This is a genomic window from Pseudoduganella namucuonensis (assembly GCF_900116645.1).
Classification (GTDB): domain Bacteria; phylum Pseudomonadota; class Gammaproteobacteria; order Burkholderiales; family Burkholderiaceae_D; genus Rugamonas; species Rugamonas namucuonensis.
The window spans coordinates 1-50909 of the sequence record NZ_FPBO01000050.1 but is presented as its reverse complement, the minus strand read 5'-3'; the positions used below and the strand labels follow the sequence as shown (position 1 = coordinate 50909).

General features: G+C 64.4%; 50 protein-coding genes. 12 read left to right on the top strand and 38 right to left on the bottom strand.

The window, feature by feature from the left end; all coding sequences use genetic code 11:
- The 3 genes from BM436_RS32655 to BM436_RS32645 form a co-directional block, all read left to right on the top strand.
- On the top strand, nt 1–165 hold a 165-nt coding region (locus BM436_RS32655; protein WP_177307706.1), incomplete at its 5' end, for a transposase.
- 283 nt (nt 166–448) lie between these two features.
- The gene (locus tag BM436_RS32650; RefSeq protein WP_218164977.1) at nt 449–1606 is read left to right on the top strand and encodes a TolB family protein; all 1158 of its coding nucleotides are present in this window, start codon (nt 449–451) and stop codon (nt 1604–1606) included.
- Nucleotides 1607–1620: 14 nt separating this feature from the next.
- Nucleotides 1621–4617 carry a TonB-dependent receptor gene (locus tag BM436_RS32645; protein ID WP_093560725.1) on the top strand — a complete coding sequence of 999 codons (2997 nt, stop codon included), beginning with the start codon at nt 1621–1623 and terminating at the stop codon, nt 4615–4617.
- Nucleotides 4618–4686: 69 nt separating this feature from the next.
- Here the strand turns inward: BM436_RS32645 and BM436_RS32640 are convergent, their stop codons facing one another.
- From BM436_RS32640 to BM436_RS32625, 4 genes are all read right to left on the bottom strand, one after another.
- Nucleotides 4687–5208 carry a TetR/AcrR family transcriptional regulator gene (locus BM436_RS32640; RefSeq protein ID WP_229490948.1) on the bottom strand — a complete coding sequence of 174 codons (522 nt, stop codon included), beginning with the start codon at nt 5206–5208 and terminating at the stop codon, nt 4687–4689.
- 35 nt (nt 5209–5243) lie between these two features.
- Nucleotides 5244–5780 carry a dihydrofolate reductase family protein gene (locus BM436_RS32635; protein ID WP_093560721.1) on the bottom strand — a complete coding sequence of 179 codons (537 nt, stop codon included), beginning with the start codon at nt 5778–5780 and terminating at the stop codon, nt 5244–5246.
- Between the two features lie 86 nt (nt 5781–5866).
- Nucleotides 5867–7330, bottom strand: coding sequence for a glucose-6-phosphate dehydrogenase (gene zwf / locus BM436_RS32630; protein WP_093560719.1), 1464 nt, complete (start codon nt 7328–7330; stop codon nt 5867–5869).
- Nucleotides 7331–7462: 132 nt separating this feature from the next.
- Nucleotides 7463–9142: a GH35 family beta-galactosidase gene (locus tag BM436_RS32625; protein WP_093560717.1), complete on the bottom strand. Its 1680-nt coding sequence runs from the start codon at nt 9140–9142 to the stop codon at nt 7463–7465.
- Nucleotides 9143–9329: 187 nt separating this feature from the next.
- On the opposite strand from BM436_RS32625, the gene BM436_RS32620 reads away from it, so the two are divergent.
- Entirely contained in the window at nt 9330–11309 is a 1980-nt protein-coding gene (locus BM436_RS32620) for a sialate O-acetylesterase (protein ID WP_093560715.1), read from the top strand.
- A 159-nt stretch (nt 11310–11468) separates the two neighbouring features.
- Here the strand turns inward: BM436_RS32620 and BM436_RS37345 are convergent, their stop codons facing one another.
- From BM436_RS37345 to guaB, 4 genes are all read right to left on the bottom strand, one after another.
- On the bottom strand, nt 11469–11642 hold the full coding sequence (locus tag BM436_RS37345) for a hypothetical protein (protein WP_177307710.1): 174 nt from the start codon (nt 11640–11642) through the stop codon (nt 11469–11471).
- The gene (locus BM436_RS32615; RefSeq protein ID WP_093560713.1) at nt 11639–12211 is read right to left on the bottom strand and encodes an ATPase; all 573 of its coding nucleotides are present in this window, start codon (nt 12209–12211) and stop codon (nt 11639–11641) included. The genes BM436_RS37345 and BM436_RS32615 overlap by 4 nt, the downstream gene beginning before the upstream one ends.
- A 139-nt stretch (nt 12212–12350) precedes the next feature.
- The gene (gene guaA / locus BM436_RS32610; RefSeq protein WP_093560711.1) at nt 12351–13961 is read right to left on the bottom strand and encodes a glutamine-hydrolyzing GMP synthase; all 1611 of its coding nucleotides are present in this window, start codon (nt 13959–13961) and stop codon (nt 12351–12353) included.
- A gap of 73 nt (nt 13962–14034) precedes the next feature.
- Complete coding sequence (guaB, locus tag BM436_RS32605) at nt 14035–15498, bottom strand: IMP dehydrogenase (RefSeq protein WP_093560709.1); 1464 nt, start codon at nt 15496–15498, stop codon at nt 14035–14037.
- 139 nt (nt 15499–15637) lie between these two features.
- Here guaB and BM436_RS32600 point away from each other — a divergent pair, with 139 nt between their 5' ends.
- The 4 genes from BM436_RS32600 to BM436_RS32585 all read left to right on the top strand — a co-directional run bounded on the left by BM436_RS32600 (nt 15638) and on the right by BM436_RS32585 (nt 21151).
- A complete protein-coding gene (locus BM436_RS32600) occupies nt 15638–16174 on the top strand; it encodes a DUF4124 domain-containing protein (RefSeq protein WP_093560707.1) in 537 nt (178 codons plus the stop codon).
- A gap of 61 nt (nt 16175–16235) precedes the next feature.
- Nucleotides 16236–17264, top strand: a complete 1029-nt coding sequence (gene gntR, locus BM436_RS32595) for an HTH-type transcriptional regulator GntR (protein ID WP_093560705.1) — start codon at nt 16236–16238, stop codon at nt 17262–17264.
- 168 nt (nt 17265–17432) lie between these two features.
- Nucleotides 17433–18791: an MFS transporter gene (locus BM436_RS32590; protein WP_093560703.1), complete on the top strand. Its 1359-nt coding sequence runs from the start codon at nt 17433–17435 to the stop codon at nt 18789–18791.
- Nucleotides 18788–21151 (top strand): GH36-type glycosyl hydrolase domain-containing protein, encoded by a 2364-nt coding sequence (locus tag BM436_RS32585; RefSeq protein WP_093560701.1) that lies wholly within the window; start codon nt 18788–18790, stop codon nt 21149–21151. The genes BM436_RS32590 and BM436_RS32585 overlap by 4 nt, the downstream gene beginning before the upstream one ends.
- Nucleotides 21152–21243: 92 nt before the next feature.
- Here the strand turns inward: BM436_RS32585 and BM436_RS32580 are convergent, their stop codons facing one another.
- On the bottom strand, nt 21244–21534 hold the full coding sequence (locus BM436_RS32580) for an RnfH family protein (RefSeq protein ID WP_093560699.1): 291 nt from the start codon (nt 21532–21534) through the stop codon (nt 21244–21246).
- Nucleotides 21524–21958 carry a type II toxin-antitoxin system RatA family toxin gene (locus BM436_RS32575; protein ID WP_093560697.1) on the bottom strand — a complete coding sequence of 145 codons (435 nt, stop codon included), beginning with the start codon at nt 21956–21958 and terminating at the stop codon, nt 21524–21526. Before BM436_RS32575 ends, BM436_RS32580 begins: the two co-directional genes overlap by 11 nt.
- Before the next feature lie 87 nt (nt 21959–22045).
- Here BM436_RS32575 and smpB point away from each other — a divergent pair, with 87 nt between their 5' ends.
- From smpB to BM436_RS32560, 3 genes are all read left to right on the top strand, one after another.
- Nucleotides 22046–22495, top strand: a complete 450-nt coding sequence (gene smpB / locus BM436_RS32570; RefSeq protein ID WP_093560696.1) for an SsrA-binding protein SmpB — start codon at nt 22046–22048, stop codon at nt 22493–22495.
- Between the two features lie 119 nt (nt 22496–22614).
- On the top strand, nt 22615–23301 hold the full coding sequence (locus BM436_RS32565) for a hypothetical protein (protein WP_093560729.1): 687 nt from the start codon (nt 22615–22617) through the stop codon (nt 23299–23301).
- The gene (locus tag BM436_RS32560; protein WP_218164976.1) at nt 23298–23855 is read left to right on the top strand and encodes a FlgO family outer membrane protein; all 558 of its coding nucleotides are present in this window, start codon (nt 23298–23300) and stop codon (nt 23853–23855) included. Before BM436_RS32565 ends, BM436_RS32560 begins: the two co-directional genes overlap by 4 nt.
- Nucleotides 23856–23875: 20 nt before the next feature.
- Here BM436_RS32560 and BM436_RS32555 read toward each other — a convergent pair whose 3' ends face one another.
- From BM436_RS32555 to ppsA, 7 genes are all read right to left on the bottom strand, one after another.
- On the bottom strand, nt 23876–24751 hold the full coding sequence (locus BM436_RS32555) for an NAD-dependent protein deacetylase (RefSeq protein WP_093560694.1): 876 nt from the start codon (nt 24749–24751) through the stop codon (nt 23876–23878).
- Between the two features lie 19 nt (nt 24752–24770).
- On the bottom strand, nt 24771–25253 hold the full coding sequence (locus tag BM436_RS32550) for a YbaK/EbsC family protein (protein WP_093560692.1): 483 nt from the start codon (nt 25251–25253) through the stop codon (nt 24771–24773).
- Between the two features lie 8 nt (nt 25254–25261).
- Nucleotides 25262–25795, bottom strand: a complete 534-nt coding sequence (locus BM436_RS32545; RefSeq protein ID WP_177307708.1) for a DUF1993 family protein — start codon at nt 25793–25795, stop codon at nt 25262–25264.
- Nucleotides 25796–25883: 88 nt separating this feature from the next.
- The gene (locus BM436_RS32540; protein WP_093560688.1) at nt 25884–26294 is read right to left on the bottom strand and encodes a DUF4259 domain-containing protein; all 411 of its coding nucleotides are present in this window, start codon (nt 26292–26294) and stop codon (nt 25884–25886) included.
- 19 nt (nt 26295–26313) lie between these two features.
- Entirely contained in the window at nt 26314–27276 is a 963-nt protein-coding gene (locus tag BM436_RS32535) for an SPFH domain-containing protein (RefSeq protein WP_093560686.1), read from the bottom strand.
- A 38-nt stretch (nt 27277–27314) separates the two neighbouring features.
- Nucleotides 27315–27734, bottom strand: a complete 420-nt coding sequence (locus BM436_RS32530; RefSeq protein WP_093560684.1) for an NfeD family protein — start codon at nt 27732–27734, stop codon at nt 27315–27317.
- Between the two features lie 191 nt (nt 27735–27925).
- Nucleotides 27926–30367: a phosphoenolpyruvate synthase gene (ppsA, locus tag BM436_RS32525; RefSeq protein ID WP_093560682.1), complete on the bottom strand. Its 2442-nt coding sequence runs from the start codon at nt 30365–30367 to the stop codon at nt 27926–27928.
- Nucleotides 30368–30526: 159 nt separating this feature from the next.
- Between ppsA and ppsR the strand changes: the two genes are divergently transcribed.
- A complete protein-coding gene (gene ppsR, locus BM436_RS32520; RefSeq protein ID WP_093560680.1) occupies nt 30527–31378 on the top strand; it encodes a posphoenolpyruvate synthetase regulatory kinase/phosphorylase PpsR in 852 nt (283 codons plus the stop codon).
- 273 nt (nt 31379–31651) lie between these two features.
- Here the strand turns inward: ppsR and BM436_RS32515 are convergent, their stop codons facing one another.
- The 21 genes from BM436_RS32515 to BM436_RS32420 all read right to left on the bottom strand — a co-directional run.
- The gene (locus BM436_RS32515; RefSeq protein ID WP_229490945.1) at nt 31652–32905 is read right to left on the bottom strand and encodes an EAL domain-containing response regulator; all 1254 of its coding nucleotides are present in this window, start codon (nt 32903–32905) and stop codon (nt 31652–31654) included.
- Entirely contained in the window at nt 32869–33654 is a 786-nt protein-coding gene (locus BM436_RS32510; RefSeq protein ID WP_093560676.1) for a TrmH family RNA methyltransferase, read from the bottom strand. Before BM436_RS32510 ends, BM436_RS32515 begins: the two co-directional genes overlap by 37 nt.
- The gene (gene rnhB, locus BM436_RS32505; protein WP_093560674.1) at nt 33629–34279 is read right to left on the bottom strand and encodes a ribonuclease HII; all 651 of its coding nucleotides are present in this window, start codon (nt 34277–34279) and stop codon (nt 33629–33631) included. The genes BM436_RS32510 and rnhB overlap by 26 nt, the downstream gene beginning before the upstream one ends.
- A gap of 23 nt (nt 34280–34302) precedes the next feature.
- A complete protein-coding gene (gene lpxB, locus BM436_RS32500; protein ID WP_371859698.1) occupies nt 34303–35457 on the bottom strand; it encodes a lipid-A-disaccharide synthase in 1155 nt (384 codons plus the stop codon).
- The gene (gene lpxA / locus BM436_RS32495) at nt 35441–36244 is read right to left on the bottom strand and encodes an acyl-ACP--UDP-N-acetylglucosamine O-acyltransferase (protein ID WP_093560671.1); all 804 of its coding nucleotides are present in this window, start codon (nt 36242–36244) and stop codon (nt 35441–35443) included. Before lpxA ends, lpxB begins: the two co-directional genes overlap by 17 nt.
- Nucleotides 36244–36741 carry a 3-hydroxyacyl-ACP dehydratase FabZ gene (gene fabZ / locus BM436_RS32490; RefSeq protein ID WP_093560669.1) on the bottom strand — a complete coding sequence of 166 codons (498 nt, stop codon included), beginning with the start codon at nt 36739–36741 and terminating at the stop codon, nt 36244–36246. Before fabZ ends, lpxA begins: the two co-directional genes overlap by 1 nt.
- A gap of 2 nt (nt 36742–36743) precedes the next feature.
- Entirely contained in the window at nt 36744–37799 is a 1056-nt protein-coding gene (gene lpxD / locus BM436_RS32485) for a UDP-3-O-(3-hydroxymyristoyl)glucosamine N-acyltransferase (protein ID WP_093560667.1), read from the bottom strand.
- Between the two features lie 18 nt (nt 37800–37817).
- Entirely contained in the window at nt 37818–38309 is a 492-nt protein-coding gene (locus BM436_RS32480; RefSeq protein ID WP_093560665.1) for an OmpH/Skp family outer membrane protein, read from the bottom strand.
- Between the two features lie 53 nt (nt 38310–38362).
- Nucleotides 38363–40699, bottom strand: a complete 2337-nt coding sequence (gene bamA, locus BM436_RS32475; protein ID WP_093560664.1) for an outer membrane protein assembly factor BamA — start codon at nt 40697–40699, stop codon at nt 38363–38365.
- Nucleotides 40700–40762: 63 nt separating this feature from the next.
- Nucleotides 40763–42106 (bottom strand): RIP metalloprotease RseP, encoded by a 1344-nt coding sequence (gene rseP, locus BM436_RS32470; protein ID WP_093560662.1) that lies wholly within the window; start codon nt 42104–42106, stop codon nt 40763–40765.
- Nucleotides 42103–43323: a 1-deoxy-D-xylulose-5-phosphate reductoisomerase gene (ispC, locus tag BM436_RS32465; protein WP_093560660.1), complete on the bottom strand. Its 1221-nt coding sequence runs from the start codon at nt 43321–43323 to the stop codon at nt 42103–42105. Before ispC ends, rseP begins: the two co-directional genes overlap by 4 nt.
- A 10-nt stretch (nt 43324–43333) precedes the next feature.
- Nucleotides 43334–44167 (bottom strand): phosphatidate cytidylyltransferase, encoded by an 834-nt coding sequence (locus BM436_RS32460; RefSeq protein ID WP_093560658.1) that lies wholly within the window; start codon nt 44165–44167, stop codon nt 43334–43336.
- Nucleotides 44167–44919 (bottom strand): polyprenyl diphosphate synthase, encoded by a 753-nt coding sequence (uppS, locus tag BM436_RS32455; RefSeq protein ID WP_093560656.1) that lies wholly within the window; start codon nt 44917–44919, stop codon nt 44167–44169. The genes BM436_RS32460 and uppS overlap by 1 nt, the downstream gene beginning before the upstream one ends.
- A gap of 108 nt (nt 44920–45027) precedes the next feature.
- Nucleotides 45028–45588 (bottom strand): ribosome recycling factor, encoded by a 561-nt coding sequence (gene frr, locus BM436_RS32450; protein ID WP_093560654.1) that lies wholly within the window; start codon nt 45586–45588, stop codon nt 45028–45030.
- A 39-nt stretch (nt 45589–45627) separates the two neighbouring features.
- Nucleotides 45628–46344: a UMP kinase gene (gene pyrH / locus BM436_RS32445; RefSeq protein ID WP_093560652.1), complete on the bottom strand. Its 717-nt coding sequence runs from the start codon at nt 46342–46344 to the stop codon at nt 45628–45630.
- Between the two features lie 173 nt (nt 46345–46517).
- Nucleotides 46518–47432 carry a translation elongation factor Ts gene (tsf, locus tag BM436_RS32440; RefSeq protein WP_093560651.1) on the bottom strand — a complete coding sequence of 305 codons (915 nt, stop codon included), beginning with the start codon at nt 47430–47432 and terminating at the stop codon, nt 46518–46520.
- 151 nt (nt 47433–47583) lie between these two features.
- Complete coding sequence (gene rpsB, locus BM436_RS32435) at nt 47584–48336, bottom strand: 30S ribosomal protein S2 (protein WP_093560649.1); 753 nt, start codon at nt 48334–48336, stop codon at nt 47584–47586.
- Between the two features lie 264 nt (nt 48337–48600).
- Nucleotides 48601–48852 (bottom strand): hypothetical protein, encoded by a 252-nt coding sequence (locus BM436_RS32430; RefSeq protein WP_143133412.1) that lies wholly within the window; start codon nt 48850–48852, stop codon nt 48601–48603.
- Nucleotides 48852–49145, bottom strand: coding sequence for a hypothetical protein (locus BM436_RS36615; RefSeq protein ID WP_143133411.1), 294 nt, complete (start codon nt 49143–49145; stop codon nt 48852–48854). The genes BM436_RS32430 and BM436_RS36615 overlap by 1 nt, the downstream gene beginning before the upstream one ends.
- A 63-nt stretch (nt 49146–49208) precedes the next feature.
- On the bottom strand, nt 49209–49991 hold the full coding sequence (locus tag BM436_RS36610; protein ID WP_143133410.1) for a hypothetical protein: 783 nt from the start codon (nt 49989–49991) through the stop codon (nt 49209–49211).
- Between the two features lie 604 nt (nt 49992–50595).
- Nucleotides 50596–50909 (bottom strand): integrase core domain-containing protein (locus BM436_RS32420; RefSeq protein ID WP_143133331.1); only part of this gene is annotated, 314 nt, incomplete at its 5' end.

Here is a 50909-nt window from a genome sequence, read left to right as displayed (position 1 = left end):
GCCGGCACCGAACTGGCCCGAGCCTGCACCGCGACGATCCGCGTCAAGCTGCTCAAAATCGGCGCGGCCATCGTGCGCAACACCCGCCGCGTGCGCGTGCTGCTTGCCTCGCAGCATCCCCTCAAGCACGTCTTCATCAGCGCCGCTCGCGCAATGGCCCCATAGCGCATGACAAGTGCTGTCCCCGGCACGCTATAAACAATGGGGGTAGGGGAAATTGCGTCTTGCGCTGCCATTTCCCCCTCAATCTCGTCGAAAACAGCCGACCTGGGCACCCTCGCCACCTCTGCACCGAATCTCGCCAGGGCAGAGACTCACTGATGAAATATCCGGGCTAGCGCAAACACCAGCGGCCCCCTTGCCGCCGCGGGGGCCGGCTCCCAGGAGCTGGACCGATCCGAAGACCGGCCGGCGCATCGTACGCGTCTCCGACGAGGACGGTTCCGGAGTGCTCTACTTCTACCGCCACGCCTACACGCCCGAGGGCGATGTCATGGTCATCAAATCGCCGTCGGGCATCGCCGCCGTGCGACTGACGGACTGGAAGACGACGCCGCTCATACAGGGCAAGGAAAACGAACTCCTGTTCATGCTGCGCACCACGCGCGAGGCGGTTTACAGCGTCTCCGATCCCGGGGAGGCGCTGGACCGCCCGAAGACCATCTACGCCATCCACGTCGACACGAAGAAGGTACGCCGGCTGGCGCGCATACAGGCCGGCGGCATCACCGGCGCCAACGCCGACGACACCATGCTGCTTGGCCAGGTGGCCTACGGCGCCAAGCCGCTGCAGCCCAAGGACCCCGCCAGCGTGGAGAAGTTCGGCCAGGCCGAATACGCGGCCCTGGGCCCGGACGGCAAGCCGCTCAACTTCGCCAAGGCCAAGGGCGTGCGCATGCTGGAGCGATGGGCCGCGCGCGTGCCGGCGGAGCTGTTCACCATCGATATCGCGACCGGCGCGCGCAAGGTCCTGCACCAGACGGAGGAATGGATAGGCCACGCGCAGTTCTCGCCCACCGATCCCAAGCTCATACGCTTCTGCATGGAAGGCCCGTGGCACCGCGTCGACCGCATCAAGTTGATCAAGGCCGACGGCACCGGCCTACGCAGCGTCCACACCCGCACCATGAACATGGAGATCTGGGGCCACGAGTTCTTCAGCCATGACGGCAAGTGGCTGTGGTACGACCTGCAGACCCCGCGCGGCCAGGTGTTCTGGGTGGCTGGCCTGGAACTGGCCACGGGCAAGCGCGTGTGGAAACGCCTGGAGCGGGACGACTGGGGAGTCCATTTCAACATCGCCCCGGACAACAAGACCTTCGCCAGCGACGGCGGAGACCTCGACATGGTGGCGCACGCCCCGGACGGCAAATGGATCTCGCTGCTACGGGCCTCCCCCATCGTCGACGCCGACCCGGCGTCCGACGACGGGAACCTCGTCACCATCGAGAAGTTCGCGTCGACACGGCTGGTGGACATGTCGGCCCACGATTACAGGCTGGAGCCCAACCTGCGCTTCACGCCGGACGGCAAGTGGCTGGTGTTCGCCTCCAACATGCATGGCGCCAACCATGTCTATGCCGTCGAGGCAGGCACCAATTCATAACAAGAGGAGACAAAATGGTACAAGCAACACACCGCGGGGCGCACATTCCAAACACCCGGCTGCGGCACATGGCGCTGGGCGCGATCGCGCTGGTGGCGGCGACGCAGGCGCAGGCCCAAGCTCAAACCCAGCGCGCGAGCACGGAAGTGGCGGCGGAAAACACGGTGGTGGTCAGCGGCTTCCGCGAAAGCCTGAACAACGCGCTGAACATCAAGAAGAACTCGGACGGCATCATCGACATCATCAAGGCCGAGGACGTTTCCAAGTTCCCGGACGCCAACCTGGCCGAGTCGATGCAGCGCGTGCCCGGCGTGTCCGTGGCGCAGGGCGACGGCGGCGAAGGCAAGCAGATCACCGTGCGCGGCCTGAACGCCGGCTTCACGCGCGTGCGCATCAACGGCATCGAGGGCACCTCGGCGACCGGCGCGTCCGACATCAACGGCAGCACCAACCGCGGCCGCGCCTTCGACTTCAGCGTGTTCTCGGCCGAACTGTTCAACAGCCTGGCCGTGCGCAAGACCTCCGAGGCGGGCATCGAGGAAGGCTCGCTGGGCGCGACCGTCGACCTGCGCACCGCCCGCCCCTTCGACTTCAAGGGCGAAACCGCCAGCATCGGCGCCCAGGGCCTGTACAACACCGTCTCTGAGAAAACGCAGCCGCGCCTCACCGCCCTGTATTCGAACCGCTGGGACACCGGCATCGGCAAGGTCGGCGCGCTGGTGTCGCTGGCCTACGCCAAGCGCAGCGCCATCGAGGAAGGCTACGAGGCGGTGGACATCGTCGCCGCCTCCGTCAACGGCGGCTTCTGCTCGCCGATCGGCGCCGCCACCCAATACCCGCTCAACAACCCGGCCAAGGGCATCGACGCGCGCAACTGCGGCTTCGGCGTGCCGCGTTCCGGCGACCTGGCCGTCTACAACAGCGTGATCGGCCGCAAGGACGATTTCGGCGGCACGGTGGCCAGCCCCCTGGGCGGCTCGGGCGCCTTCCATCCGCGCATTCCACGCTATCGCCGCTCGCAGACCGAGTACGAGCGCGCCGGCATCACCGGCACGCTGCAATGGCGCCCGGACCGCGCCACCGAGCTGAATCTGGACCTGATGGGCGGCCGCTACAGCAACAAGCGCTACGACAACTACATCCAGGCGATTTCCTTCGGCCGCGACATGGTGGAAAACGGCAAGGGCCAGACCTCGATCGTGGACGCGCGCTTCAACGAGAACGGCAGCTGGACCTACGGCAAATTCAACGGCGTCGACATCCGCAGCGAAGGCCTGGTGGACGAATACACCACCCTGTTCAAGCAGGGCGTGCTCTCGGCCCGGCGCGACATCACCGACCGCCTGGCCGTGGACGTGATGCTCGGCGTGTCCGATTCGCGCCTGAACAACCCGCACCGCGCCACCGTGCAGATCGACGCGCCCAACGTCAACGGCTTCACCTGGGACTTTTCGAAAGGCGGCGTGCCGGCGCTGGACTTCGGCATGGACGTGTCGAACCCGAACAATTTCTCGTTCGGCCCGCAGGGCGCCGACGGCACCGTGCACGGCAACTTCGTCGGCCGCTACCTGCGCACGTCGAACCGGCTGAAAACCAACGCCGTCAATCTCAGCTACGAGCTGACGGACAAGTTCACCATCCGCACCGGCTTGTCCGCCCGCAGGAACAGCTGGTTCAACTACGAGGTCCCCTCCGGCGGCATCCCGATCAAGGGCCTGCCGGCCGGCGTCTCGCTGGCGGACCTGACCCGCCAGATCTCGGGCTTCGGCAGCGGGCTGGGTAGCGGCGTGCCCACGTCGTGGGCGGCGGTGGACATGGACAAGTTCCAGTCCGTGTACAACACCGAGTGCCACTGCGCCGACGTGCCGCTGTCCGAGTATGTGCTGGCGAACCAGGTGAAGCGCCAGGTGGACGAAAAGATCGACGCGCTGTACTTGTCCGGCGACTTCAAGCTCAAGGCGTGGAGCGTGCCGCTGCGCGGCAACGTGGGCGTGCGCGCCGCCGACACCACCACCACGGCCATGCAGCTGATACGGGACCCGGCCGGCCAGCTGGTGCCGCGCGTGGTCGAGCACTCCTACCGCGACTGGCTGCCGGCGTTCAACGTGACGGCCACCCTGCCGAAAGACCTGCTGGTGCGCTTCTCGGCCGGCAAGACCCTGTCGCGCGCGGAATACGTGGACTTGTCGCCATCGGCCTCGATCAACCTCACCGGCCAGTCGGTCTCGGTGGGCAACCCGACGCTCGATCCGATCCGCGCCAACACCTACGACCTGCAGGCCGAGTGGTATTACGCGAAGAACGCGATGATTTCGGTGGGCGCCTTCCACAAGAACATCAAGACCTTCATCCAGCGCACCAACGAGCTGATGTCGTACGCGGAGACCGGCCTGTCCAACGCCTACCTGACCGGCACCGGATGCTCGATCACCGGCGGCACGCCGGCGTGCCAGATCCAGCCGGACACGCAGGTCAGCGTCAGCCGCATGGTCAACACCAAGGGCGGGCCGCTGGACGGCATCGAGGTCAATTGGCAGGTGCCGTTCACCTTCCTGCCCGGCGCGTGGAGCAATTTCGGCGCGCTGGCCAACTACACCCATGTGGAGTCGAAGATCACCTACATCACGCGGGTGGACAATCCGCGCACGCCGGCCAACGAGCAGTTGACCGAGGAGGCCAACTTCATCGGCCTGTCGCCGGACGCGTACAACCTGACGGTCTACTACGAGGACAAGAAGTTCAGCGCGCGCGTGTCGGCCACGCACCGCTCCAGCTTCATCCGCGACGTGCTGCGCAACGCCAACGGCAGCGACCATTCGTTCGCGGTCCCATCCACCCGGGTGGGCCTGTCCATGTCGTACAACGTGACGCCGCAGCTGCGCGTGTCGTTCGAGGCGCAGAACCTGACCGACGAGCCACTGCGCTATGGCAAGGACACGGAGCGCGACGACACTCTGCTTTACGGCAAATCCGGCCGGTCTTATGTGCTGGGCGCGAACTACAAGTTCTGAGCCTGGCCTTCAGTGAAACCGCGCACATGAGGCGCGGTTTTTTTCGGGATGCCCCTATCGATCCATCCTTCAGCGAGCAGCCAAACAATCCAACAGACAATCGAGGGACTGCCGATATTGCTCCTGTATAGTCCAGGCCTCCTCCTGCCGCTCAAGGCTCGCGGACGGAGGCAGGCCGCTGCCATGGGCGTGGTCGATCAGGATGTCGCGCCACAAGCGGGGCTGGGTCGTGACCTCTTCCAGCAGCGCGGTCAAGCGATCCGTGATCTGGCGAGTCACGCCGGCAAATGCCTCGGGCGAGGCGAAGATCGCCAGCGTCAGTTGCGGATGTCGGCGCACGGCGTCGTGATAGCGCGTGAGGATCGCGTGGATTTCCGACCGGCGGTCCGCTGATTCGCCCGCCCCCTCCAGCACCCCGGCATAGACCCGGTCCGATAGCGCCCGCAGCAGCCCCGCGCGGTCTTCCACGTGGTGGTAAAGGCTCATGGGGGTGACGCCCAGCCGGGTGGCCAGGGAGCGCATCGTCAACCCTTGTCCCCCGCCTTCATCCAACAACGTCAGCGCGGCAGTCAGGATGTCGTCGCGCGTCACCCCCTTCCCTTGCGCCGGACGTCCACGCGGCCGGGTCACGGCGCCAGCCGGTAGGTCGATTGCACCAGGCCCGACGGGAAGCTGCGGCTGGAGACCAGGGACAGGTCGATATCCTTCGGCAGTGTCCCGAACAGCGGTCTTCCAGACCCGATCAGCACGGGAACGGTGGTGATGACCATGTCCGCGATCAGCCCGTCGCGCAGGAACGACTGCACCACTTGCCCGCCATCGACATAAACCCGGCGTACATCCCGCGCCGCCAATTCCGCCATCGCGGACCCTGGCGAACCGTCGGAGAACCGGACCTTCCCCCTCAGCGCCTCGGGCACCGGCTCGCTGGCCAATTGTTTGGACAGCACCAGAACTGGCCGGTCATAAGGCCACGTGTCCAGGGTTAAAACCTTCTCGTAGCTCCCGCGCCCCATCACGATCATGTCCTTGTCGGCGATGAAGGCCGGGTAGCCGTGATCCTCGGCCGGGTCATCCCGCTGCAAGAGCCATTCGATGTCGCCATCCTGACGGGCGATGAAGCCATCCAGACTGATGGCGATGAAAACGTGTGCGGTGATCATTGGACGTCCTTATTTATATACAGTGTATATTTTATCCAAAAACCCACCGCGCACAAGACTCGCGACTCCAAATCAGTCGCCCAACACTACTCCGCCCAGCTGAAACCGTCGCGCGCCAGCAAGGCGAACGATTCCGACGGCCCCGATGTGCCGGCGGCGTAGGGGTACGGCTTCTCGGCCAAGGTGCTCCACCCGTTGATGATAGGCTCAACCCATTCCCATGCGGCTTCCAGCTCGTCGCGCCGCATGAAGTGGGTCAGGCGCCCGCGCACGACGTCGATCAGCAGCCTCTCGTAGGCCTCGGCCCGGCGCTGGGGGAATGCGGACTGCAAATCGAGGTTCAGCGCCACCTGCTGCATCCGCATGCCGCTGCCCGGCTGCTTGGCCATCACCTGCAGCTTGATCGCCTCCTCCGGCTGCAACTCGATCACCAGCCGGTTGGCGACCCCGCCGGGACTTTCGGGGAACAGCGGGAAAGGAGGATTGGCGAACTCCACGACGATCTTGGACGAGCGGCGCTGCATGCGTTTGCCGGTCCGTAGGTAGAACGGCACCTTGGACCAGCGCCAGGTGTCGACATAGGTGCGCAGCGCCACAAAGGTCTCGGTGCTGCTGTCGGCTGGAACGTTGCGCTCTTCCAGGTAGCCGGCCACTTCCTGGTTACCGCTCACGCCACGCACATACTGTCCGCGCACCGTGTCGCGCGCGATGCCGGCCAGGCTGAAACGGCGCAGCGAGCGCAATACCTTGAGCTTTTCATCGCGCACGGCGTCCGGCGCCAGCGACGCCGGAGGTTCCATGGCGACGATGCACAGCAATTGCAGCAAGTGGTTCTGCACCATGTCCCGCATCGCGCCGGCGCTGTCGTAAAACCCGGCGCGGCTGCCCACGCCCACGTCCTCGGCCACCGTGATCTGGACGCTTGAAATATTCGGTGCGCGCCACAAAGGTTCCAGAATGGAATTACCAAACCGCAGGACCATCAGGTTTTGCACGGTCTCCTTGCCCAGGTAGTGATCGATGCGGTAAATCTGCGATTCCGCGAAATGCTTGCCAACCGCTTCGTTGATCTCCACGGCCGATGCCAGGTCGCGGCCGAGCGGCTTTTCCAGCACCACGCGCGCGTTGGCGTCGACCAGGCCGGCTTCGGCCAGCTTGCCGCAAATGGTGGTGAACAGCGACGGCGCGGTGGCCAGGTAAAACACCCGCTCGGCGCCGGGGCGCGAGACGCGCGCCAGCGCGGCCAGGCCATCCTGTTGCACGTCGACGCGCACAAACTCAAGCAATTGCAGGAAGCTGCGCCATGCCTCTTCCGTAAAATTCCCTCCGCTGATGAAGGAGCGCGAATGCTCCTCCACGAAAGCGAGGTAGGCATCACGGCCGAATTCCTGGCGTCCAGTGGAAATAATGCGCGTGCCGGGCGGCAGGTTGCCATGCAAGTGCGCCATGTACAGCGCGGGCAGCAACTTGCGCATGGCAAGGTCGCCCATGCCGCCGAAGATGATCATGTCGAGGGGCAGGCCGGTGTCGGATTGCGAGGAAGTGGTCATATCGATCAAGATGGAGGTAGGTTCCGGTGGCGGGTCAGATGTACTTTCCCGGGTTTAAGGCAAAAGTGCGCTGTTGCCTATCATACCCAAAGTTAGCGCTAGCCACCGGACAGCGCGGTCGTGAAGCCGCCCTCAGTAGCTCCCCATGCTGATACGCAGGACCGTCGGCCGGGCGGGCAGGTTCAGGTCGGAGTCGACCTGGTCGCCATTCCAGTTGCGCTCCATGACCCATTTACCCGACGCGTCGAACTGGCCTTCCTCGACACGGAGGTACATGGCGGGCTTGCCCGCATTGGCGCCGGCACTCCCGAATTTCAGGCGTATCTGCTGGCCGATCACGATGAACTCGTTCTCGCCGATATGGGCGAAGGCGGCGCCGCCGGTCGGAAACTCCGTATTCGGAGGAAAGTCCTGCTTGTTCGCGGAATAGGCCCGGCTCCCCATCTGCCACTCGCGGAAGGACGCCGTGACGTTCCAGTTCCCGAGCGCGATGGTCTGCGGCGTGCGCTCATCGCTTTCGGCGATGCCGGAGGTACGGCCCTCCAGCGACCATTTCGCCCACAGCCGCTCCATCGGCCGGAACGCCGCGTAGATCTTGCCAAATGGCTCGGCCATGCTCTTGTCGTTCGTCTTTCCCCCCAAGGGATAATTGGTGTAGTCGGCATAGTCCACGCCGAACGGCGCGACGCCGATCGCGCCGCGTCCAAGAATCTGGTAGATGTAGCGCGCGAAATACGGCGCGTTCGCCATCTCCGGAACGAACAGCGCGTTGTCCGGGCGCTGGTATTTCGTCAGGTTCCCGGTCACCTGGTCCGACTCCTTGCCGTACAGGTCCGGGGCGGAAATGTCGATATCGGGGGCGGCCGCCTGATAGATGTCGACCACGTCGTAGGTCGGGCCGCCGGCGTTGAAATTGTTCTTCCACGGCGCGGCCGGCTCGACGGCGTCGCGCACGGCGGCGTTGACGAACATCGGCAGGTTGTAGACCGCGCGGCCCGCCTTGGCCACCTTGCCGATGTAGCTGGCCATCGAGTAGGCGAGGAAATACTCGTCCGCATACGGGCCGTAGACTTCGGACCAGGTCCCGCTGGCCGCGCCGCCTTCAACGGACGGCGGCGCCTTCTTTTTCGCCAGCACCGCTTGCGGAACCGGCTGGCGGAACGCCGCCTCGGCCTTCGGACTGTAGTCGCGCGCATTGTTGAACGTGCCGACCTCATTCTGGACCTGCACCAGGATCACGGTGCGGTGCGCCTCGTCGATCTTCTTCAAATGCCCCATGAAGGCGACGAATGCCTTGGTGTCCGCTTTCAGGGTCTCTTCGCCGTGCGGCGACAGGCAATAGGTCACTTTGCCGTTCTTGTCGTGCATGCGGGGGAAGCGCTGGTTGTCGGTCTTGACCCAGGCGGGAGTGTATTGCGGACGCGTGTTTTTCCAGGTGCCGAACCACAGCAGCACCAGACGCACATTGTTCTGGCGCGCCTGCGCCACCAGCGTGTCCACATAGCTGAAATCGAACTTGCCTTCGACCGGCTCGACCTGCTCCCAGGCGACCGGAATCTCGAGCGTATTGGCATGGGCATCCTTGACGGCGGCCCAGACTTTGGCCAGCGCGCCCGGATAGTTGCTCGAGTTGTGGGCCTGCACGCCGAGCATGGTGAACGGCTTGCCGTCGACCATCAGCGCGTGGCGGCCGTCTTTCCGCACAAGGTGAGGAAGGGAGGCGTCGGCTGCGGCGGCGCTGGCGACCACCTGTGCCGAGCACAAGGCGAGCATGCACAAGGCGGCGAAAAGGCGGCTGGAGGTTTTCTTCATGCGGTGGCTGGTCGGTAAAGGATTGGGCGGGATCGGTCACTTGATTGTGACTTGTGGCCCGCGGCGCCGCAATTGCTAAAATCCCCACCGTCACGTATTAAATTTACGACGCACGGCACAAAATCGTAAATCACCAAGGTGATTTTCACCATTGCCGCCCGCATCAGGCATCTGCAAGGATGGCGGAATGAGAAACCATACTCACAACCGCTTGGCGGGCATGGCCGCCCTCCTGCTTGCATCCTCACTAGCCGCGCCGGTGCGGGCGCAGACGGCGCCCCCGGCGTTTGCCGGCATTTTCAGCGACCACGCAGTTCTGCAGCGCGACGAGCCCTTGTCGGTGTGGGGCACGGCCGCCCCCGGCCTACGCGTGACGGTACGCCTGGGCAGCGCAAGCGCCGAGGCAAGCGCGGACGCAAACGGCCGATGGCGGGCGACCATGCCCGCGATGGCGGCGGGCGGACCGCATACCCTGTCCGTCACGGGCGGCGGCGGCGTCACGACGCTCAAGGACATCATGATCGGCGATGTCTATCTGTGCGGTGGCCAATCGAACATGGCGTTCCCGGCGCGGCTCTCCACCGGCGCCTGGCCCGACTTTCCCGCCAATCCGAATCTACGCTTCATCAATATTCAACTCGCCAGCGAACCCGCGGTCCAGGACGACCTGAAACGGCCGGTGGAATGGAGGGTGGTGACGCCAACGACGGCCGGCGAGGCCTCGGCGGTGTGCTACTACATGGCGCGAACACTGCAACAGACCCAGAAGGTGCCGGTCGGTTTCATCGGCTCGACCTGGGGCGGCACCACCATACAGGGCTGGATAGGCGCGTCGTCGTTGAAAACCCTGCCGGCCTACACCAAGAGGCTCGAGGCGCTGGCGGACATGGCGTCGAATCCCGCCAAGGCGATGGCCGACGAAGCGCGTCGCCACGAGCAATGGTGGGACGCGCACGACCCGCGGGCGCACGCGCAGCGCGCATGGCGCTTCCCGGAGTTCGACGACTCCGGATGGCCGGACCTGACACCGAGGGGATCGTGGAAGGATGCCGGCATCGCCGCGTTGGCGGACTTCGACGGCGCCGCGTGGTTCCGGACCAGCCTGACGCTGAACGAGGCGCAAGCGCGAGCGGCGAACGCAATCCAGCTCGGTCCCGTCGACACCTATGACAGCACCTGGGTCAATGGCGTGCGCGTGGGCGGCGGCAGTACCGCGTGGGTGTGGCGGGACTATGCCGTCCCCGCCGGTGTCTTCAAAACGGGCCGCAACGTGATCGCCATCCGCGTTCTTGGTGGCGGCACCGGAGGCGGGCTGACCGGCTTGCCGGAACAGCGTGGCGTCAAGACCGCCGACGGGCAGTTTATTGCCCTGTCCGCGCCATGGAAATACCAACTGGGCATGCGCTCGAAGGGGTTGTCGATCCCGCCGGCGCCATGGGATATACCGACCAGCCTGTCGACTCTGCACAACGCGATGATCGCGCCGCTGGCCGGCTACAAGTTCAAATTGGCCGCCTGGTACCAAGGCGAGTCCAACACCGACGCGGCAAAGGAATACGAGACGCTGCTGCCGCTGCTGATCGCCGATTGGCGCGAGACCTTCGCCCAGCCGGAATTGCCCTTCCTCGTCGCCCAGCTGTCGTCGTTCGGCTCAGTCGCGACCAAGCCCGGGCTATCTAACTGGGCGCAGTTGCGCGAGGCCCAGGCCAGGACCGTTCGGAACGACCGGCATGCGGGGTTGGCCGTCACCATCGACGTGGGCGACCGCACCGACGTTCATCCTCCGCAGAAAGCCGTGGTCGGCGAACGGCTGGCCCGTGCGGCCCGCGCGCTCGCCTACGGCGAGGCGATCGCGCCCGGAGGCCCGGAAGCGGCCGGCGTGACGCGCTCGGGTGAAGACCTGGTGGTCAAATTCAAGAACACCGGCGGCGGCTTGCGCACCTATAGCGCCGGCCATGCGATCGGTTTCGAAGCGTGCGCCGGCGCGGCCTGCGAGTATGCGCTGGCGGTGGCGCAAGGCGACACGGTGACGCTGAAAGGGGCCAATCTGCCGGGCAGGACGCACGTGCGTTATGCCTGGGCCGATGCGCCCTACGTGAATCTGTATGGCGGCGACGACCTGCCCGCGGCGCCGTTCATGATGGAGGTCGAACAAGCGGGCCAGTGAGCTCAGGCGAGAGCCGCCTGACGCAACACTGCAGCAAGCAGAAAGCCTTAGTTCGGAGTGGGTTTGATTTGCCGAGAAATTCGACGCCCTTGGCCTGCACTCCTTCCAAAGCCTATAATTGGATTCTCGTCGAACCGCTCATGTGAAGCAAGGAATCAATTACTCCTTGACATTATTCGCATCCCCTTCGACCCGTATCGGGCGGCCATCTTGCCACATGACTGCGTATTGCCCAAGCTTCCGCTTGCGCTCCAAGCTTTCAGTAACAGCTTGTTGCAATGCCTTCAGCATCGCCTGGGCCTGTGGAGACGGTGTTGATGTCGTGATATTCATGGTTCTGCTTCCTGAAGCAATAGTTGATAGAGCGTCGCGTTAATCACATTGCGCTGATCGCCTTGCTGTTCAAATACAAGTTCCGGCATAGGACCACTGTTCATGAAGCAACTGCACGAGTCTACCGCAGAACTAAAAAAGTTTAGCAAATTTCCCAGACTCCGCGAAAAACGCCGCTCAATATCAGCAGCTGGAATATTATGCCCGCCATGAGCCACACGTTCCGCAACACGAAGATGGGACATATCCCTGCTTGGCAAGGCCAGATAGATCAGGTCCACCCGCCAGCCTTCGGCGCGCAGTCGGCGCACCAATTTCAGGTAACCACGGCCAGCCAACGTCGTTTCGAACGCAAAGTCCTTGCGTTGCCGTATGCAGGCCTCAACCTCTCGCAGAAGCAGACGGCTGGCAGCGAGCAATTCTCGCTCGGGCGCCAACGGCGACAACCCAGCAGCAATCAAATCTGCGTTGATGAACCTGCTGCACTGAGCGACCTTTGGCAAGTAGGTCAGCGCGAATGTGGTCTTGCCTGCACCATTTGGTCCCGCGACTATCCAGCATGTGGGCATTCTGCCCCTCCGTCTATTCCCTCAGCGCGCTCAAGCTTAGCATTTATCACCACCTCCCACACTACTCCGTCCAATGAAGAAGCCCTGTAAAAACAGGGCTTCTTCATCAGTCACGCGACTAAGACTATGCCGAAACGAATCACTCCCACTCGATCGTCGCCGGCGGCTTGCCACTGATGTCGTACACCACCCGGTTCAGCCCGCGCACTTCATTGATAATGCGGTTCGACACCTTGCCCAGCAGCGCGTGCGGCAGGTGCGCCCAGTGCGCGGTCATGAAGTCCTGCGTCTGCACGGCGCGCAGCGCCACCACGTATTCGTAGGTGCGGCCGTCGCCCATCACGCCCACCGATTTCACCGGCAAGAACACCGCGAACGCCTGCGACGTCGCCTCGTACCAGTTCTTCGGCAGCTCTTCCGTGTTCACGGCCTGGCCGGCGATGAACTCGTACGGCGTGTTGCGCAGTTCCTCGATGAAGATGGCGTCCGCGCGGCGCAGCAGGTCGGCGTATTCCTTCTTGACTTCGCCCAGGATGCGCACGCCCAGGCCCGGGCCCGGGAATGGATGGCGATACACCATGTCATGCGGCAGGCCCAGCGCCACGCCCAGCTTGCGCACTTCGTCCTTGAACAGTTCGCGCAGCGGTTCCAGCAGTTTGAGCTTCATGGTGTCCGGCAGGCCGCCCACATTGTGGTGGCTCTTGATGGTCTGGCCCTTCTTGCCCTTGCCGGCCGATTCGATCACGTCCGGGTAGATGGTGCCCTGCGCCAGCCATTTGGCGTTGACCAGCTTGCCCGACTCGGCCTGGAACACTTCAACGAACTCGCGGCCGATGATCTTGCGCTTCTGCTCGGGATCGGTGACGCCGGCCAGGTGGCCCATGAACTGGTCTTCCGCGTCGATGCGGATGACTTTGACGCCCAGGTTCTTGGCGAACATGTCCATCACCATCTGGCCTTCGTTCAGGCGCAGCAGGCCGTGGTCGACGAACACGCAGGTCAGCTGGTCGCCGATGGCGCGGTGGATCAGCGCGGCGGCCACGGAGGAGTCGACGCCGCCGGACAGGCCGAGGATGACCTCGTCGGTGCCCACTTGCGCGCGGATCTTCTCGACCGCCTCGGAGATGTAGTCCGGCATGTTCCAGTCGGACTTGCAGCCGCAGATCTCGTGCACGAAGCGGCCCAGGATGGCCTTGCCCTGCTCGGTGTGCGTCACTTCCGGGTGGAATTGCACGGCGTAGAAGCGGCGCTCCTCGTCGGCCATGGCGGCGATCGGGCAGCTCGGCGTGTCGCCCATCAGCTTGAAGCCCGGCGGCATTTCCAGCACCTTGTCGCCGTGGCTCATCCACACCTTCAGCATGCCGTGGCCTTCGCTGGTGACGAAGTCGTTGATGCCGTCCAGCAGCTTGGTGTGGCTGCGGGCCCGCACCTCGGCGTAGCCGAATTCACGCACCAGGCCGTTCTCGACCTTGCCGCCCAGTTGCGCGGCCATGGTCTGCATGCCGTAGCAGATGCCCAGCACGGGCACGCCCAGCTCGAACACGGCTTGCGGCGCGCGCGGCGAATCGCCTTCCAGGGTGGAGTTGTGGCTGCCGGACAGGATCACGCCCGAGGCGCCGTAGTTGCGCACGAAGTCGTCGCCGATGTCGTAGGGATAGACCTCGGAGAACACGCCGGAGTCGCGCACGCGGCGGGCGATCAGCTGGGTAACCTGGGAACCGAAATCAAGGATGAGGATTTTAGAGTGCATGAATGGGCGCTAAAACGTAGAGGAAAAGAGAAACGCCGGCGGGCAGGCTGCCGCGCCGGCGTCGTGGAAGCGATTAGTCGCCCGAACGGTAGTTCGGCGCTTCCTTGGTGATCTGTACGTCGTGGACGTGCGATTCGCGCATGCCGGCCGACGTGATCTCGACGAATTCCGCCTTCTCGCGCAGTTCGTCGATGGTGGCGCAGCCGCAGTAGCCCATGGACTGGCGCACGCCGCCGACCAGCTGGAAGATGATGGCCAGCACGCTGCCCTTGTAGGCGACGCGGCCCTCGATGCCTTCCGGCACGAACTTGTCGGCCTTCATGGTGGCGTCCTGGAAGTAGCGGTCGGCCGAGCCGTCCGACATCGCGCCCAGCGAACCCATGCCGCGGTAGGACTTGTACGAGCGGCCCTGGTACAGGATCACCTCGCCCGGCGCCTCTTCGGTGCCGGCGAACATGGAGCCCATCATCACGGTCGACGCGCCGGCGGCCAGCGCCTTCGAGATGTCGCCCGAGAAGCGGATGCCGCCGTCGGCGATGCACGGCACGCCGGTGCCCTCGAGCGCCTCGGCCACGTTCGAGATCGCGGTGATCTGGGGCACGCCCACGCCGGCCACGATGCGGGTGGTGCAGATGGAGCCGGGGCCGATGCCGACCTTGACCGCGTCCGCGCCGTATTCGACCAGCGCCTTGGCGGCGGCGGCGGTGGCGATGTTGCCGCCAATGACGTCCACGTGCGGGAACCTGGTCTTGATCCATTTCACGCGGTCCAGGATGCCTTGCGAGTGGCCGTGGGCGGTGTCGACCACCAGCACGTCCACACCGGCGGCGACCAGCAGTTCGATGCGTTCCTCGTCCTTCGCGCCGACGCCGACGGCAGCGCCCACCAGCAGCTTGCCGTGCTGGTCCTTCGAGGCGTTCGGGTGTTCGGTCGACTTCTGGATGTCCTTCACGGTGATCAGGCCGCGCAGGTTGAAGGCGTCGTCCACCACCAGCACGCGCTCCAGGCGGTGCTTGTTCATCAGGCGCTTGGCCTCGGCGGTATCGGCGCCCTCCTTCACGTACACCAGCTTGTCGCGCGGGGTCATCTTGGCGCGCACCTCGGCGTCCAGCTCCTGTTCGAAGCGCAGGTCGCGGTTGGTGATGATACCGACTACTTGTTTGCCCTCCACCACCGGGAAACCGGAGATGCCATACTGTTCCGTCAGTTTGATGACGTCGCGAATCTTCATGTCCGGCGGGATCGTGATCGGATCGCGCAGCACGCCTGCCTCAAAACGCTTGACGCGGGCCACTTCGCGGGCCTGGTCCTTCGGCTTCAGATTCTTGTGGATGATGCCGATGCCGCCTTCCTGCGCCATGGCGATCGCCAGGCGGGCTTCGGTCACGGTATCCATCGCTGCCGACAGCAGCGGAATATTGAGCGAGATGTTGCGGGTCAGGCGAGTTTTGAGAGACGTATCCGCGGGCAGAATATTGGAATACGCTGGGACGAGCAGCACGTCATCGAAGGTGAGTGCTTTTTGAAGTAAACGCATAGTACTTTTCCTATAGGCGCAAAAGTGGATTATACAGGAAGCCACGGAATACGTCTTTACTTGGGGGAAAAAAGGTGCTTACGGTTGACAGCAGGGTGAAATCATGGAGAATCTGCCGCAGATCAAAGGACTATCCGCAATGAAACATTTACCGATGAGCTTACTGGTGGCGGCCGCCCTGGCCATGCCCGCGCTCGCCCAGGCGCAATACATGTGGCTGGACGAGAAGGGCATGAAGCAGCTGTCGGACCAGCCACCGCCGCCCTCGGTGCCGCAAAACCGCATCCTCAAGCAGCCCCGCCAGGCGGCGGCCGCAGCCGCGAACGCCGCCGCCGCGCAAGCCGCCGCGCCGGCGGACGCGCCGCCCGCCCCCGCCCCGGCCGACAAGGCCGCCGCGGACAAGAAGGCCCCGCCGTCCATCGCCGAGCGCAACGCCGACTTCAACAAGCGCCGCGCCGAGGCGGCGGCGGCCGAACAGAAATCCCAGCAGGAAGCCAAGCACAACGCCGACACGGCCGAGAACTGCGCGCTGGCGCGCAGCTTCAGCCATTCGCTCGACTCGGGCCGCCCCATCAGCGCCTACGACGACAAGGGCCAGCGCTACTTCCTGTCCGATGAACAACGCGCCCAGCGCGCGAAACGCAACGCGGAAATCCTGTCCAAATGCCCGAAATAAAGGGGCGCAGGATCGGAGTACGTCACTGTTACCGCTATCAAAATAAGAAGAAATTCCCGGAATGAGCAAATCACCCAACGGCAAGAGCCGCGCCAGCGGCCGTGTCACCCTCGCCTCGGTCGCCGAACACGCGGGCGTCGCCACCATGACCGCCTCGCGCGCCATCAGCCAGCCCGAACTGGTCTCCCCCCTGCTGCGCGAACGCGTGGAAAAAGCGGTCGAGGAACTGGGCTACGTGCCCAACCGCGCCGCCCGCGCGCTGGCCTCGTCGAAGTCGAACGTCATCGTGGTGCTGGTGCCGTCGCTGTCGAACACGGTGTTCACCGCCGTGCTGCAGGGCATACAGGACGCGCTGGACCCGCACGGCTACCAGATCCTGATCGGCAACACCCGCTACTCGGACGCCGAGGAGGAAAAACTGCTGAACGTGTACATGCAGTCGAATCCGGACGGCATCCTGCTGTCCGGCCTGTCGCACAGCAAGGCCGTGCAAAAGATGCTGGACACCTCGCGCGTGCCGGTGGTGTCGATGATGGACCTGAGCGCCGACCCGCAGCAACTGTCGGTCGGCTTCTCGCAGACCCAGGCCGGCCACACCATGACGCGCTACCTGATCGACAAGGGCTACAAGCGCATCGGCTTCATGGCCGCGCAGCTGGACGAGCGCACCATCAAGCGCGCCGAGGGCTACCGCAAGGCGATGGACGAGGCGGGACTGGCCGACCCGCGGCTGGAGCTGATGGTGGCCGATCCGTCCACCATCGCGCTGGGGGCCGAGCTGGTGGGACGCATGCTGTCGCTGGTGCCGGACATGGACGCCATCTTCTGCTGCAACGACGACTTGGCGCACGGCGCCATCTTCCAGTGCCAGCGGCGCGGCATCAGCGTGCCCAGGCAGCTGGCCATCTGCGGCTTCAACGACCTGCCCGCCTCCGCGTGGATGAATCCATCGGTGACGACCATCGCCACGCCGCGCTACCGCGTCGGCTACGAGTCCGCGACGCTGCTGCGCTCGGTGATCCGTGGCGAAGCCCCCGCCCATACCCATGTCGACCTAGGCTTTACCGTGATGGCGCGCGAAAGCGCCTGAGGCCCACTGCTCACGCCGCTTTGGGGTCTGACCCCAAAGCGTTGTTGACGCCGCTTGACGCCGCGATGCTGCACCGCAACATCGATAGCGCTTTACAAAATCCGCTGAAGCGTTACACTGCCGTGACTGATAGCGCTACCATAGCACTATCGCCAACCGGCGGGAAATATGAAAAGAGAGACGAATGCCAGCAACGCTCCTCTGTCGTGGCGCGAGAAGATGAGCTACGGCGTCGCCGACATGGGCTTCAATTTCTATTGGACCAATATCGCCACCTTCCTGCTGTTCTTCTACACCGACGTGTTCGGCATCTCGGCCGGCGCCGCCGCCTCCATGCTGTTCATGATCAAGATCGTCAACGCCTTCACCGATCCGATGATAGGCGCGCTGGCCGACCGCACCACGACCCGCCACGGCAAGTTCCGCCCCTACCTGGTGTGGATGGCGCTGCCGCTGGCCGCCGCCGCCGTGCTCACCTACACCACGCCCGACCTCGGCCACGACGGCAAGCTCGCCTGGGCCTACGGCACCTATCTGCTGATGATGGTCTGCTACACCGGCGTCAACATCCCCTACAACGCGCTGTCCGGCGTGATGTCCGGCGACCCGCAGGAACGTTCCACCATCAACGGCCTGCGCTTCATCTTCGCCTTCGCCGGCAGCACGCTGGTCACGGCCGCCACGCCGGTGATGGTCAAGCTGCTGGGCGCGGGCGACGAGCAGCGCGGCTGGCAGCTCGCCATGCTGGCCTGGGCCCTGGCGGCGACCGCGCTGTTCACGGTCACCTTCCTCAACACCCGCGAGCGCATCGCCCCGCCGCCCGCGCAGAACAGCAACGTGGCGCAGGACATCAAGGACCTGGCGCGCAACCGCCCGTGGGTGGTGCTGTTCTTCCTGGCCCTGATCATCATGGTCACGATCACCCTGCGCACCACCACGGCCGCCTACTACTTCAAGTACCACGTGGGGCGCCCGGAACTGCTGGCCACCTTCATCCCCGCCTACATGATGGCGGCGGCGGCCGGCGCCGCGCTGACGCCCTTGATGACGCGCTTCGTCGACAAGAAGAAGCTGCTGATGATCTTGATGAGCGCCACCGCCCTGCTCTCCAGCGCCTTCTTCTTCGTGCCGAAGGACGCGGTGTGGCTGATGTACGCGCTGCAGGTGGCCATGGGCTTCGTGCTCGGCCCCAAGTCGCCGCTGGCCTTCTCCATGTACGCCGACACCGCCGACTACAACGAGTGGCGCACCGGCCGCCGCGCCACCGCCATGACCTTCGCCGCCGCCACCTTCTCGCAGAAGCTGGGCACCGCGCTGGCGGTGGCCGTGATCGGCTCCCTGTTCACCGCCCTGGGCTATGTGCCGAACGCCGCGCAGACCCCGGGTTCGCAGGCCGGCATCGTCTGGCTGATGTCGGTGATCCCCGCATTCTTCGCCGCGCTGGCCGTGGCGGTGATGTTCTTCTATAACCTCGACAAGCAAACGCTGGCCCGAATCCAGTCCGAACTGAGCGCACGCAAGCCATGACCCTATTACACCCCACCCACAACGGCGACCGCTACGAACTGACCAGCCCCACGGCCATGCCCAAGGCCGGCGGCTTCCTGTGGAACCGCAAAATGATGATACAGGTGACCTGCCGCGGCTACGCCACCGCGCAGTTCATGCAACCCGAGCCGGCCAAGTACGCCTACGCGCCCAACCTCGAGGCGAAGACCTTCATGCAGCCGGAACAGAACTACTACGCCCACCATCCGGGCCGCTTCGTCTACATCAAGGACGAGGACGACGGCCAGCTGTTCTCGGCGCCGTACGAGCCGGTGCGCGCGCCGGTGGACAGCTTCCGCTTCTCGGTCGGCAAGAGCGACATCGCCTGGACCGTCGAACACCTGGGCATCCGCGTCGAACTGACACTGGGCCTGCCGACCGACGACGTGGTGGAGCTGTGGACGCTCAAGGTCGTCAACCTGTCCGGCCGCGCGCGCCGCGTCAGCGTCTATCCCTATTTCCCGATCGGCTACATGTCGTGGATGAACCAGTCCGCCGAATACCGCGCGGACCTGGGCGGCGTGGTGGCGAGCTGCGTGACGCCCTACCAGAAGGTGGCCGACTACTTCAAGAACAAGTACTTCAAGGACAAGACCTACTTCCTGTGCGAGACGCCGCCCCACTCCTGGGAAACCGTGCAGCAGGCCTTCGAGGGCGAAGGCGGCCTGCACGCGCCATCCGCGCTGCGGGGCGCGGAACTGGCGCGCGGCGAAGCGCGCTATGAGACGCCGGCCGCCGCGGTCCAATACCGTCTTGAACTGGATGCGCAAGGCGAGCGCGAATACCGCTTCCTGTTCGGCCCCGCCCACGACGACGCCGAGATCCTCGCCATGCGTGGCAAGTATCTGAACCCGCGGGCGTACGCGGACACGCGGCGCGACTACGCCGAGTACATCGAACAGGGGCGCGGCTGCCTGGAGATCGAGACGCCGGACCCGGAGCTGGACAACTTCGTCAACAACTGGCTGGCGCGCCAGGTCTACTACCACGGCGACGTCAACCGCCTGACCACCGACCCGCAGACCCGCAACTACCTGCAGGACAACATGGGCATGAGCTACATCCGGCCCGCCGTCACGCGCGCCGCCTTCCTGCACGCGCTGTCGCAGCAGGAAGCCAGCGGCGCCATGCCGGACGGGATCCTGCTGGCCGAGGGCGCCGAGCTCAAATACATCAACCAGGTGCCGCACACCGACCACTGCGTGTGGCTGCCGGTCTGCCTCAAGGCCTACCTGGACGAAACCGCCGACCACGCGATGCTGGACGAGATCGTGCGCGGCGCGGACGACGGCCAGGGCGCCACGGTGTTCGAGCGCATCGGCCGCGCCATGGACTGGCTGTTGGAGGCGCGCGACGAGCGTGGCCTGAGCTACATCGCCCAGGGCGACTGGTGCGACCCGATGAACATGGTCGGCTACAAGGGGAAAGGCGTGTCCGGCTGGCTGACCGTCGCCACCGCCTACGCGCTGAACCTGTGGGCCGAGGTGTGCGCGCGCCGCGGCGACGAGTCCCGCGCTGCGCACTTCCGCGCCGGCGCGCAAGCCGTCAACGACGCCGCCAACCAACACCTGTGGGACGGCGACTGGTACGCGCGCGGCATCACCGACGACGGCGTCACCTTCGGCACGAAGCGGGACCACGAGGGGCGCATCTGGCTCAATCCGCAGGCATGGGCCATACTCGGCGGCGCGGCCAACGCGGAGCGGCGCGAAAAAATGTTGGCAGAGGTCGACGAGCAATTGAGCACGCCGTATGGCGTAGCCATGTTCGCGCCGCCCTTCAGCGCCATGCGCGAAGACGTGGGAAGGGTGACGCAAAAGCATCCCGGCTCGGCCGAGAACGGCGCCGTCTACAACCACGCGGCCGTGTTCTACATCTACAGCCTGTACACGGTGGGGGACGCGAACCGCGCCTACAAGCTGCTGCGCCAGATGATCCCCGGGCCGGCCGAGGAAGACTACCTGCGGCGCGGGCAACTGCCGGTGTTCATCCCCAACTACTACCGTGGCGCGTACCACCAATACCCCGGGCAGGCGGGCCGCTCCAGCCAGCTGTTCAACACCGGCACCGCATCGTGGGCGTACCGCTGCGTCATCGAAGGCCTGTGCGGCCTGCAAGGCGACGGCGACGGCCTGCGCATCAACCCGCGGCTGCCGGACGGCTGGGACAAGATGAAGGTGACACGGCTATTCCGCGGCGCCAAGTTCGTGCTCGACATCCGCCGCGGCGACGTGCGGGAAGTGACGGTCACACAAGGCGGCCAGCGCCTGCCCGAAGCGCGCGTAACCGGCATCGCCCCCGGCGCCGTCCACCACCTCACCGTCCTCGTCCCGACTTAACAAAAACACATCGGTGTCAGGCGCGACATTCGGACATTTCCAGCGAAAAATGTCCGAATGTCGCGCCTGACACCGATGTTTGTTTGATAACGTTAGGCGTCTTTGCGGGGGCGGCGGCTGCGGCGGGCTTGCTTGGGGTCGGCGATCAGGGGGCGGTAGACTTCGACCCGGTCGTGCTCGCGCAACACGGTGTCGAGCGTCTTTTTCTTGCCGTGGATGCCGACCGCCATCGCCGCCAAGTCGATGCCCGGCACTTCGATCGCCAGCCCGCTCACGTCCAGCGCGCGCCGGATCGTGGCGCCCGCCTCCAGCCGCAGGTCCCGCAGGAACGTCAGCGTGTCGGTGGCGTAGCACACTTGCACATTGATCTGGTCAGCTGCCATATACCGTTTCGGCCCGTTTGCAGAAGGAATCGACCATGCTGTTGGCGATCATGCCGAACACGGGGCCGATCACCTGTTCCAGTATACGGCTGGCGAATTCGTAGTGCAGGTCCAGTTCCACCTTGCACGCGTCTTCGCGCAGCGGCTTGAAGGTCCAGGTGCCGTCCAGCGTCTTGAAGGGTCCGTCCACCAGCGTCATCTTCATGCTGCTGGGCCGCGTGTTCACGTTGGACGTGGTAAAACTCTGGTGGATGCCGTGATAATGGATCGCCAGGCTGGCCACCAGCGTGTTGTCGCCGCGGTCCTTGATGTCCACCCCGCCACACCATGGCAGAAATTTGGGATAATCTTCGACCTTGGCCACCAGTTCGAACATTTGTTCGGCGCTGTATCCGAGGATAACCGACTTGTGCACTACTGCCATTGTGTTACCGTTTGATATTATGTTGGTTTATCCGCGCCCCGCGCGCAGGAACCGTAGTTTAACCGACCCGCGCTTATTTACCCACCCATGACAATTGCCGATAACAAAAAAGCCTTTCACGACTACTTCATCGAGGACCGGTTCGAAGCCGGACTCGTGCTCGAGGGCTGGGAAGTGAAGGCAATCCGCGACGCGCGCGTGCAGATCAAGGAAGCCTACGTGACCATCAAGGGCGACGAGCTGTATCTGTTCGGCGCCCACATCAGCGCCCTGCCGACCGCGTCCACCCACATCAGCCCGGAGGCCGTGCGCACCCGCAAGCTGCTGCTGCACCGCGCCGAACTGGATAAACTGATCGGCAAGGCGACCCGCTCCGGCTACACGCTGGTGCCGCTGAACCTGCACTACAAGGGCGGCCGCGTGAAATGCGAGATCGGCCTGGCCAAGGGCAAGAAGCAGCACGACAAGCGCGCCACCGAGAAGGATCGCGACGCGTCGCGCGAAGTGGCGTCCGCCATGAAGCAGCACCGTCGTTAATGCACCACGACAGAGCACCGGCCCGGCCCCGCGCCGGGCTTTTTCATGCCTGTGGAGTTTCTAAGCAGAAACGCACGTGGTAAACTGGGCGGGCACACCCTATGAACGACGAGGAATCCATGGCCCCGAAAATCGCAGTAACCATTATGTTCGGCGCCCTGCTGACCGGATGCGCGGCGCGCTATTCGCCCACGCCACTGGCGACCGATTTCCCCGCGTCCAGGCAATACCAGCTGCAGGCCGCCGCCCACTGGGGCGCGATCGCCGGCCATCTGGAAAAAGGGCTGACGGACGGCATCCGCAAGGGTCCGCAGCGGCCGGTGTACGTAGCCGAGCCGTCGTCCAAGGCGTCGCCCTTCGAGCGCGCGCTGGCCACGCACATCACCTCCATCCTGGTGCGGAACGGCTACGTGGTGTCGCGCCACGAGGCCGGGTCGCTGAAGGTCGATATCGACGTGCAGGCGCTGGTCTTCAGCCCGGACCGCGTCCAGACCCGCTTCGAAGGCGAGGTGGCCGTGATCGCTCCGGGCGTGCTGGCGGTGGCGGCGCTGCCGCCGGCCGGCGCGGCGATGGCCATCGCGGGCGCTTATGAATTCAACCAGTTCCGCCAGGCGCATCTCGCCGCCGGCGGCACGCCGAAGACGGAGCTGATCGTGACGGTGTCCGTGTCCGACCAGTACCGCTACTACGCGCGCAACAGCTCGGCCTATTACGTGTCCGAGGGCGACCGCAGCTTGTACGGCATCCCGGACGATCCGGCGGACGTCAGGCACATGAAGACCTTCCAGGTGCGGGGTGACAAATGATGCGCAAGCTGGCGTCGCTGTCCCTTTCGTTGTCCCTTTCGCTGCCCCTGCTGCTGGCCGGCTGCGCGAGCGAGCCGCCCAAGGAACAGACCAATTACTCGACCGTCTCGTCCAACCAGTTCATCGCTTCCAATTACGCGGTGGCGGACGTGCTGCTGGCGCAGCTGAGCGGCAAGCTGCTGGCGGACAAGCCACTGATCATGGCCACCGTGGTCAACATCGACGCGCTGGAGCAGACCACCACCCTGGGCCGGTTGATCTCGGAGCAGATCTCGACGCGCCTGTCGCAGGGTCGCCTGAACATGCTGGAGATGAAGCTGCGTAACAGCGTCTACCTGAAGCGCAACCAGGGCGAGATGATGCTGACGCGCGAGATCACCGATGTGGCGCACAACCACAGCGCGCAGGCGATCGTGGTGGGCTCCTACGCGGAGACCAGCGACATGGTGTTCGTGAACATCAAGGTGATCCAGCCGAACACCAACTACGTGCTGGCCGCGCACGACTACGCGCTGGCGAAGGAAGGCATTGTTCGATCGATGCTGATGCATTGACCCAGAGGCAACATCCGGGGTCAGACCCGCCGGGTCTGACCCCAGCCTTCGAGTCCGGGTTTGGCTAGCATAGGCAGCACGATTTCGGCGGAGGCCGCGATCTTCAGTTCCATCAGATCGTCCGCGCGGGTCTTGCCCGCGTTGATCGCGGCGATGGGCTTGCCCGCCGCCGCCGCGAGCTTGCAGAAGCGGTAGCCCGAAAACACCATCAGCGACGATCCCACCACCAGCAGCGCGTCCGCCTCCGCCATCCAGCGCAGCGCCTCTCCGGTGCGTTCGGGCGGCACGTTATCGCCGAAGAACACCACGTCCGGCTGCAGCACGCCGCCGCATCGCGCGCAATGCGGGACGTGGAAATCGTCCAGCGCCTCCGGTTCGAGTTGCGCGTCGCCGTCCGGCAGCGGCTGGGCATTGGTTTGCGCCAGCGCGGGATTCTCGCGCAGCAGCTGGCGCTGGATGTCCACGCGCGCGTATTGGGCGCGGCATTCGAGGCACACCACGCCGTGGATGTTTCCGTGCAGTTCGATCAGCCTGCGGCTGCCCGCCCGCTGGTGCAGGCCGTCCACGTTCTGCGTGATGATGGAACCCAGCCCGCCCCGCGACTCCAGCTCCGCCAGCGCGACGTGCGCGGCGTTCGGCGAGGCCTGCGCCAGGGTCGGCCAGCCCACCATGCTGCGCGCCCAGTAGCGGCGGCGCACGGCGTCCTGCTTGCGGAATTCCGGCCCCTGCACGGGCGCGCGGCCGCGCCGCACGCCGTCCTTGTCACGGTAGTCCGGTATGCCGGACGCGGTGCTGATGCCCGCGCCGGTCAGCACCAGCACGTTGCGGTGCCGGGCCAGGAAGCCCGCCAGTTCAGCCGCTCCCGCCTGCGCCTCGTGTTCGCCGAAGATCAGCATGGTGGCGGCGCCGGGGATGTCAGGCCGCTTCGAGCGCCTGCGCGGCCTGGCACACGTCCACCCACTCGCCGGCCGTGAGCTCGGCCAGCATGGGCAAGGTGACGCGCACGGCGCTGTTGATGGAGCCGGCCGCCGGCAGCACCTCGTCGTAGGCTTGCAGCGACTTGTCCAGGTAGATGGGCAGCGGCCGCGCCAGGCCGAAGGGGCAGACACCTCCCACGGGATGACCGGTCAGCTCCACCACCTCCTCGGCGTTGAGCATCTTGCCCTTGCCGAAGGTGTCCTTGAACTTCCTGTTGTCGATGCGGGCGTCGCCGCTGGCCACCAGCAGGATCACCCGTCCCTCGGCGACACGGAAGGCCAGCGTCTTGGCGATGCGACCCGGCTCCACGCCGTGCGCCTCGGCGGCCAGCGCCACGGTGGCGGTGCTGGCTTCGAGCTCGATGATGGGGATGTCCAGCTGGCGGGACGAGAAGAACTCGCGTACGGATAAAAGACTCATTCGTCGTTCTATTTGGTTTGGGGGAAGCTGAAGCCGGGCTGGTACTGGTGGTAGCCGTCGAAGTCTTCCTTCCCGACCGGCACGCCGTGGCTGCGCAGGATGGAGTGCGCCGTCACCAGGTGGAAGAAGAAGTTGGGCAGCGCGTACGACAGCGCGAAGTCGCTGCCCGAGAACACTGGCGAGACCAGCCCGGCCTGCGTCACCACCTGCATGTCCTCGGCGGCGTTGATGGGCTCGGCCGGCACCTGTTCCAGCCACGCGACGGTGGCCTCGACGCGGATGCGCAGGGCGTTCCAATCCTGGTCGCCGCCGGCCAGCACCGGCGCGTCCGCGCCCAGCAAGGGGCAGCAGGCGCGCACGGTGAAGCCGCAGGCGGTGGTGACCTGTTGCGCGAACGGGAACATGCCCTCGGCCAGGCCCGCGCGCAGCAGCGGCTTGCCGGTGCGGCGCTCATGATTCTCGGCCACGGCCAGCGTCGCGTGCAGTTGCCGCAGGTAGTGGATGAAGACCGGTACGAAGGCCGAATACAGCGTAGTGCTCACGATGGTTCCGTTGATATTGTCGTCAGGCTACACAATGCCACTTCGAACGGGCATTGGCAACCCGCGCACGTTTGTCCTGATCAAATATTCAGGCGCTGACGCGGGTCCGCAGCGCTTCCACGGCGGCGCGCCAGCTGTCGTAGTCGTCGCCGTCCGCCCACAGTTCCCGCAGTTCCGATTTGTCCGACAGGATGTGGTCGATGGCGCGCTGCGCTTTCTCGACCAGGTCCGGACGGCGTTTGAACTTCGCGCGCACCTCGTCCACCCAGGCATCGATGCCCTCCTCCGCCTCGCCGGGCTGGCCCTGCAGCCGCGCCAGCACCTCGATCGCCGCCAGCCCCTCGGCCGCGAACGGCGCCTCCAGGTAGGCGGCGCTGTCGGCCGACAGCACGTTGTTCAAGGTGTTCTCGATAAAGTAGAGATCCTTCGATTCCTGCAAGTCTTCCGCCCAGTCCAGCGCGATGTCGTTGCCGAAAGCGTCTATTGCCCAAGTACCCATTTCATTCCTTCCTCAAACCTCAAGTGTTGGCATCGTGCTGGCGGCCGGCGGCGACCACGCTCGGCTTCTGCGTCTTCACCACCTGCATCGCGGTGGCGATCAGGCTGCTCATGTCGCCCACGTTGGCGGGGACGATCAGCGAGTTGTTGGTCTTGGCCAGCTTCTCGAAGGCCTGCACGTACTGTTCGGCCACCCGCAGTTGCATGGCCGACTCGCCGCCCGCCGACTGGATGGCCGTGCCGACCTGGCGCAGCGCGTTGGCGGTGGCCTCGGCGATCGCGACGATGGCGGCGGCCTGGCCCTCGGCGCGGTTGATGGCCGACTGCTTGTCGCCTTCCGAGCGCGCGATCGAGGCTTCGCGCTCGCCGTTGGCGATATTGACCTGCTCCTGCTGGCGCCCCTCGGAGGCGGCGATCAGCGCGCGCTTTCCCCGCTCGGCCGTGATCTGCGCCTGCATCGCGTGCAGGATCTCGGACGGCGGCGTCAGGTCCTTGATCTCGTAACGTAGCACTTTCACGCCCCAGTTGGCGGCGGATTCGTCGATGGCGTTGACGATGGACGCGTTGATGTGGTCGCGTTCCTCGAAGGTCTTGTCCAGCTCCATGCGGCCGATCACCGAGCGCAGCGTGGTCTGCGCCAGCTGCGTGATGGCGGAGATGTAGTTGGACGAGCCGTAGGAGGCGCGCATGGCGTCCGTGATCTGGAAGTACAGGATGCCGTCCACCTGCAACTGCGTGTTGTCCTTGGTGATGCAGACCTGCGACGGCACGTCGAGCGGGATCTCCTTCAGCACGTGCTTGTAGGCGATGCGGTCGACGAAGGGGACAACGATGTTCAGTCCAGGACCCAGCGTGGCGTGGTACTTGCCCAGCCGTTCGACCACCCACGCGTGCTGCTGCGGCACCACGTTGATGGTCTTGAAGACGAAGACCAGCGCCAGGATGAAGATGATGACGCTCACGTTGCCTATGCCTATTTCCATATGTGCTCTCCAGGTTGACTCAAAAGGGAATTGCCAAATCAAGCGCCGACGATCAGCCGGCTGCCGCGCACCTCGCGTATCGTGTACTGCCCGGGCGCGGACGCGCTGCCGGGCGCCAGTTCCACGTCCCACAGGGCGCCGCGGTACATCACGCGAGCCGCGCCGTCCTGCCACTGCGGCACGGTGACGGTCTGGCCGATGTCCATGTTGACGTTGGGGTCGGCCGTGGCGGCGATGGTGCGCGCCCTGCCGTACTTGCTGTGCCACAGCATGCCCGTGGCCAGCACGCCGACCACGGCCGCCGCCAGCGTCTGCAGCGGCGCGGAAAAGCCCGCCAGCGCCACCAGGCCGCCGGCGGCCAGGCCGATGGCGACCATCAACAGGTAGAAGGTGCCGGTCAGCAGTTCCATCACCACCAGCGCGCCGGCGATCAGGAACCAGATACTCCATTCAGCCATGATGCACTCCCGAAAAATAAAACCCAGAGGCAGAATCCGGGGTCAGACCCGATGGGGGTAGGAGCCCCGGTGGGGCTCCTACCGATCCCGGAGGGACTGACCCCGGCCTTTGCATTTGGTTGATAAAAAACCCCGCGGCCTGAACAGGCGGCGGGGTTTGAGCGTTACGTGGGGCTAACCCCGCCGCCTGCTTACTGCATTGTAGCCAGCTTTTGCCAGGTATCGATCACCGAGTCCGGATTCAGCGACATGGACTCGATACCCTGCTGCATCAGCCAGACCGCCAGCTCGGGGTGGTCCGAAGGCCCCTGGCCACAGATGCCGATGTATTTGCCATGCTTGCGGCAGGCCTGGATCGCCATCGACAGCAGCGCCTGCACCGCGGGGTCGCGCTCGTCGAAGTCGGCGGCCAGCAGTTCCATGCCGGAATCGCGGTCCAGGCCAAGGGTCAGCTGGGTCAGGTCGTTGGAACCGATCGAGAAGCCGTCGAAGAACTCCAGGAACTGCTCGGCCAGCACCGCGTTGGACGGCACTTCGCACATCATGATGACGCGCAGGCCGTTCTCGCCGCGTTTCAGGCCGTTGGCGGCCAGCAGGTTGATGACCTTCTCGGCCTGGCCCAGGGTGCGCACGAACGGCACCATGATCTCGACGTTGGTCAGGCCCATGTCGTTGCGCACGCGCTTCATGGCCGAGCATTCCATCTCGAACGCGCCGGCGAAGTCGGCCGACAGGTAGCGCGCCGCGCCGCGGAAGCCCAGCATCGGGTTTTCCTCGTCCGGCTCGTAGCGCGAACCGCCGATCAGCTTCTTGTACTCGTTGGACTTGAAGTCCGACAGGCGCACGATGACTTTCTTCGGCCAGAACGCGGCGGCGATGGTGGCGATGCCCTCGGCCAGCTTGTCGACGTAGAAGGCCTTCGGCGAGGCGTGGCCGCGGGCCACCGATTCCACGGCCTTTTTCAGGTCCGCGTCGATGTTCGGGTATTCCAGGATCGCCTTCGGGTGCACGCCGATGTTGTTGTTGATGATGAACTCCAGGCGGGCCAGGCCCACGCCGGCGTTCGGCACCGACTGGAAGTCGAAGGCCAGCTGCGGGTTGCCCACGTTCAGCATGATCTTGGTGTTGATCGGCGGCAGTTCGCCGCGCGCCACTTCCGACACTTCGGTTTCCAGCAGGCCGTCGTAGATCTTGCCCTCGTCGCCCTCGGCGCAGGACACGGTCACGAAGGTGCCGTCCTTCAGCAGTTCGGTCGCGTCGCCGCAGCCGACCACGGCCGGCACGCCCAGTTCACGCGCGATGATCGCCGCGTGGCAGGTGCGGCCGCCGCGGTTGGTGACGATGGCCGAGGCGCGCTTCATCACCGGTTCCCAGTTGGGGTCGGTCATGTCCGCCACCAGCACGTCGCCCGGCTGCACGCGTTCCATTTCGGACGGGTCGCTGATCACGCGCACGGGGCCGGCGCCGATCTTCTGGCCGATCGCGCGGCCCGAGGTCAGCACGGTGCCGGTCGATTTGAGCTTGAAGCGCTGCTGCGCGTCGGTCGATTTCTGCTGCGACTTAACGGTTTCCGGACGCGCCTGCAGGATGTACAGCTTGCCGTCGCGGCCGTCCTTGCCCCACTCGATGTCCATCGGACGCTGGTAGTGGCGCTCGATGATGACGGCGTACTTCGCCAGCTCGACGATTTCGGCGTCGTTCAGCGAGTAGCGGTTGCGCATTTCGATCGGCACGTCGACGGTTTTCACGGAGCGGCCGGCTTTCGCCTCGGCGGTGAATTCCATCTTGATCAGCTTGGAGCCGATGTTGCGGCGGATGACGGGCGACTTGCCCTGCTCCAGCATCGGCTTGTGGACGTAGAACTCGTCCGGATTGACGGCGCCCTGCACCACGGTCTCGCCCAGGCCATAGCTGGAGGTGATGAAGACCACGTCCTTGAAGCCGGACTCGGTGTCGATGGTGAACATCACGCCGGCGGCGCCCACGTCCGAGCGCACCATGCGCTGCACGCCGGCCGACAAGGCCACTTCGGCGTGGGTGAAGCCCTTGTGCACGCGGTAGGAGATGGCGCGGTCGTTGTACAGGGAGGCGAACACGTGTTTCATCGCGTCCAGCACGTTTTCAATGCCGACCACGTTCAGGAACGATTCCTGCTGGCCCGCGAAGGAAGCGTCCGGCAAGTCCTCGGCGGTGGCGGAGGAACGCACGGCGAACGACATCTCGGTTTCCGAGTCGGCCACCAGGCGCGCGTAGAACTCCTCGATCTCGGCCTGCAGGCGGGGCTGGAACGGGGTCTCGACGATCCATTGACGGATCTCGGCGCCGGCTTGCGCCAGCGAGCGGACGTCGTCGATGTTCAAGCCTTCCAGGCGGTCGGCGATGCGCTCGGCCAGCGGCTTGCCGCCGCCGACGCTGTGCGACAGGAAGTCGCGGAAGGCTTGCGCGGTCGTGGCGAAGCCGCCGGGAACACGCACGCCCGCGCCAGCCAGCTGGCTGATCATTTCGCCCAGGGAGGCGTTCTTGCCGCCGACGGACTCGACGTCCGTCATGCGAAGATGTTCGAACGAGGCCACGTACACGGCCTGTCCATCCTGCTGCTCCTTCAAAGTTGCTGCGTTAGACAAGTTGGTCATTTAGACACCCTTACTGATGATAGAAATCTTTACGCAGGCCGCCCCAGCATGATTCTTGTTATTCTTGACGCTGTGCAGCACAATCTTACCGTTGCCTTACATTCTACAGCCTGCCGGGCAAATTGACGATTCACAATATTAAACTGAGTATTCCTACCTATGACCCAAGAACAACGTCCAGCCCCCCTCCCTGCCGCCGCCCGCACGGTGTTCTTCGTCTCCGACGGCACCGGCATCACGGCGGAGACTTTCGGCCACTCGGTGCTGTCGCAGTTCGACCTGCGTTTCCGGCAGATTCGTCTGCCGTTTATCGACACGCTGGACAAGGCTTACGAGGCGGTGCGCAAGATTAACGAGGCGGCGGCGGCCGACGGCCAGCGGCCGATTATCTTTTCCACGCTGGTGAAAACCGAGCTGTCGGAAATGATACGGCGCGCCAATGGCATGCATATGGATTTGATCCAGACTTTCGTGGCGCCGCTGGAACAGGAATTGGGCGTCAAATCCACGCACACGATAGGCCGCTCGCATAATATCGTGGACAGCGAGGAATACAAGAACCGCATCGAGGCGATTAATTTCTCGCTGGCGCACGACGACGGGCAGTCGCACAAGAATCTGGCGTCGGCCGATGTGATCCTGGTCGGCGTTTCCCGTTCCGGCAAAACGCCGACCAGTTTATATCTGGCCATGCAATATGGAATCAAGGCGGCCAATTACCCCTTGATTCCGGACGATTTCGAGCGCGGCAAATTACCGTCGTCGCTGTACGCATTCAAGCCCAAGATATTCGGCCTCAGCATTACACCCGAGCGCTTGTCGGAAATTCGCCATGAGCGTCGCGCCGGCAGTAAATACGCATCGATAGAGAACTGCCGTTACGAGGTGAACGAGGCGGAAATGATGATGAAACGCGAAGGCATACGCTGGCTGTCCTCCACCACCAAATCGATCGAGGAAATATCGACCACGATATTGCAGGAAATCAAACCGAACCGCCGCGAATACTGACATAGGCGTCGGTCATAAGCCGCCCCGCGCAAGCCGGGCGGCTTTTTTACGTCCGAACCAATGGCATCTGAACCGGGGACAGACCCGCGATCGAGCCGCGGCCCCCCGCGTGGAAGCGTGGCGCGGAGGTCTGTCCCCTGGGCCAGGGCCCCTGATTTGCCCAAATCAAGCAAGTTTCTGGCTTGATTATGCTAAAAACTAGCTTAATCTGGGCGAAAAACGACTGCGGCCGCTACTTGCGTGCGGCCGCCGTGGGGACTCAGGGATGGAATGTCAGAAGAACTGGCGCCAGTCGTTCAGCCAGCCGGGGAATTCATCCACCGGCATCGGCTTGGCGATGTAATAGCCTTGGGCATAGGTGCAACCCAGGCCTTGCAGGAAATCCCAATCCTGTTTTGTTTCCACGCCGACCGCCACCGAACGGCGGTCCAGGCTTTTCGCCAGCGTTAAACAGGATTTCAATACCGTGCTGATGGCGCGCCTGCGCGAAGCGCCATCGACGAAGCTGCGGTCTATTTTCAATTCGGTGAAAGGCACGGCCGCCAGTAATTGGAGATTGGAACGGCCTGTGCCATAGTCATCTATCGCCAGGCCGAATCCCATCATCCTCAAACGCAGCAACCGCTCCAGGAAATGCGGGTCCGCGCTCAATACCGCCGATTCCGTCATTTCGAAGGTAATATAATCGGCGAGTATGCGGTGGCGTTCCAGGCAGGCGGTGATTTGGGCGATGAATTGCGGATGCGCGAGCGTGGCGCGGTCCACATTGATCGAGAATGAAATCGGCGTGCCTTTATCATGCAGCGCCCGGCACGCGGCCACGGTTTTCTCTATCATGCTCCAGTCGAGAAAATCGATGCGATTATTCTCTTCCAGGGCGGACATGAACGCGGCGGGGCCCAATACACCCAATTCCGGATGGGTCCAGCGGGCGAACATTTCCAGGCCTTTCACCTGGCCTGTTTCCAATTCTATTTTAGGCTGGAAATAAGGATCGAATTCACGCGCCTGTAATCCGCGCCCCACTTCGGCAAAGCCGAATACCGGGCCGGCGGGTTTCGCGGCGACGGTGCCGGGCACGACGTAATTGGCGATCAGCGATTGCAGGCGCTGCTCGCCGACCGGCTTGGCGATGGCGCCCAGCAAGTCCACACCGTAGGCGTGGGCCATGGTTTCGATGGAAAACAACACGTCGGGCTTTTGCGCGCCTGCAACAATTATTCCGGCGCGGCTACCCAGTTCGGACAGCCGGCGTATCAATTCCAGCGCGTCCATGCCCGGCAGGGCCAGGTCCAGGATGGCGATATTGACGGTGGGCGCGAAGCCTGCGCCCAAGTGGCGCAGCACGGCGTGGCCGTCGGGGACGTCGGCCACTTGCTTGGCGCCGAGGCGTTTCAGCATCTCCACCAGCGCCTGGCGCTGGGCGGGCTCGCCTTCGGCCACCAGGAATTGCAACTGCGCGATGTCCATCCTTGCCCCCAGGGAACGATTTAGCTTTGATTCTGCCTGACTTGCTCGAAAAAGCATACTGCCGCGCAGGCGGCGACGTTCAAGGACTCGACCTGGCCGAGGTGGGGAATGACCACCGTTTGCGTTGCCAGCGACAGCAAATCGTCCGCGACGCCCTGCCCTTCGTGGCCGAACACCCAGGCCACGGGCCGGCGCAGGTCCATCTCGTACAGCCGCTTGGTGGCGTAGCCGCTGGTGGCCAGCGTGGGCACCTTGGCCTTGGCCATCAGGGCGGCGAGGTCCACGTTCTCGAAGATGTCCAGCACAAAGTGCGCGCCCATGGCCGCGCGCAGCACCTTGGGCGACCAGCAAAACGCCGTGCCGCCGCTGCAGAACACCTGCTTGATGCCGGCCGCCGCCGCGCTGCGCAGGATGGAGCCGACGTTGCCGGGGTCCTGCACATTGTCCAGCAGGACGGCCGAGACGGCCAGCGCGTCCGGCACCGCGCGTTCCGGCGTCGGCACCACGAACATCACGCCCACGCCGTGCTCGACCTGGCTGATGGCGTTGTACAGCGCGTCCGGCATGGCGATGCAATGGGCGCGCTGATGCTCGATCTTGCCGACGATTTCGGCCACTTCGGGGTTTTTCAACGCGGTTTCGCTGACGATGCATTGTTCCGGCAGGCCGCGCAGGTCCAGCCAGGCCTGGCACAGGTGCACGCCGTCCAGCAGGGTCAGGCCGGCCTTGCGGCGGGCTTGCGAGCTGGTGGCGAGGTGCTTGTATTCCTTGTACTGCGCGTTATCGCGCGAGGAGATTGTTTTCATGACATTTCATTTCTTGGGCCAGCAGCAGTTCGCGCACCGGCGCGAAGGAGCGGCGGTGCACCGGGGACGGGCCGTGCATTTGCAGGCGCTCGAGGTGCAGCGCGGTGCCGTAGCCTTTGTGCTGGTCGAACGCATACTCCGGAAAACGGACATGCAAGTCCACCAGCGCCGCGTCGCGCGCGGTCTTGGCCAGGATGGAGGCGGCGGAGATCGCGTCTTCCTTGTCGTCGCCGCCGATGATGGCGATGCTTTGTATCTTCATGACCGGGCAGCGGTTGCCGTCGATCAGCGCCAGGGTGGGCGCCACGCTGAGCGCCTCCACGGCGCGCCGCATGGCCAGCATGCTGGCCTGCAGGATGTTCAGCTTGTCGATTTCCTCTTCCGACGCCTGCGCCACGGCCCAGGCCAACGCGTGCAGCTTGATCAGCGGCGCCAGTTCGTCGCGCTTGGCCTCGGTCAGCTTCTTGGAGTCGCGCAGGCCGAGGATGGGGCGTTCGCGGTGCAGGATCACGGCGGCGGCGAACACGGGCCCGGCCAGCGGGCCGCGCCCGGCCTCGTCCACGCCGCAGATGATCTCGTCGGGGGAGCTGGGCAGGTCGTCGAACAGACCGGATTGCGCTGGCATTTCCACTTGTCGGGCCGCTTTCTTCACTTGCCGATCACTTTCATCACCGCCGCGGCGCTTTCCTGGGCGCTGTTGCGCAGCAGGCTGTGGTGCATGGCGGTGAAGCGCTCCGCCAATTGTAAACGGTGCGGCGCGTCGGCCAACTGGCGCCACAGCGCCTCGGCCAGGTTTTCCGGGCTGGCCGCGTCCTGCAGCAGCTCGGGCACCACGAAGTCGCGCGACAGGATGTTGGGCAGGCCTATCCACGGCTGGTAGCCGAAGTGGCGCAGGATCTGCCATTCGGCCGCCATCATCTTGTAGGCGATGACCATCGGCTTCTTGAACAGCGCCACCTCCAGCGACGCCGTGCCGGACGCCACCAGCACCGCGTCGCCGGCGGCGATGGCGGTGTGGGACTGGCCGTCCAGCAGCTGGATCTCGACGTCCTGCAAGCCGGCCTGCGCCACGATCTGCAGGAACAGCTGCCGCTGCTTCTCGCCCGCCATCGGGGCGACGAAGCGCAGCGAGCGGTCGCGTTTCAGCAGCAGCCTGGCCGCGCCGACGAAGGCCGCCGTGTTGTACTTGATCTCGGACATGCGGCTGCCCGGCATGATGGTGACCACGTTGGCGTCCTCCGGCAGTCCCAGCGCGCGGCGCGCGGCGCCCTCGTCCGGGAGCAGCGGAATCATCTCGGCCAGCGGATGGCCGACATAGCTGACCGGCACGCCGGCCTTGCGGTAGATCTCCTCCTCGAAGGGGAACACCACCAGCATGTGCGACACGGCCTTGATGATCTTCTTGATGCGGCCGCCCCGCCAGGCCCAGATCTGCGGCCCGATGTAGTGCACGGTGGGGATGCCGGCGTCCTTCAGCTGCATTTCCAGGCCCAGGTTGAAGCCCGGGTAGTCGGCGCCGATGAAGCAGGACGGACGCTCGGCGATCAAGCGGTCGCGCAGCTGGTTCTGGATGCCCTTGATTTCGCGGTAGCGCGGGATCACGGCCAGCAGGCCGCGCACGGTCAGCTTGTCCATCGGCCAGTGCGACTCGAAGCCGTGCTCCATCATCGCCGGGCCGCCGATGCCGTGGAAGCGCGCCTCGGGCAGGTGGGGCCGCAGGCCGGACAGCAGGCGCGCCGCCAGCACGTCGCCGGACGGTTCGCCGGCGACCAGCGCGACCGACATGTCAGCGGACGATGCCACGATTCGCCGTGTCGAGGAATTCGCGCATGGCGCGAACGTGCGCGGCGGCGTCGGCCGCCAGGGAGCCCTCTTGCTCGATCATGGCCGCCTTGGCCTCCTCCAGCGTCAGGCCGGAGCGGTACAGGGTCTTGTAGGCGGCGCGGATGGCGTTGATCTGCTCGCGCGTGAAGCCGCGGCGCTTCAGGCCCTCGATGTTGACGCCGTGCGCCGCCGCCGGATTCCCGTTCAGCAGCACGAAGGGCGGCACGTCCTGCGTCAGGCTGGTGCTCATGCCGACGAAGGCGTGGGCGCCGATCTTGCAGAACTGGTGCACATTGGCGAAGCCGCTCATGATGACCCAGTCGCCGATCTCCACGTGGCCCGCGATCTGCGCGTTGTTCGAGAAGATGGTGTTGTTGCCGACCACGCAGTCGTGCGCCAGGTGGACGTAGGCCGAGATCCAGTTGTCGTTGCCCAGCCTCGTCACGCCCTTGTCCTGCACCGTGCCGGTGTTGAAGGTGCAGAATTCGCGGATGGTGTTGCGGTCGCCGATTTCCAGGCGGGTCGGCTCTCCGGCCCATTTCTTGTCCTGCGGCGCGGCGCCGATGGACGAGAACTGGAACAACACGTTGTCGCTGCCGATGCTCGTGTGGCCCTCGATCACGACGTGCGGGCCGACCTTGGTGCCGGAGGCGATGCTGACATGGGGGCCGATCACCGAGTACGCGCCGACCGTCACGCTGCTATCGAGCTGCGCTTTCGGATCGACGATGGCGGTTGGGTGGATGTTACCCGATACGTTGCTCATTACTGCCCCGCTGGCTGGCTCGCGTCGGTGCTGCTGCGGATGGTGCACATCAGGTCGGCCTCGACGGCGGTCTGGCCGTCCACGCTGCCGACCGCCTTGTATTTCCAGATACCGCGCGACACGCGCACGATCTCGACATCCATCTTCAGCTGGTCGCCGGGGCCCACCGGGCGCTTGAAGCGCGCGTTGTCGATGCCGACGAAGTAGACCACCGAGTTCTCGTCCGGCTTGATGCCCATGGACTTGAACGACAGCAGCGCGGCGGTCTGCGCCATCGCCTCGATCATCAGCACGCCCGGCATCACCGGCTTGTGCGGGAAATGGCCGTTGAAGAACTCCTCGTTCACGGTCACGTTCTTGATGGCGGTGATGGACTTGTTCTCTTCGTAGCGCAGGACGCGGTCGACCAGCAGCAGCGGGTAGCGGTGCGGCAGGTAGGCCTTGATCTCGCAGATGTCCATCGTCTTGTTGGTGTTGCCCGATTCGGTAGTGGTCATGATTATTGGTCTTTAACTTCGTCTTTTGTTTTGATGTTTTTTTCCAGCGCGCGGATTTTATCGCGCATTCCCGGCAGATTGCGAACTATCGCGGCCGATTTTTCCCAGTCCGCGTTTTTCGCCAGCGGGTAGAAGCCGGTGTACTGGCCCGGCTCCAGGATCGAGCGCGACACCATGCTGGCGGACGAGACGTGCACGCCGTCCACGATCTTCAGGTGGCCCAGCACCATGGCGGCGCCGCCGAAGGTGCAGTGCTTGCCGATGACGGCGCTGCCGGCCACGCCGACGCAGCCGGCCATGGCGGTGTGGTCGCCGATCACGCAGTTGTGGCCGATCTGGATCTGGTTGTCGAGCTTGACGCCGTCGCCGATGATGGTGTCGGCCAGCGCGCCGCGGTCGATGGTGGTGTTGGCGCCGATGTCGACGTCGTCGCCGATCACCACGCGGCCGGTCTGCGGGATCTTGATGTAGACGCCGCCCTCGTTGGCGAAGCCGAAGCCGTCGGTGCCGATCACGGCGCCCGAATGGACGACGCCGCGCTTGCCGATCACGCAGCGCGCATGGAACGTCACGTTGGCGAAGAAGCGCGTGCCCTCGCCCACCACCGCGTCGCGGCCGACGAAGCAGCCATGCTCGATGACGGCGCCGGCGCCGATCACGGCGCCCGCCTCCACGGACACGAACGGCCCGATGTGGGCCGTGGGATCGATCTTCGCGTCCGGGTGCACGGCGGCGGCGGGATGCACGCCCGGCGCCGGCACGATGGCCGTCAGCGACTCGAAGTACTGCGCCGCGCGGGCGAAGTAGACATACGGGTTCTTGACGATGATGCGCGCGCCGCGGTAGGTGGCGGCCACGGTCTCGTCGTCCTGCGCGGAGACGATCAGCGCGGCGGCCCGGCTTTGCCCGGCCTGCGCGCGGAATTTGCTATTGCTGAGAAAGCTGATGTGCGAAACGCCGGCGTCCGCCAGTGGCGCGATCCCGGACACTTCCAGGTTCGCGTCTCCCACCAGCTGCCCGCCCAAGCGTTCGACCAATGCTCCTAGTCGAGTGCCCATCGGGGGTCCAATCTGAGTTTATTTATCTTTGTCCAGCGCCGCCAGCACCTTGTCGGTGATGTCGATGCGCGGGCTGGCCCAGACCGCGTCCTGCAGCACGATGTCGAAGCCTTCGACGATGGCGAGCTGCTTGATGATGCGGGTCGCCTTGTCGGAAATGACGGCGCGCTCCTCGTTGGTGCGCTGGTTCAAGTCCTCGCGGAACTCCCGCTGGCGGCGCTGGAATTCCTTGTCCAGCTCGAAGAACTCGCGCTGGCGCTTGACGCGGTCGGTCTCGCCCAGGGCCGGCAATTCCTTCTCCAGCTTCTCGGACGCCGTTTTCAGGCGGCCGGCCAGGTCCTGCATGGCCTTCTCGCGCGCCCGGAACTCCTCGGCCAGCTTGTCGCCGGCCAGCTTGGCCAGCTTGGACTCGTTATAGATGCGTTCAGTGCTGAGCCACGCGATCTTGGACTGCGCCTGCGCCGGCGCCACCGCGCACAGGCTCAAAGCCAGCGCGGCCAGCGCGGCCATGTACCGGGCAGTCTTAGCGGAAGCAGTCTTCAACGTATTTCTCCGTGTCAATATTAGAAGCCAGTGCCCATCTGGAACTGGAAGCGTTCCAGGCGGTCGCCCGGCTTCGCGTTCAAAGGCTTAGCATAACTCAACTTGAGCGGACCCACCGGGGAAATCCAGCTGATGCCCAGGCCGGTGGAGAAGCGCAGCTCGGAGATGCGCATCTTCTGGCCTTCCTGGTAGACCTGGCCGCCGTCCAGGAAGCCGAACCAGCGCAGGCTGCGGTCCTGGCCGGAGCCCGGGAACGGCATCTGCAGCTCGGCGTTGCCGATCAGGCGCGAGGCGCCGCCCAGGGCGTCGCCGTAGGTCGGGTCGACGATGCCGAGCGAGGAGCTCAGGTAGCCGCGCACCGAACCGATGCCGCCGCCGTAGAAGTTCTTGAACACGGGATAGGGCTTGGAACCGATGCCGTGGCCGAAGTCGATCTCGCCCTTCAGGGCCAGCGTGACCTTCGGATGCAGCGGCTTGTACCACTGCTGCTCGTACACGGCGCGGTAGTACTTCGACTCGCCGGCGATGTCCAGCTCCAGGTTGATGCGCTGGTAGCGGCCGATGGTCGGCGTGATGGCGCTGTCGCGGCTGTCGCGCGCCCAGGCCGCCGTCAGCGGCACGGCGATGGTCTTGGCGGTGCCGATGCCGTCGGCGTTGCCGGTGATGTCGGTCACGTAGTTCTTGTAGCGGAACGGGCTGGTCGCGTCGGTGGTGATCTGCGAGCGTTCCAGGCCGGCGCCGAAGAACACGGTGTCCACCTCGGAGAACGGCACGCCCCAGCTGATACGGCCGCCGTGCTGCTTGATGGTGTACGAGCCGATGTTGAGCGCCGGCGGGTTCAGCGTGCGCAGGTACAGGTCGAAGGAGCGGATCACGCCGTCGTCCGTGTAGTACGGATTGGTGTTCGAGAACTCGATCGTGCGGCTGTACTTGCTGGTGTTCAGGTTGATGCCGACGGTGTTGCCCGAGCCGGCGAAGTTGGCCTGCTGGATCGACGCCGAGAAGGTGAACTTCTCGGCCTGCGAGAACGCGCCGCCGATCTGGAAGTTGCCGGTCGGTTTCTCGACCACGGTCACCTGCACGTCGACCTGGTCGGAGGTGCCCTGCGCCTCCGGCGTGTCGATGGTGACGTCCTTGAAGTAGCCCAGGCGGTCGACGCGGTCGCGCGTCAGCTTGATCTTGTTGGCGTCGTACCAGGACGATTCGAACTGGCGGAACTCGCGGCGTATCACCTCGTCGCGCGTGGTGGTGTTGCCGGCGATGTTCATGTGGCGCACGTAGGCGCGCTTGCCCGGGTCGATGAAGAAGGTGAAGCCCACCTCGCGCTTGTCGCGGTCGATCTCCGGGTTGGCGTTGACGTTGGCGAAGGCGTAGCCGAAGGTGCCCAGGCGGTCCGAAATCAGTTTATTGGTCGCGGTCAGGCGCTCGCCCGAATAGGTCTCGCCCTTGCGCAGCAGGACCAGCTCGCGCAGCTCCTCCTCGCGGCCGAACATCTCGCCCTCGAACTTCACGTCGGCGACCTTGTACTTCTCGCCCTCGGTGATGTTGATGGTGATGTAGATGTCCTTCTTGTCCGGGGTGATGGAGACCTGCGTCGAATCGACCTGCATCTCGATGTAGCCGCGGTTCAGGTAGTAGGACTTGAGCGACTCCAGGTCGCCGGTCAGCTTGGTCTTGGAATACTGGTTGGCCTTGGTGTACCAGCTGAACCAGCCGCCGGTGTTCAGGGCCAGCTGGTCGCGCAGTTCGCTGTCGCTGAAGGTCTTGTTGCCGACGATGTTGATCTGCTTGATCTTGGCGACGTCGCCCTCGTCCACCGCGAACACGATGTTGACGCGGTTGCGCTCGATCGGCGTGACGGTGGTGGTGACCTTGACGCCGTACAGGCCGCGCGACAGGTACTGGCGCTTGAGTTCCTGCTCGGCGCGGTCGACCGACGCCTTGTCGAAGGTGCGGGTCTCGCCGACGCCGATGTCCTTCAGCGCCTTGATCAGCACATCCTTCTCGAATTCCTTGGTGCCCGTGAATTCCACCTTGGCGATGGCCGGACGCTCCTCCACGATCACCACCAGCACGTCGCCGTCCTGCTCCAGGCGCACGTCCTTGAAGATGCCGGTCGCGTACAGGGCCTTGATGGTGGTGACGCTCTTGCTGTCGTCGAAGGTCTCGCCCACGCGCACCGGCAGGTAGCTGAACACGGTGCCCGCCTCGGTGCGCTGGATGCCCTCGACGCGGATGTCCTTGACGGTGAATGGATTGATGGCGAGCGCGCCGCCGGAGCATGCCGCCAGGACGGCGGCCGCGATCAGGCTGCGGCGAAAGGAAGGCAAGGCGAAACGGTCGGAATGTAATTTCATTGGCAAAATCAATGGCTACTCACAGAACTACGTAATTGAAACGAAGCGGAACGAACGCAGGGATCACAGGAGCCGTACGACGTCGTTGAACACGGCCAGGGCCATCAACGTCACCAACAGACCTACCCCGAGGCGCTGCGCGATCTCACCAAAACGCTCGGGCACGGGGCGCCCGGTCAAAACTTCCAGCGAATAATACAGTAAAAGTCCACCATCAAGAACGGGAATCGGTAGCAAATTCATCACCCCGAGACTGATGCTGATGAAGGCGATGAAGCTCAGGTAGCTGGCCACGCCGATGCGCGCGGTCTGCCCCGCGTAGTCGGCGATCGTGATGGGGCCGGTCACGTTTTTCCAGGACACTTCGCCCACCACCATCTTGCCCATCATCTTCAGCGTCAGCACGCTGGTGTCCCACACCTTGGCCGCGCCGCGGGCCACCGCCTCGACCGGGCCGGCGGTCACTTCGATCATATCCGTCGGGGCGGCGGCGTAAGCGCCGATCTTACCGACTGTTACAGTTCCTTGATGGTCCACGTCCGGCGTGGCCGGCACCTCGATGGACTGGCCGCCGCGCAGCACCTGCAGCAGCAGCAGCTTGCCGCCGGAGGCGCGCACCCTGGTGGTGAAGGCTATCCAGTCGGCGACCGGCTCGCCGTTGATGGCGGTGACCAGGTCCCCGCTTTGCAGGCCGGCGCGCTCGGCGGCGCTGCCGGCCATGATCTCGCCCAGCTTGGCCGGCGGGCGCGTCAGCGACACGCCCAGCTTGGCCGCGACGTCGGTTTCCACGTCCAGGCCCTGCATCGCCTCGTCGGCCAGCTCCACCTGGTGGCGGCCGCCGCCCTGGCGCTCCACGTCCAGCGTCACGCCCTTCTTGTCGATGGCCGCCTGGATCAGCTGCCAGCGCAGGTCCGACCACACGCGCACCCGTTCGCCGTTGACGGCGGTGACCAGGTCCCCGCCCTTCAGGCCCGCGCGCGCGGCGGCCGATTCGACGGCCGGCGGCGCCACCTTGGCGGCCGGTTCGGCCACGCCGTGCATGTACAACGCGGCGAACAGGAAGATGGCCAGCAGGAAGTTGGCGATCGGGCCGGCGGCCACGATGGCGATGCGCTTCCACACGTTCTGGCGCGTGAACTCGCGCTTCAGGTCCGCCTCGGACAGCGGCGCGTCGCTCTCGCGGCTGTCCAGCATCTTGACGTAGCCGCCCAGCGGCAGCGCCGACACGGCCCATTCGGTCTGGTCCGGGCCGAAGCGGCGCGACCACACGACCTTGCCCATGCCGACCGAGAAGCGCAGCACCTTCACCCCGCACCAGCGCGCCACCAGGTAGTGGCCCAGCTCGTGGAAGATGATCAGCGATCCGAGCGCGACGACGAAGGCCAGCAGGGTTTGGAGGAGGCTCATTGTGTGTTGGCGCCGGAGAAATTGCCGCCCGCGGCGCGGGCCGCGATGGCGTCGATGACGCGGCCGGCGGCGGCGCGCGCCAGCGCGTCCTGCGCCATCACGGCCTCGATGCTGGCGGCCGCGCCGTGCGGCAGCTCATCCATCACGCGCGCGATCACGCGGGCGATGTCGCGGAAGCCGATCCGCGTGTCCAGGAAGGCCGCCACGGCCGCCTCGTTGGCCGCGTTCAGCAGCGCGGGCGCGGTGCCGCCGGCCTTGAGCGCGTCGAAGGCCAGCGCCAGGCAGGGGAAGCGCTCGAAGTCGGGCCGCTCGAACTGCAGCGTGCCGACCTGGGTCAGGTCCAGCTGCGCCACGCCGGAGGCGATGCGCTCCGGGTAGGCCAGCGCGTGCGCGATCGGGGTGCGCATGTCCGGGTTGCCCAGTTCGGCCAGCACGGAGCCGTCGCTGTAGGAGACCATGGAGTGGATCACGGACTGCGGGTGGATCACCACCTCGATCTGTTCGGCCGGGGTGCCGAACAGCCAGTGCGCCTCGATCACCTCCAGGCCCTTGTTCATCATGGTGGCCGAGTCGACCGAGATCTTGCGGCCCATGACCCATTTCGGATGGGCGCAGGCCTCGTCGGGCGTGACGCCGTCCAGGGTGGCGACGTCGCGCTTGAGGAAGGGGCCGCCGGAGGCGGTCAGCAGGATCTTGGTCACGCCGGCGGCGGCCGGCGCGCGGCCGTAGCCTTGCGGCAGGCACTGGAAGATGGCGTTGTGCTCGCTGTCGATGGGCAGCAGCACCGCCCCGCTCTCCCGCACCGCGTCCATGAACAGCTGGCCGGACATCACCAGCGCCTCCTTGTTGGCCAGCAGGACCTTCTTGCCGGCGCGGGCGGCGGCCAGGGTGGGCGCCAGGCCGGCGGCGCCGACGATGGCGGCCATCACGGTGTCCGTCTCGGCGGCGCTGGCGATGGCGCACAGGGCCCGCTCGCCGTGTTCGACCTCGGTGCGCACGCCGGCGGCGCGCAGCAGCGCCCGCAGGCGCGCGGCCGCGTCGGCGTCGCCGACCACCGCGCGCGCGGGACGGAAGCGCACGCACTGCGCCGCCAGTTCATCGACGCGGCTGTGCGCGCTCAGCGCGTACACCGAGTAGCGCTCGGGATGGCGGGCCAGCACGTCCAGCGTCGAAACGCCGATGGAGCCGGTCGCGCCCAGGATGGTGATGCGTTGCATGGGAATGTCCTTAGAGCCAGTTGCCGATCAGCGCCGCCAGTGGCAGCACCGGCACCAGGGCATCGATACGATCGAGCACGCCGCCGTGGCCGGGCAGCAGCTTGCTGCTGTCCTTGAAGCCGGCGCGGCGCTTGAGCATGGATTCAAACAGGTCGCCGACCACGCTGGCGGCGACGATCAGCAGCAGCAGCGCGACCGTCAGGGCCCAGCCCTTGCGCGCCTGCAGCTGCACGGCGAAGGTGTCCTGCAGCCAGGGCGCGCCGGGGGCCAGCACGATGGTCAGCGCCGACAGCAGCAGCACGGCGACGCCGCCGCCGATGGCGCCCTCCCAGGACTTGCCCGGGGAGATGGACGGCGCCAGCTTGCGCTTGCCGAAGGCCTTGCCGGAGAAATAGGCGCCGATGTCGGCGACCCACACCAGCGCCATGGCCGACAGCAGGAACACCGCCGAGTGCCGGAACAGCACGATGATGGCGACGAAGCAGCTCACCAGCGTGATCGCGTACACGTAGCTCAGCATCCTGCTGGCGGCGCTGTCGATGGCGGGCAGGCCGAACTTGAGCGCCGGCGTGAAGCGCAGCAGCCAGATCGGCACGGCCAGGGCCAGCCAGAAGTTGATGGAGGAATTGAGTTCGCGGTACAGGAAGGTGTAGCCGAAGGCCGCCGTGAAGGCGGCCGCCATGACCAGCGGGCGCTGGTTCTTGAACAGGCGGAAGGCCTCCCAGACCGCGGCGCCGAAGAAGGCCAGCACCACGGCGGCGAAAGCCGGGTAATAGTTGAAAAACAGCACGGGCAGCAATACCGCCAGCAGTGCGACAGCGGTGATGATCCGGGTTTTCAGCATCAGGTGGTCTTTTCCGCCAATTGGTCGCCGGTGCGGCCGAAGCGCCGCTCCCGGTTCTGGTAAGACGCGATCGCCGCGTCCAGCGACTCGATCGAGAAATCGGGCCAGTAGGTGTCGGTGAAGTACAGCTCGGTGTACGCCAGCTGCCACAGCAGGAAGTTGGAGATGCGCTCCTCGCCGCCGGTGCGGATGAACAGGTCCGGCTCGGGCGCGTAGGCCATGGCCAGGTGCGGCGCCAGCTGCTCCTCGCTGAAGTCGGTCGCGCCCGGGTGCGCCTGCACCATCTTGCCGACCGCCTGCATGATGTCCCAGCGGCCGCCGTAGTTGGCGCACACGGTCACCGTCATGCGGGTGTTGTTGGCCGTCTTGCGCTCGGCGTTGGCGATCATCGCGCGCAGCTTGTCGTCGAAGCGCGACAGGTCGCCGACCACCTTCAGACGGATGTTATTGGCGTGCATTTTCGCCACTTCGCGCTCCAGCGCGGTGACGAACAGGCGCATCAGCAGCGACACCTCCTCCTCCGGCCGGCGCCAGTTCTCGGAACTGAAGGCGAACACGGTGAGGTACTCCACGCCGCGCAGCGCGCAGGCCTCGACCACGGTGCGCACGGCCTCCACGCCCTTGACGTGGCCGGCCACGCGCGGCAGGAAGCGGCGCGTGGCCCAGCGTCCGTTGCCATCCATGATGATGGCGACGTGGCGGGGCACCTTGGGCGCATCCGGAACCGCAGTCGTCGAACTCGAATATTTCATGAACTCTACAGCCAAAAAAGTATTGCCATTACGCAAAAATCAAAACCGGGGTCAGACCACGGTTTTTCTGCAATATTGCACGAAAAACGTGGTCTGTCCCCGGTTTTATCACACCGTCAGGACTTCCTTTTCTTTCTCGGCGACCAGCTTGTCGATGTCGACGATGGCCTTGTCGGTGAGCTTTTGCACCTCGTCCGAACCGCGGCGCTCGTCGTCCTCGGAGATCGCCTTGTCCTTGACCAGCTTCTTCAGCGATTCGTTGGCGTCGCGGCGGATGTTGCGCACCGCCACTTTCGCGTCCTCGGCCTCGCTCTTGCACAGCTTGACCATCTCCTTGCGGCGCTCCTCCGTCAGGGCCGGGGTCGGCACGCGGATCTGGTCGCCCTGCGACGACGGGTTCAGGCCCAGGTCCGCGTCGCGGATGGCCTTCTCGATGGTGGCGGCCATCTTCTTCTCGAACGGCTGCACGCCGATGGTGCGGGCGTCCACCAGCGTCAGGTTGGCCACCTGGTTGATCGGCGTCGGGTTGCCGTAGTACTCGACCATCACGTGGTCGAGGATGCCGGTGTGGGCGCGGCCGGTGCGGACCTTGGCCAGGTCGGCCTTCAGCGTCTCGATCGACTTGGCCATGCGGTCTTGGGCGTTTTTCTTAACGTCAGCTACGGACATGCTTTGCTCCTGAATATCGCGAAATTAGCGCAAATGAAATTAAACGTGAACCAGTGTACCTTCATCCTCGCCCATGATCACGCGCATCAGCGCGCCCGGCTTGGTGATGGAGAACACTTTGATCGGCAGCTTCTGGTCGCGGCACAGCGCGAAGGCGGTGGCGTCCATCACCTGCAGGTGCTTGGCGATGGCCTCGTCGAAGCTGATGGTGTGGAACAGCGTGGCGTTCGGGTCCTTCTTCGGGTCGGCGGTGTAGATGCCGTCCACCTTGGTCGCCTTCAGCACGATCTCGGCGCTGATCTCGGAACCGCGCAGGGCGGCGGCGGTGTCGGTGGTGAAGAAGGGGTTGCCGGTGCCGGCGGCGAACACGACGACCTTGCCCTCTTCCAGGTATTGCAGCGCTTTCGGACGCACGTACGGCTCGACCACCTGGTCGATGCCGATGGCCGACATCACGCGCGCGGTCACGCCGGCGTGGCGCATCGCGTCGCCCAGGGCCAGCGCGTTCATCACGGTGGCCAGCATGCCCATGTAGTCCGCGGTGGCGCGGTCCATACCCTGGGCGCCGGGCGCCACGCCGCGGAAGATGTTGCCGCCGCCGATCACCACCGCCACTTCCACGCCCAGTTTCGCGACCTCGGCCACGTCGGCGACCATGCTCTCGATCGTGCTGCGGTTGATGCCGTAGGCATCGTCGCCCATCAGGGCCTCGCCGGACAATTTGAGAAGGACGCGCTTGAAGGCTGGTTTTGACATGAGCTGGGGCTCCTTAATGGGGTTTTTATTCGGGTGAGACTGCCGGGACGCACATGTTATCACTATGTCACCGCGTCGCCGGGCACTGCACCATCCGCCGCCTGGGCGCGCCATGGCGGCGGATGGGTCCAGCTAAAAAAACGGGCCTTGCGGCCCGCTTTCTTCTTTACGCCTTAGGCGCCTTTGGAGGCGGCCACTTGCGCGGCGACTTCGGCTGCGAAGTCGTCCACTTTCTTCTCGATGCCCTCGCCCACCACGAACATCGTGAAGCCCTTCACGCTGGCGTTGGCGGCTTTCAGCATCTGCTCGACGGTCTGCTTGTCGTTCTTGACGAAGGCCTGGTTCAGCAGGGACACTTCCTTCAGGAACTTCTGCACGGAGCCTTCCAGACGCTTGGCGACGATCTCGGCCGATTGCGCAGGCTTGCCGGCGGCGGCGGCTTGGGCCGCGTCCTCGTCGGCCTTGGCCTGGGCGACCGAACGCTCTTTTTCGATCAGTTCGGCTGGAACCTGGTCGGCCGACAGCGACACCGGCTTCATCGCGGCGATGTGCATGGCGACGTCTTTACCCACTTGCTCGTCGGCGCCTTCGAACTCGACCAGCACGCCGATGCGGGTGCCGTGCAGGTAGGAAGCCAGCTTGGCGGTGGTTTCGAAACGCTGGAAGCGGCGGATCGACATGTTCTCGCCGATCTTGCCGACCAAGGCGGCGCGCACTTCTTCCAGGGTCTTGCCGTCGGCCGCCGGCAGGGCCAGCAGGGCTGCGACGTCGGCCGGGTTGTTTTCCGCGGCCAGACGGGCGGCGGTGTTGGCCAGGTTCAGGAAGTCGTCGTTCTTGGCGACGAAGTCGGTTTCGGAGTTCACTTCGACCAGGGCGCCGACGCCGTTGGCGATGTAGGCGGCCACCACGCCTTCGGCGGTGATGCGGGCCGATGCCTTGGCGGCCTTGCCGCCCAGTTTAACGCGCAGAATCTCTTCCGCCTTGCCCATGTCGCCTTCGGCTTCGGTCAGGGCTTTTTTGCATTCCATCATCGGTGCGTCGGTTTTCGCACGCAGTTCGCCTACCATCGCTGCAGTAATCGCTGCCATGTAATTCTCCTGTATTCGGTGGGTTGGTACGGGGGCGGCACAAGCCGGCGACGCCCATACGCTGTCGTTAAAAAAAAGGGGGAGCTGAAGCCACCCCTTTTAAACTGCTGATTGCGCTACTCGGGGTTTCTATCTCGCGATAGAAAACCGATTAGGCCTGTTCGCTGACTTCGACGAACTCGTCGCCGGAGGCGGTCTTGATCGTTTCCAGCACGTCGGCTGCCGAGTTGGCGCGGCCTTCGAGGATGGCGTCGGCGACACCGCGAGCGTACAGCGTGATCGCTTTGGAGGAGTCATCGTTGCCTGGAATGACGTAGGTGACGCCGGCCGGGGAGTGGTTGGTGTCGACCACGCCGATGACTGGGATGCCCAGTTTCGCGGCTTCGGTGATGGCGCCTTTGTGGTAGCCCACGTCCACGACGAAGATCGCGTCGGGAACGCCGCCCATTTCCTTGATGCCGCCGATGGATTTTTGCAGCTTGACCATCTCGCGTTGGAACATCAGCGCTTCTTTTTTCGACAGCTTCTCAACGGAACCGTCTTCGATTTGGGCTTCCATGTCTTTCAGGCGCTTGATCGAGGTCTTGATCGTTTTGAAGTTGGTCAGCATGCCGCCCAGCCAACGCTGGTCAACGTAAGGAACGCCGGCACGTTGCGCTTCGGCGGCGATGATTTCGCGCGCTTGACGCTTGGTGCCCACCATCAGGATGGTGCCACGGTTCGAGGCCAGTTGGCGAACGTGCTTCATCGCCTCCTGGTACATGCCCATGGTTTTTTCCAGGTTGATGATGTGGATCTTGTTGCGGTGACCGAAGATGAACGGCGCCATCTTCGGGTTCCAGAAACGGGTTTGGTGGCCGAAGTGGACACCGGCTTCCAGCATTTCACGCATAGTTACGGACATATTAGCTCCAGGGTTGGGTCTGGAATCCGCCCAGTCACCCTTGCGGGCACCCTTTTTGAACGGATTCGCGTTTAAAAATTAAAGTAATTTACAACATTGCCCGAAAACGAATTCAAGCAACCCGAGATTGTACTCTGAAAACGGGGGGTTGGGCAAGGATGTTGCGGTGCGGCGGGCGGGGCCGGCCGGGGCGCGGGGTAACGGTCCCGTGGGGCGGGCGGCAGGCGTCGGGCGTGTTCCGCGTCGTGGCCGAGCAGAAAGCGATCAATCGGCCGCCAAGTGGCGGTCGCCCACCCCTTCTGTGATACGCACTAGCCTGATCTTGCCACGGAATAGCCCGCCCAGCAAAGGCACGTGCCGGACCACTATGCCCACGGCGAGGCGGTGACCATCGCCATCGGTAACAATGTACTCTTGCCGCCCAATGTCCACCGCTTCCACATACCGCTCGGCCGCCTCGACGGTATCGAAGGCGGAAACATCGCCGTGCTCGGAGACATAAATGGGTGTCTTCACTAGATCGCCCCCGAAGATCCGCCGAGTCGCCATGGCGCATGCTTCTCGGCAATTTTCCTAAAAATTGAGCTTGACATAATTTCCATAAATTCCTTGCCCGGCCGCTCTCCACACTTCCAAGAAATATGTCCAACCCGATCCTTTCCCAGCATGACTTCAAGCATCTCTTCAATCAAATAACAACAACTTACCCACTGCTCATCGGGTGGTACGCGCTTGCATTCAACACAAACCGCAACATCCTTATTGCCATCCTGACAAAGACTCGCTGAATCCAGTCGTAGTTTCCCCATATCACTTCAAAGATGGCAAGCTGAAACCCAACCAAGAACGCCGTGCTTTCGCCCTCATCCTTTTTAAACATTTCCTGTATCCTGAAGCTCAAGCACATTAATCAAGGCGTATTGAAGTGACGACCCCATTGCCCGCCTCTCCCCGTCCTCGTAGCGAAGCCGGTATATTGTGGCGTCCCGTCCGCCGTTTTTTACACCTAACCCGGCGACGCCGTCCACCTCGGCCAAAACATAAAAAATCGCATCCGGCAATACAATTCGTCGGATCTCGCGCACACCGAAAACCGCGCAAACGCCGATTCTCGCGCCGTCCGTCTGAGCAAGCAGCTCAAGATAGTCGCCAGGCAGCAGCGCATCGATACAGCCGAGATAAGTCTCGCGTTCCATTTGTGACGATGGCGCGCGCAACGATACAACTCGCCCTTGGGCGTGCCATTCGCGCAACCACCCAGTGAATGCCGAAGCATCAACAGGCTCGCATTCCTCAACAACATGTGGTTGCATGGGGTTAAAGCAGATCCTTACATCCTCAATTTCGCCTCGTAATGTATCCAAGTCCATGCCAGCATAAAATTGACTTGGCGGGACATTAAATACAAGTGAAAACAATCGCCCTTTTGCCAGCCAGACCTCAGCTCTCAGCTTTGCGGGCGAATTACTCCTCGACAACGTCACATTAGCTAATAACGCCTCATCGGGCGCATTGGGGAAACGAAGGTCATCGTCAAATGCTGGCTTACCATATCGAATTTGATAAAGATTGACCTCCTTACCATTTGACAATCTCTGCACTTTATTAACCACCTCGGCCTGCCGTAACAGTCGCGAACCCGCACTGTCGCTCAAACAACGCCGCACCTTGTCAAGGATGTCTGTCTCGAAAGGGTGAAGGCCAGTTCGCCGGCCAAGAAGTACAGTTAATAGTCTCAACATTATCGGCACCCACAACCAGAATTCACAATTCTTCCGACACCGCCAGCAGCGGCACCCAGCGAGGTGCCTTTGTACGCTTTGGGAATACGAGCCCACTGCTGGCTCATACTACTCGGCATGGGATTGGCTTCTTTCCAAGACCGTGGCATGAACCTATAACGATGCGGGTCGGACAATGCATGCTCAGCGATAGAGACGTAATTCCCATTCCAGAGTGAGCGCGGCCCACCCGCTCGCCCTGGCACCCAGTGCGAAAACTCCATCCCGGCAGCCCTTCCCCCAGCAGCTCTCACCCCGCCAACAAATCCGGTGGCCGCGCCAACAACCACCCCCGCTAGCTCACCAGCGCCATACTCATCGGAGCACTGATTGATACCGCCCTCGACGCCAAAAAAGTCGCGCATGAGTTGCCCCTGCCCAAAAAGGATAACATCTCCCATACCTGCACTAAAATCAATTGCCCCCGGCGGTAGCGAAGGCAAATCCCGGCGTTTGTCAACGTAGTTGTCGTGTCATCTCAAGCTGCTTGCTGTAGTTCTTCTGGCCGAATCCGTTCCGGATTCAACCAGACCTGATCTTCCAGTTTCCAATTCCTCGTGTCCTGCGACCAGCGCTGAGGATTGCGGTTCTTGGCGTCACGATAGACCTGCTCGCGGCGCGCCAGAATGGCCGCATCCTGGCCAGTGTGACGCTGCGCCGGCGTCACAAACTTCAGTCCGCTGTGCTTGTGCTCCTGGTTGTACCAGCGCACGAATTTCAGTGTCCACGCCCGCGCTTCCTCCAAGCCTCCGAATGGTTTGCTCGGGTAGTCTGGACGGTACTTGCAGGTCC

What these genes read in the sequence shown, in the direction of transcription:
- BM436_RS32645 (WP_093560725.1), top strand. Translation starts at nt 1,621, where the DNA reads ATGGTACAAGCAACACACCGCGGGGCGCACATTCCAAACACCCGGCTG.
- BM436_RS32635 (WP_093560721.1), bottom strand. Translation starts at nt 5,780, where the DNA reads ATGATCACCGCACACGTTTTCATCGCCATCAGTCTGGATGGCTTCATC.
- zwf (WP_093560719.1), bottom strand. Translation starts at nt 7,330, where the DNA reads ATGACCACTTCCTCGCAATCCGACACCGGCCTGCCCCTCGACATGATC.
- BM436_RS32625 (WP_093560717.1), bottom strand. Translation starts at nt 9,142, where the DNA reads ATGAAGAAAACCTCCAGCCGCCTTTTCGCCGCCTTGTGCATGCTCGCC.
- BM436_RS32620 (WP_093560715.1), top strand. Translation starts at nt 9,330, where the DNA reads ATGAGAAACCATACTCACAACCGCTTGGCGGGCATGGCCGCCCTCCTG.
- BM436_RS37345 (WP_177307710.1), bottom strand. Translation starts at nt 11,642, where the DNA reads ATGAATATCACGACATCAACACCGTCTCCACAGGCCCAGGCGATGCTG.
- BM436_RS32615 (WP_093560713.1), bottom strand. Translation starts at nt 12,211, where the DNA reads ATGCCCACATGCTGGATAGTCGCGGGACCAAATGGTGCAGGCAAGACC.
- guaA (WP_093560711.1), bottom strand. Translation starts at nt 13,961, where the DNA reads ATGCACTCTAAAATCCTCATCCTTGATTTCGGTTCCCAGGTTACCCAG.
- guaB (WP_093560709.1), bottom strand. Translation starts at nt 15,498, where the DNA reads ATGCGTTTACTTCAAAAAGCACTCACCTTCGATGACGTGCTGCTCGTC.
- BM436_RS32600 (WP_093560707.1), top strand. Translation starts at nt 15,638, where the DNA reads ATGAAACATTTACCGATGAGCTTACTGGTGGCGGCCGCCCTGGCCATG.
- gntR (WP_093560705.1), top strand. Translation starts at nt 16,236, where the DNA reads ATGAGCAAATCACCCAACGGCAAGAGCCGCGCCAGCGGCCGTGTCACC.
- BM436_RS32590 (WP_093560703.1), top strand. Translation starts at nt 17,433, where the DNA reads ATGAAAAGAGAGACGAATGCCAGCAACGCTCCTCTGTCGTGGCGCGAG.
- BM436_RS32585 (WP_093560701.1), top strand. Translation starts at nt 18,788, where the DNA reads ATGACCCTATTACACCCCACCCACAACGGCGACCGCTACGAACTGACC.
- BM436_RS32580 (WP_093560699.1), bottom strand. Translation starts at nt 21,534, where the DNA reads ATGGCAGCTGACCAGATCAATGTGCAAGTGTGCTACGCCACCGACACG.
- BM436_RS32575 (WP_093560697.1), bottom strand. Translation starts at nt 21,958, where the DNA reads ATGGCAGTAGTGCACAAGTCGGTTATCCTCGGATACAGCGCCGAACAA.
- smpB (WP_093560696.1), top strand. Translation starts at nt 22,046, where the DNA reads ATGACAATTGCCGATAACAAAAAAGCCTTTCACGACTACTTCATCGAG.
- BM436_RS32565 (WP_093560729.1), top strand. Translation starts at nt 22,615, where the DNA reads ATGGCCCCGAAAATCGCAGTAACCATTATGTTCGGCGCCCTGCTGACC.
- BM436_RS32560 (WP_218164976.1), top strand. Translation starts at nt 23,298, where the DNA reads ATGATGCGCAAGCTGGCGTCGCTGTCCCTTTCGTTGTCCCTTTCGCTG.
- BM436_RS32555 (WP_093560694.1), bottom strand. Translation starts at nt 24,751, where the DNA reads ATGCTGATCTTCGGCGAACACGAGGCGCAGGCGGGAGCGGCTGAACTG.
- BM436_RS32550 (WP_093560692.1), bottom strand. Translation starts at nt 25,253, where the DNA reads ATGAGTCTTTTATCCGTACGCGAGTTCTTCTCGTCCCGCCAGCTGGAC.
- BM436_RS32540 (WP_093560688.1), bottom strand. Translation starts at nt 26,294, where the DNA reads ATGGGTACTTGGGCAATAGACGCTTTCGGCAACGACATCGCGCTGGAC.
- BM436_RS32535 (WP_093560686.1), bottom strand. Translation starts at nt 27,276, where the DNA reads ATGGAAATAGGCATAGGCAACGTGAGCGTCATCATCTTCATCCTGGCG.
- BM436_RS32530 (WP_093560684.1), bottom strand. Translation starts at nt 27,734, where the DNA reads ATGGCTGAATGGAGTATCTGGTTCCTGATCGCCGGCGCGCTGGTGGTG.
- ppsA (WP_093560682.1), bottom strand. Translation starts at nt 30,367, where the DNA reads ATGACCAACTTGTCTAACGCAGCAACTTTGAAGGAGCAGCAGGATGGA.
- ppsR (WP_093560680.1), top strand. Translation starts at nt 30,527, where the DNA reads ATGACCCAAGAACAACGTCCAGCCCCCCTCCCTGCCGCCGCCCGCACG.
- BM436_RS32515 (WP_229490945.1), bottom strand. Translation starts at nt 32,905, where the DNA reads ATGCTTTTTCGAGCAAGTCAGGCAGAATCAAAGCTAAATCGTTCCCTG.
- BM436_RS32510 (WP_093560676.1), bottom strand. Translation starts at nt 33,654, where the DNA reads ATGAAAACAATCTCCTCGCGCGATAACGCGCAGTACAAGGAATACAAG.
- rnhB (WP_093560674.1), bottom strand. Translation starts at nt 34,279, where the DNA reads ATGCCAGCGCAATCCGGTCTGTTCGACGACCTGCCCAGCTCCCCCGAC.
- lpxA (WP_093560671.1), bottom strand. Translation starts at nt 36,244, where the DNA reads ATGAGCAACGTATCGGGTAACATCCACCCAACCGCCATCGTCGATCCG.
- fabZ (WP_093560669.1), bottom strand. Translation starts at nt 36,741, where the DNA reads ATGACCACTACCGAATCGGGCAACACCAACAAGACGATGGACATCTGC.
- lpxD (WP_093560667.1), bottom strand. Translation starts at nt 37,799, where the DNA reads ATGGGCACTCGACTAGGAGCATTGGTCGAACGCTTGGGCGGGCAGCTG.
- BM436_RS32480 (WP_093560665.1), bottom strand. Translation starts at nt 38,309, where the DNA reads ATGGCCGCGCTGGCCGCGCTGGCTTTGAGCCTGTGCGCGGTGGCGCCG.
- bamA (WP_093560664.1), bottom strand. Translation starts at nt 40,699, where the DNA reads ATGAAATTACATTCCGACCGTTTCGCCTTGCCTTCCTTTCGCCGCAGC.
- rseP (WP_093560662.1), bottom strand. Translation starts at nt 42,106, where the DNA reads ATGAGCCTCCTCCAAACCCTGCTGGCCTTCGTCGTCGCGCTCGGATCG.
- ispC (WP_093560660.1), bottom strand. Translation starts at nt 43,323, where the DNA reads ATGCAACGCATCACCATCCTGGGCGCGACCGGCTCCATCGGCGTTTCG.
- BM436_RS32460 (WP_093560658.1), bottom strand. Translation starts at nt 44,167, where the DNA reads ATGCTGAAAACCCGGATCATCACCGCTGTCGCACTGCTGGCGGTATTG.
- uppS (WP_093560656.1), bottom strand. Translation starts at nt 44,919, where the DNA reads ATGAAATATTCGAGTTCGACGACTGCGGTTCCGGATGCGCCCAAGGTG.
- frr (WP_093560654.1), bottom strand. Translation starts at nt 45,588, where the DNA reads ATGTCCGTAGCTGACGTTAAGAAAAACGCCCAAGACCGCATGGCCAAG.
- pyrH (WP_093560652.1), bottom strand. Translation starts at nt 46,344, where the DNA reads ATGTCAAAACCAGCCTTCAAGCGCGTCCTTCTCAAATTGTCCGGCGAG.
- tsf (WP_093560651.1), bottom strand. Translation starts at nt 47,432, where the DNA reads ATGGCAGCGATTACTGCAGCGATGGTAGGCGAACTGCGTGCGAAAACC.
- rpsB (WP_093560649.1), bottom strand. Translation starts at nt 48,336, where the DNA reads ATGTCCGTAACTATGCGTGAAATGCTGGAAGCCGGTGTCCACTTCGGC.
- BM436_RS36615 (WP_143133411.1), bottom strand. Translation starts at nt 49,145, where the DNA reads ATGGGGAAACTACGACTGGATTCAGCGAGTCTTTGTCAGGATGGCAAT.